The organism is Streptomyces sp. NC-S4 (genome assembly GCF_054353315.1).
On sequence record NZ_CM135937.1, the window covers coordinates 7,533,401 to 7,591,071 of the forward strand.

The window sequence follows — 57,671 nt, forward strand, 5'->3', positions numbered from 1 at the left end:
GCGCACGGCTTGCGGGCACACTGAACCAGCCGGATGCGCGCCACATGAGACGCCTCTTCCGGCCCGTGACCATCAACTTCTCCTTGCAGCCGCCTCCACGCTACGAGGAAGGTCATGCGCACCGAACGCCGAGTGTGGGGCGCAGCCCGGATACACCGATGGCCGGCAACCCCGTTCGGGTGCAGACCCTGTGCCGAGCTGAGACGACAGGCGCCGTTCTAACTGCTGGACCCGTGCGGTAAGGCGCTTGTTGGCCTCCAGCGCGTTCGCGAGGTTGGTTTGGACGTCCGGCACACCGCCGCCATCCGCCCATCTCCCGTGGGTGCGCTGGCAGCGACGTGGACGCGTTCGAGCAGGTTGGGATGGCGGTAGAGGAATGTCCGGTCGACTTGAGCCGTGCGGGGCGAGGCCGGAGATGGTGATGTCCCCGCCGGACTTCACCGCGGCGTCGATGGCCTTCAGGACGCGTTCGCGGCGGCGGGCAGAGTCGGCCCGCTTCCCGTCGATCACGGGGTTGGCCATCCGGTAGGCCTTTCAGGGCGGAGACCTTCGGGCGGTCTGATCCTGGGCAGGTCGCGGGAGACGACGCGGCGGGTGCGGCGGCAGCCGACGACGGGGCCGGTCTGCTCGACCGGCACGTCCCCCTCGACCCAGACCAAGCCGCGCGGCGGCTCGGCGTCCGCTCGGTCGATTGGGCCAGGTCGTCAAGCTCGGTTTCGTCTCGCCGGAGGGCTCGGTGGAGGTAGGCCTCACCGGGACCGATCGCGGACTGGACCGCGTACCTGTCCGTCGTCCGCGAGGCGGTCGTGCCCCTGGCCGCGCTCCGAGAAGGCACGGCCAGCCCGGTCTCCGGCGTGCTGCCGAGTTGGTCGGGCGTCGGGTTTGGCTGGGTCGTCTTGGAGCATGGGCAGCAAGACGTCCTGGAGATCGGCCGGCGGGAGCAACGCGGCCTTCGTCGTCTACTTCAGCAGGCCGCTCAGGCCGGAGGCATTGATCGGGGCCGGTGACAGCCCGGAAACGAGGCCGGTGACCTGCCGCTTCGCGTCGCGGACCGTCGGGGCGAGGAAGCCCAGCGTCAGGAGATTGTCGAGCCTGAGTGGACCGGCCAGGGAGTCGATGCCCTGGGGCGCAGCGGCGGGAGCGGCTTGAGCGGTGGGCGCGGAGTGGCGAACCTCGAATTCATCGGTCTTGCGGCAACGGTCGAATTCCATATGGAGACGAGCAGAACCCTTGGTGGGGACCTTCGGCCCCGACGAGGTACCTAGGGCCCCTCTTCTGTCCGGCGCTGGGGTGTCAGCGTGGAGCTGCCCCCAATAGCGGTCGGCCAGGAGGAGCTATGGAAAGCAACAGCAGAGGTCCGGACCTCGGATCGGTCATCGTCGGTGTCGATGGGTCCGAGCCTGCCCGGTGGGCGGCGCTCTGGGCTTCGGACGAGGCTGCGCGGCGCCGTCGCCCCCTCCACATCGTGTACGGGTCCGACGTCGACGGCCGGGTCCTCGAGCTTTCGGACGACGACATGGAACGGGTCCGTGTCGCAGGGCGTGAACTGCTGGACGTTACGGCCGAGGCCGTGCAGTCCCGGCATCCCGCGCTCTCGGTCACGACGGAGTTCAGCCGTAGCGGGCCTGCGATGAGCCTGCGCCGGGCCGCGAGCGACCGCGGGACCCTCGTCGTCGGCAACCGGGGACCGGGCGGATTCAGCTCTTTGACCCTGGGCTCGGTCGGCCTCAAGGTCGCTGCGGACGCTCGTACACCCGTGATCGTCGTGCGGGGGAGCGAGCACGAGGCCGTGAACGGTGAAGTGCTGGCCGCCGTGCGCGACGAGCGCGACCTCGATTGCGTCCGTCACGCCGCGCGTGAAGCCGAGCTGCGCAAGGCCTCGCTGCGGCTGCTGTACGTACAGGGCGTCCTGCAGTCCGTCGTATCCGCGGCGGGAGCAGCCGATGGCCAGAACGGGGTCGCCGGCCACCGTGGGCAGAGCTTGAAGGTCGTAGCCGAGCAGATCCGGGCCGAGTGCCCCTCGCTGACGGTCCAGGCGGACGCGGAGAGGAGTGTGTCCGTCGCCGGGGTGCTGGTGGAGGCCTCCCGCCACGCCGATCTGCTGGTCATGGGTGGGCGCCGCTCGCCCGGCTACCTCGGGCGCACCCTGGGGCGCGTGACGCACAGCCTGCTGCACCATGCGCACTGCCCCGTCGAACTGATCCCGCGGCACGCCGACGAGCCCAGGAGCGAGGCGTCATGACGACCACCGAGATGGCCACCACCGAAGCCGGCGAGATTCTCGTCCGCATCGACCCGGCGGAAAACTGGTACGCGAGCCTGGCTCGGGCGGCAACCGAGGCCGAGAAGCGCGGGCTGGGGCTTCGCCTCGTCCTCACCACAGCCCCTCAACAAGATCTGCCACCTGCCACCGAGAGCCGAAGTTCCACTACCGGCCAGTGCCCCTCAGAGGCAAAACGGTGGGGCGAGGAAGACTTCCGCCGTGAAGAACGAGACACAGGCGGAACGCAGTAGCGCCAGGCACACGCTGAGCCCGGCCGGTGGACATCACCCGGCCGGGCTCGGCGCGCATGGGTTGCTCCCAGGTCTGTGGTCAGCCACGGACGGTCAGGGCAACCCGGCACACGCGATCGCTTCAAGCGTGGGGTACGACCGCGACCGGGGCTGTGGCGTGGTGGAGGACAGCGTGGGCGACCGGGCCGAGATGGGCGCCGATGGCGGAGCGGCGTATCCGCCGGCCGACGACAACCAGTGAGGCCTCTGCCGAGGCTTCGACGAGCTGGTTGGCGGGTTGCCCCACCGAGCAGTCCACTTCGACACGGACTTCGGGGTACTTGTCACGCCAGGGCCGCAGTTCGTCGGCGAGCGCCGTCGCCGTGGAGGTCGCCATGCCGTCCCGTACCTCGGGCGCGAGCAGCGCCGGGTCGAACGCGAAGGCGGGCGGCATGCTCCAGCGGTGGATCACACGCAGTGGGGCCCGGCCTACGGACGCCGCGTCGAAGGCGTGGTCGAGGAGCTCGGCAGACGGGTGGGAGAGGTCCAGCCCGAGCACGACAGGCCGGTCGTTGTCCTTCCGTGGTGCGTCACCATCAGACGCGGGCAGGCAGTCGGCGTCCAGCCAGGCGCCCGGCCGCACGACCACGACCGGGCGCTTGGCCTGGGCGAGCACGGCCTGGGAGACGGATCCGACGAGGAATCCTGTCATCGCCCCCAGTCCGCGCGAGCCGAGTACCAGTACCTCGGCCTCCTGCGCGGCAGCGACCAGGACGGTCAGCGGCCGCCCGTCCACCTGCTCCGTGGTGATCTCCAGGCCGGGGTGCCGCTCGGTCAACTGCAGCGCGACCTCCCGGGGGATGCGCTCACCCCAGTACTGGGGTGACGGGGTGGCCTCGGTCTGCGACGCGTATCCGTAGGACGGGATCCACTCCTCCATGGCGTGCAACAGCTTGAGGGGGACCCGGCGCCGCCGGGCTTCCCGGGCGGCCCACTCGGCGGCGGCAAGAGATGCAGGGGATCCGTCGATTCCCGCAATGACCGTACGTGACATGGTGTTTCCTCCGGAGCCTATGGGGCGAGTACCGTCGTCCGTCGTCGGCGGTGTGTGTCCCACCCTTCCCTTCCGCACCGTGGGGGAGCGATGGTCCAGGAGACCCGGGGAACGGGCCGAACGTCCCTCGTCGCCCGGCCGGACAGTGGCTGTGCCGGACACGGACGTGCGCGGTGCCCACACCAGTCACTGAGCACCTGGTACGCGAAGCGGCCCGCGTCCCTCACAGAGGGAACGCGGGCAACGGCGGTGCGGAGCGCTGTGAATGGTCAGTCGTGGGGGATGACGGCCACCGGCGTCCGGCAGCGGTGCAGGACCGCACGGGTCACACCTCCGGTGTGGGGACCGAGCCGGGATTGGCGGTTGCGGCGGCCCATGACGAGGAGGCCGGCCGTGTGGGAAGCCTCCACCAACCTTCGCGCGGGGTGGCCGGGGCGGATCTCCCCTGTGACGCGCAGGCCGGGGTACGCATGCCGCCACTGCTCGATCACCTGCGTCAGGTCTCGTGCGGTCCTCGCGTCCGCAGCTCCGGGCGCCATGGCCGAAGCGGTCAGTGCCGCATCGCTGCCGAGCCCCCGCTGGGTATGCGGGCTGTGTACGACTCGCAGGGGTACACCGAGCCGGTGGGCCCGGGAGAAGGCGTGGTCCAGAACTTCGTCGCACGGGTGGGAGAGGTCCAGGCCGAGGACGATGCCGCCGTTCGGGATCGGAGCGCGGCCCGGAACCAGGACGACAGGATGCCGGGTACGGGCGACCACGGACAGGGCCACCGAACCGGACACGAACCCGGCGACCCCGCCCAGACCGCGGGAACCGAGCACCAACAGCTCGGACTCCTCGGCGGCCCCGCACAGAACGGTGGCCGGCTCGCCGCACAGCTCCTGCGCGACCACGTCCAGGCCCGGATGCGTGCGCCGTATCCGCTCGGCCGTGGAGCGCGGGTCCACGTCGTACGGCTCCAGCCTGGTGCGAGAGCCGATGAGCGGTGAATGGACGTCCGGTTCCAGGCCCCACACGTGCACGAGGCGAAGGGCGAGACCCCGTCGGCGCGCTTCGTCCGCGGCCCAGGCGACGGAGGCCAGGCTCTCGCGAGATCCGTCGAGCCCGACGGTGATCGCCCGGGACCGGCGGACCCCGAGATCGGGTGGAGAGGTTGGCACGGGGTGGAACACGGAAGGACCTCCGGTCTGAAACGGCGAGCCGTGCTGTTGGGAGAGGCGAGCCACAGCTCAGGCGAAGACGGCCTTGAGGGCCCGCAGCGCCGTCAACGGGTCGGACAGCGCGTGGTAGACGGCCGGAACCTCCTTGTCGACGCCCAGCAGTTCGTACACCGCGCGCATCGCCCCGCGGACGGAGTACTCGACGGTGAAGACGACGTCTTCGGGGATCTCGGTGAACTGCCCGAGGAAGGCGAAGTTTGTCGACCCGGAGGGGACCACCAGCGGCCGGTCGTGGATGTCACGGCGCTCGAACTGGCTGGTGATGTAAGGCATCATCACCGTCGTGACGGCAGTGGTGGCGCACACCTCGTCGGCGATGTCGTCGAAGCCGAGGTGCCCGAGCAGTTCGACGAGGATCTCCTGTCCCGTGGCCTCCGACATCTTCTTGCCGGTCAACTCGCCCGGTTCGTCCACGAACAGCCCGTACCCCCAAAGGGTGAAGACGTCCTCGGGCTGGCCGGCGAAGTGCGGCTGGTGGGGCACGACCACCGACATCAGCCAGCGCGAGTCCTTGAACGTCATCAGCGCCCCGGTGCCGGGGGCATTGCCGGAGAACTCCTCGATCCGCTTGAGCAGCGCCGGACTGCGCATCGTCAAGGTGAACGACTCCCACTTGGCCTCGTCGACGTTGCCGTTGAAGGCCCCGGGCCGACCGAAGTCCGGAGCCTTGCGGGCCAGCGTCTCCCACAGGTTCCAGGCCCCGTCGCGCTTGTCGCGGACCAGCTCGGGGGCGGTGTCGTCGCCTCCGTAGCGGGCGTCCGCGGTCATGGAGCCGATGGTGATGAACGCGTAGTCCTGCGGCCCGATTCCGTACGATCCCGCTGTGCCGTCCCGCTCGAACAGGATGCGCTCGGCCCGGCGCTCGCCGGCCTCGCCGACGGCGAACTCCACGTCGGTGACTCGGATTCCGTGCTCGATGCGGACTCCCTGCCGCCCCAGCCACGCCTGTACCGGCAGAACGATCGAGTCGTACTGGTTCAGCCGCGTGCGTCGTACTCCGGCGAGGGTGTGGATACGGGGGAGTTCCTGGAGGAAGCGCAGGAAGTAGCGCTTGAGCTCGATGGCGCTGTGCCAGTTCTGGAAGGCGAAGGTGGTGCGCCACATCGCCCAGAAGTTGGTGGTGAAGAAGTGCTCGGAGAAGAAGTCCTCGATCCGGCGCGCGCCGATGACGGACTCGGGCAAGGCGAGCAGGCGGGCCATCTCCACCCGGTCGGCAGTGGTGAAGCCCAGCTCTGAGGCGTCGAGGATTCGGCCGGAGGCGTCGATGAGCCGGGCGTTGGCGTGGGTGAGCCAGCGGGCGTTGAACTCCTCGGTCTCCTGCAGGACGGACACGTTGTCGTTGCCGAGCGTGGGGATCGCCGCCAGGAGGTTCCACAGGCAGACGTAGGCTTCGTCCTCCAGCATCCGGCCACCCCGGGCGACGTAGCCGGTGTCCGGTGCGCCACTGCCGTCGAGTGCGCCGCCGGTCTGCGTCAGTTCCTCGAGGATGTGGATGTTCTCGCCGGGCATCCCCGCGTCCCGTACGAGGAAGACCGCCGCGGCCAGCGAGGCGATGCCTCCGCCGACCAGATAGGCGTGGGAGTTCTGGGTTTCGTTCGTCATGGCCATGCCCTTCGAAGGGCGAGGTGCCTCCCCGCCACTCCGTCCAGCCAACTCCCCCGCCAGCACGTCCCACAGGAGCCGAGGGGCCTGGTCGCCAGGTCCGTTGGTCCCTCCGGTGCTGCTGGAGATCTCGTATCCGGGGGACGTACACGTGCCCCGCCTTGCGATGAGTCGCGTGTCGGCAGCCGGTCCCTCACCGGGGCAGCTCCGGCCAGCTCTCCCTGGCCAATGCCTCCTTCCTCGCCTGTTGCCGACCAGCGCCCGGCCAAGAGGCTGTCCGGCTGGCTCCCGAGGGCCCTTCGGCCCAGGGCGGGGACGATCACAGGCCTGTCGACCTTCCGTTGCCGCTGCCCTGACGGTCCAGGCTCGTGGCGGCAGCGAGAGCGATGAAGCCGACGGCCATCATGATCAGTCCGACGAGCGGCCGGTCGGCGGTGGCCCATTGCCAGTCCACAGCGAACGTGAGAATGGCGCCGAGACCGATCGATGTGATGGCGCCGATGGCAAGGAGACCGGCCATGGCACTCACCTCCCTTGTCCGTCGTCCACGAGACTCCTTGCCCCGTGCAGACCTCACTGTTCCGAAGGGTGCAGCGGGCTCACAGGGGCCTGTCGGCCCCCTCTCTCGGGCAACAGGGCCCTCACAGCGGCGAGAGCGAACCTTCCGGCTCCCGGCACTCTGCCCCCGCTTCCGAGATCGACGGTGAACCGCGCGGCTCTGAGGGACCATTGGCGGCGCGGCGTAGGCCGTTCGCCCTCATGGCCCGCGCCCTCCGTGCGGGGACATTGGCCATGGGGGCACGCACAGGGCCTGCCCATGAGGAAAGGTTCCTACGACATGGCTCTCCACCAGCACCAGCGCCAGCACCGTCAGCCGGGAATGCGCTTCGCCGGGTGGCGCAAGGCGACCTCGGCCACAACGCCCGGTACCGCGGCTGATGAACTCACCACGCCTCTGACCGTCGCGCGCGTCGCGGCAGCGACCCGGCTGCTGACCGCGTTCACGTTCCTCTGGGCTTTCGGCGACAAGGCATTCGGCTGGGGATACGCGACCCCGGCGGGCAAGGGATGGATCGATGGCGGGTCTCCGACCAAGGGCTTCCTGAGCCACGTCTCTGCCGGGCCGCTGGAGGCGACGTTCCATTCCTGGGCCGGGGCGGCCTGGGCCGACTGGACCTTCATGCTGGGACTGCTCGGCATCGGTATCGCCTTGGCCAGCGGCGTCGCCCTACGCGTCGCGGCTGCTGCGGGCACCACGATGATGGCGCTCATGTGGGCCGCCGAGTGGCCCCCTGCCAGGCACCTGTCGGACGGCAGCCTCAGCATGTCCACGAATCCGTTGGTGGACTATCACGTCCTGTACGCGGCGGTCCTGGTGACCCTCGCGGCGATCGGAGCCGGATGCACCTGGGGTCTGGGGAGCCTCTGGCAGAGCCTGCCCCTTGTCCGCGGCAAGGGCTGGCTCGTTTGACGACGCCGGAGGACGATGCGGGGCTGCCGCGACGATGGTGGCCCTGGGCCAGCTGCAAACGATCAGGGTCGAACGGTCCTGGCGGTCCTCGGTCTGCCCGGCGGCACTGAGCCACTCGGCACCGCCGGTGTTGCCAGGAGCCTGGTCTCGGCCGACCTGTCTGTTTGGCCGCTCCGCTTGGACTGCCGTGTAACTCACGGATGCATCCGTTGTCTCCCGGCGGTCGCGCCTGTTGTCGGCCAACTGGTCGCCAACCTGTTCTCGACGACGTGCGACGTGGCCTCGGCGGCAGTGGCGGATACGTCGAGCGGCTGGGCGCACGTTCGGGTGCCTGTGCATGCCCGCCGGGAGAGGCGCCGATGCTGACTTTTGCTGACTTCCAGCGACTTTTAACGCTCTGACCTGCGGAACTGTCGAGAGATCGAATGGTTCTGGAACTGGATCGGACGGTCACACGATGATATCGCGCAGGCCCGAGAAGACTGGATGAACGGGTCGCGATTCGGTGAGGTGAAGGGCTACGACGGCCCTCCGATTCCGGCCCCAGAGCTTCCCCCAACCCACCTGAAGGCGCGAGGAAGGGTGCGTTGACCTGCTGGTTTGTGCGCGCGAGGGCTGGGTGTGGTAATTGCGCCCGGCCCTCCGGTTTTGGTTTCGCAGGGGAGGCTGTCGAATGCGGGGCGAGAGCCTTCGGCGCCGACGGTCGAGTCTCATGTGTTGCAGGCTGTAACCAGGTTTGGTCGGACGAATGCTGACCTTTTGCTGACTTTACTGACGAGTAGTTAGATCTGGTTGCCGGTTACGTCGCCGCCTCTTGGTAGTCAAGGGCGATGGTGGTCGCCGCCGGGCCGTCGCCTCCCACCACCCTGGCGGCGAACCCGGCCGGGGTCTGCGATCCATGGATGAGGGGGGCGGGTTAGTGCGCGGCGGGTGTTGTGCACAAGTGACAAGACATTGCTCGGCCGGTCCTCTTCGCCGGGCGGAGCTGGAAACGTCGTGTGAGAGCGGGAAGCCTACGGCTCCGATGTGACGGGGCGTTCCAGTGGAGTGCCCTCTTTGAGGAATCGGGTGACCGCGTCCATGCGGTCGGAGAATCCGACTGGTGTGTAGTCCGCCAAGAGGTCGAGGTGATCGGCGGGCCAGGCTTGGGGGTTGCCCTTCAGCAGCACGAGGCGCTGGTCGAAGGCGTAGTCCGCGCGCTCGATGCGCTGCACGAGCGACAGAGCATGCTCCAGGCCCTGCTCAGAGCCGCCGACGGCCTGCACCAGGACTGTTCGCTTGGGCAGGTTGATGCGCGCGGTGGGGCGTACCGTGGCGCCGCGGGGGAGCTCCACGGTGGGGCGCCGGTCGTAGGCGATGCGGGCATCGTCGAGGTACGCGTAGAACTGACGCACGAGCTTGCTGTCCCGGTCAGGGGCTGCGAGCCATCGCAGCCCGTCGGTGGTCAGCATCGCACTACTGATGTCCGATACGAGCGTCGCCGCCTGTTGCAGGGGCCGGCGGCCAACGATTCGTCCGTCCACTTCGCTGAGGCGGAATGCGCTGAGTGTCTCGGTCCAGGCGGTCGCTGCTCGGGTTGGGCCCCAGACGTCGACTCCAGCATCGGCCAAGCGAGAAACCATGGTGCCGCCGTCGCTGGCCAAGGCGTCGTCTCCGGACACTCGGAGAAGGACGGTCAGGCCGTCTCCGTCAGCGAAGTACGAGCGTCCTGTGAGTGCGACGGATCCCGGGCGGCCTGCCGGTGCGATGTGCCAGCAGCGCAAGTCCTCGGTGAGGCGAGGGTCGAGGGGGGAGGCGCTCATGGGTATTCCTCGAATCCCTCTAGCGTCGGGGCCGGTATCGGCGGCGTGGGCGGAACCCAAACGTAGCCTGCGGAGATGTCCATCTTGCATTCCAGGACGAAGTCCCTGACGACGCGGTCGTACTCTTCGTCCATAGAGGTGAGCGTCGCATTGGCGATCGGGTCCGGCGCGTGACGGATGTCGTCCGGGGCGTAGACGTCCCTGTTGCCTCGGTGTTCGCTCCACCTGTGTTTGTGCGTGCGATTGATGAAGTGCTCGCCGGTTTCGCGGTCGAGGTGTGTCCCCCGAACATCGAGGCGGCGGAGGACCGTGCGGCTTCCGGGGTGGAGGAGTATCAGGCTGTACTCCCACGGCTTGTCGAGGCCTATTCGGAAGCGGAGGTCGAGGCGGCAGGAGAGATCGGTGCGGACGGGAGTGTTCGCCTCGACGTGGATAGGGGAGTACGCGCGACGCGGAGCATTCTTCTGTTTCCACCGGAACGGAAGGTGGAGAGCGCCTCCGACCTTGCCCCCGAGGATCTTGTCGGCCAGGGCATCGATCATCACGTCGTCAGGGTCCATGCACTCCCCCCTCAGCATCGAGATGACGAACATAGAACCAGCACCCCGGGATTGATAGTGGAACGGATCGACGTCTTGCGTCTTCCTCGAGGTCTTCGGCCACACCGCGCGCGCGAGCCTCCACCGCTCCAGCAAGCCGCCGGTGGTCTGGGCTCGGTCGACGCGGAGGGCGGTTCCTCTGTGCGTCGGCGCTGGCAGCAACTTGCCGACCGGGTTCGGAAGTCTGCGCAGTCGCCGTGACAGCCGCCGACACCAGAGAGCCGCGCCGTATGGCTCAGCAGATTCTTCGTCTGCTGGTGGTACAGCAGTTGGAATAGGGCTGACCAGGCAAAACGGTGGTTCGGGATGTCCATCCCGGCAGTATGGTCCGAGAATGGACCGGATCTTGGTCCCGGCCGACCAGACACGGGTTGCTCATCCGGAGGGCCAAGCTGCCGGGCTGGCGACGTCGTTGCAGTGCAGGATGCGGTGGGCGGTTGAGGGCGTGATCCCGGTCGGGGCGGTCACCCGCAGGGATCGATCAGGCAGCCGGTTGGCATGTCTGGTAGCGGCGCGTGGGCCGCGCGCCGCGAGTGTGTGGAGAGCCTGCTGGGGCTGGGGCTGGGGCTGGGGCTGGGGCCGGCCCGCGACGCGTACGGTCGGCGTCGGGTGGCGCTCGTTCCTCGCCCGGCTGCACCAACTCGGTGATCGGCACCGCCGCCAACACGGTCACCGCCTTCACCCCCGCCCGTGCGCAGCGCCTCTCCATTCCGCAGTGGGATGCTGTCGCCGGACGCCTGGCGCGCCCGGCCCTCCGAGGTGACGGAGGGCCGGGCCCAGGTCAGTTGTCCATGCCGAAGTAGCGGCTGAGGTAGTCGATGATCTCCGTGGAGTGGGGGAGGAGCTCGGGCAGCTGGGCGGCCAGGGCCGCGCGGGTGGCGGTGGCGAGGGCGCCGGTGCTGGTGGCGGCGGGGCGGACGTACGGTTCCAGGCGCTTGATCAGCTCGTAGTTGCTGTCGATGTTCTCGGCGCGCATCGCCTTCTCCAACGGCGGCGCCCCGGGCGGCGGGACGGGTGCGAGCACCCGGCTGACGTAGGTGACGCGGTGCAGGATCCGCCAGCACGGGGGCTTGGCGGAGTTCTGGCGGGTCTGCCGCAGGGCGGCGGCGTCGGGGGCGTCGCTGCCCGACAGCCAGGTGGGGTCGACGACCTTGTGGTAGAAGTCGTCGAAGTTGGCGCTGTTCTCGCCGAGGTAGAAGGTGAGGAAGCGGTAGGCGTCGACCTTGCCCGGCACCAGGACGGGCTTGCCCGCCGTGTCGTAGACGGGCTTGCCGTCCTTGTCGCGGCGCTGCAGGTCACCCGGGGGTGCGCACTGGACGTCGAGGCCGAAGGAGCGGGAGGCGTCCTTGCCCTTGGCCCGGGTGACGCTGAAACCGCCTCCCACGGAGGCCTCAAGCTGGCCGTAGAAGTTCACACCTTTGAAGCCGAAGTTGCCCCCGTAGGTGCCGCCGATACTGCCGCTGAGCGCGTAGGAGCCGGAGGTGGTCTCGCTGACGGCGTCGGTGGCCTCGGTGGTCTCGGCGAAGAAGCCGCCCTGGGCCGTCCAGACGTAGGTGTTGACCAGGTCCCGGTGCGAGAAGCCGGTGGCGGCGGCGCTGCCGGCGGTGCTGCGCCCGGTCTCCTGCTGCTCGACGGACATGCCCATCGAGCGCAGGAGCGCGTTGGCCTGTCCCTGGGTCGGGTCTGGGCGGTGGGTCTCGGTCGAGACCGATTCGTAGAAGGCGTGCAGCCGCTGCTGGTCGCGGGTGATCCGGCGCTTGAGCGCGTAGGCGTCCCGCGGCTTGAAGTAGCTGTACTCGCCGTAGCCGGTGGCGGTGGGGTAGTCGGGGTCGGTGACCTTGCCGCGGTCGTCGAAGCCGACCGCGCCGTCCAGGGTGCCCTGCTTGGTGTAGCGGGGGTTGATCGGGAAGTGGATGAGGTTCCAGTCCGGCGGGATGTCCGGGTTGGGCAGCATCCGGTAGGCGACCAGGGCGCCGGTGTGCGCCAGGCGCAGCGCGAAGACGTCGGCGGTCTGGGACTGCACGAGCGCCATGCCGTTGTTGGCGGGCACGTACCGGCGGCCGACGGCGGAGTTCAGCACCTTGGCGGCGTCCTCGGTGTAGCCGGTCAGGGCCAGCTTGGCCTTGCGGGCGGTGTTGGCGCCCTGGCTGACCTTGGTGTCCTCGCTCCAGGTGTTGGAGAACTCCAGGCGGCCCGTCAGGCCGACCTTCAACTGGGCGTCGGCGAGCGGGGACGCGATGCCGAAGCCGGCCGGAGCAGTGATCGACAGGACGCTGGCATCGGTCTCGAAGCCCACCGCGAAGCCGAAGGCGGCGTTGACGCTGCGGGTCTTGCTGGAGGACAGGCTCCGCACCACCTGGTTGGCCTCGGCGAACTCCACCGAGGAGGCGGCGGCGTAGCCGTCGGCCTTGTCGGTGAGGTTCTCCGAGGGCACCGGCGGGGCGCCCTCGATGTAGCCCATGAGTTGCGGGTCGAACTGGGCCTGGCCGACCCACTCGGTGGTCAGGTCACCCACCTTGTAGCCGGTGACCAGGTGCCAGCGGCCGTCGCGGACGAAGCCGTAGCAGCGCTTGAGCACACCGAGCGTCTCGCCCTTCGCGTCGTACTGGAGGTCGGCGTACTCGGTGGCGCCGGGGGCGCCGGCGATGGTGTCGTGGAAGGGAGTGCGGACGTCGGCGAGGGCCGACCGCACCTGGGCGGTGTCCGTGGACACGGGGGCGGTGGAGAGCAGGACGCGGGGCCGCTTCGCGGAGAAGGCGAGGTTGTTGCCGCGCAGGCCCTCGTCGCGCACCGAGGTGGTGCCGGGTTCGGTGGAGTCCCGGTCGAAGGGCCAGTAGCCGAGCAGGTCCCGCTTGTTCTCGCGCAGGCGGGTGAACAGGTTGTCGCTGATCTGCTCCCGGGTGCGGACGGTGCGCCAGATCCGCACCTCCTCCAGCGTTCCGGTCAGCAGCTCCGTCGGTTTGGCCCCTTCCAGGCGGGCGCCCAGGGTGAGCTGGGGATCGCCCCAGGAGGCGGTGTCCTGGGCGGTCACGGGGGCCTCGGACAGCGGCTCGCCGTTGCGGTACAGCCGCAGCGGGCTGGCCGTGGGGTCGACGTCGCGGGTCCAGCGGGCGCCCCGCAGCTTGGCCGGGAAGGAGCCGGAGACGTCGACGGTGACGTTCCCGGCGTTCTCGTTGAAGGGCCAGCGGGCCAGCAGCCCCTTCTCACGCGCGGTGACCGGCTGCCCGAGCTGGACGGCCGGCCGTGCGGAGTTCCACAGCCGCACCTCGCACAGGACGCCGTGCAGCCCACGGCCGATCTCCAGCTCGCCGGAGTTGGACTGTGCACCAGGGCCGCTGTACAGGTGACTGCCGGCGGCTGCGCCGTCCAGGTAGAAGCGGATGTCCTGCTCGGACTGGATGCTCGCGTTCGCCTGGGCGGCAGCGGAGGTGTCGGGCTTGCGGCGCTGCCGCACCACGGTCACCCGCTGGAAGGCACCGACCGTCACGGGCCGGTCGGAGGTGTGCCGGACGGCCTTGCCGTCGGCCTCGGCGAAGGCGAACTCCACCCGGCCGTCGGCCAGGATGCCCAACTGGTACGGGACGCCTTCCCGGCCGCCGTCGACCACCGTGCCCTTGGCGAGCAGGCCCATCGGGGCGCCGAGCTTGTCGATCCGGACGAACGCCTCGATGGTGAGGTCCTCCAGGACGTCCAGCGAATTCTGCGGGGCCACCGACAGGCCCGCGCCGCCGTTCAGGCTCAGGGCCCAGGACTGGGCGAAGGTGGCGGCCAGGTGCGCCCATTCGTTGCACGGGAAACGCTCCGCCGAGCGCACCACCCGGTCGCCCACCCGCGCGACCACCTGGTAGCCCTTGATCGGTGAGGGCGGGCTGCTCGGCCCGTCGAAGGTCCAGTGCCCGAGCAGGCCCGGTTCGCGGCCGGAGAGCCGCTGGTGGCGCTCGGAGGAGATCTCGTGCTGGGTGCGGGCCCGGCCGAAGACGCGGACCTCGTCGATCCGGCCGTCGAGGTAGTCGCCGGTGAAGGGGAAGTGGCCCAGGATCAGCGGGCCGTTGCCGGTGTAGGCCCCGTTGGAGGTGCGGCGGGCGACCTCGACGCCGTCCCGGTAGAGGATCTGCTCGCGGGTGGCGTTCTTGTAGACCGCGGCCCAGTGGTGCCACTCCAGGTCCGGGTAGGCCTGGGTGGTCTTGAGGTCGTCGCCGTACAGCGAGAAGTAGAAGGTCTCGTCGGGGTGGACCCACAGGTGCAGGGACTGGTCGACCCGGCCGTCCGTCGCACCGTGGAACAGCAGCGGCTCGACGCGGCCCCGGGACTGGTTGCGCTTGGCCCACAGCTCGATGGTGAAGTCCCGGTTCGCCAGGTCGAGCGAGGGAGTCAGCTGGGCCTTGGTGCCGCCGACGAACTGCCAGGCCGGCAGGGCGGCCGGGGCGAGCGCCAGGGAGTAGCCCGATCCGTCCGTCCTGGCGTGGACGATCCGGCCCCCTCCGGCCTCGGGGTTGACCCAGGCCTCCAGGCTCAGGTCACCGGTCGGGGCGATGTTCTGCTGCTGGCCGGCGGGCAGGGTCAGGTACTGCTCCTTGCCGTCGAACAGGAAGGCCCGGCCGGGCATCTCGGCCCGCCAGCGGCAGCCGCGGCCGGTGATCGTCGCCTTGGCCGTGCCGTTGGGGACGGAGTCGACGCCGCCCGGGGTGAGCCCGATCAGGCGGGAGCCGGCGGACAGCAGGACCCCGGCCCGGGTGGACTCCGCCCGGGCCCAGTCGTAGCCGACCAGGCTGACCTTGTCGCCGGGCTTGATCGCGGTGCCCGCCGTCGTGAGGGTGAGCGTCTTGGCGCCGGTGAGGTTGTCGGCCTCCGCGGCGTAGCCGGTGCTGCCGATCACGAGGTGGGCCTTGGCCGGGACCGGCACGGTGGTGGCCCCGGTCAGCTCCACACTTCTGCCCGTCACCCGGGCGACCGCCCCGACCGTCACCGGCCGGCCGGGGCTCCCGGCCAGGGCGGCGGCCATCAGGTCGGCCTTGCGCGGCAGCGACCGCCAGGTCTCGGTGTCCGTCCCGACGGAGATCGTGAGGTCGCAGCGGCCGGGCGCGTCGCCGTCCGCGACCTTGATGGTGGCGCTGTCCAGGGCAACGGCCGGGTCGCGGGCGAGGAAGGTGAGCGTGCCGCCGTCCCCGGCGAGGGTCTGGGCACCGCGGACGACGCCGGTGTCGTAGTACACGGCGAAGAACTGGTTCTCGGCGCCGCGGAAGTACAGCACGACGTTGCCGGTGCCGCTGTCCAGCAGTGCGGGCCGGTCGGTGCCCCGGGCGAATTCGAGCAGGCCGCCGGACAGGCTCAGACCGGTGGAGTCCACCGCCAGCAGCGGCATCGCCACCGTCAGGTCGTCGTCCCCCTGCAGGGCGGTCGACAGGCGGGCCAGCTGGTCCCGGGCGTCCTTGAGTTCGGCCTGCTGGGCGGCCAGCACGAGCTGCAGTTCGGCGACCCGCTGTTGGGCTGTGCGCGCCTCCTGGAGGAGCTGGCGCGCGGCGTCCAGCTTCTCCTTCGCCGCGAGGTACGCCACGTCCACACCCGAGCGCATGGACAGGCGCGTCATCTTGAACAGGCCCGAGTCCGCGGTGAGGCAGTCGCTCGACTGGACCAGGTGGGGTAACTGGTACGTGGAGGGCAAACCGATCGCGAGCCGGCTGCCGCGGTTGACGATGCGGACGTGCTCGCCCTCGGCGATCAGCTGGAACTGCGCGCTGACGTTGCCCGGTTCGCGGACGATCGTGCTCAGCCGGGCGGTCTCGGACGTCGAGTTGCCGGTGACGCGCAGGTCCCGGTTGCGCTCGCGGGCGACCAGGAAGTAGCAGGGCCGGCCGCCCTGGCTCTGGCCGGTGTCGTCCAACCACCAGGTCGACCGGGGACCGTTGGGGGGGACGAACTGCACTCCGGCCTCGTACTCCGAGGTGAGGATGGCGAAGAGCGACTGCGCCAGGTGGCCGCTGGCCAACTGGCGCGGTGTCTTGAGCTCCAGGCTGTAGATCCAGGAGGTGGCCAGGTCCTTCTCGGCGAGGTATCGCCGCTCCAGGTCGTCGAAGCCCGGCTTCAGCCGGTCGACTTCCGCCTGGTACTCGGCCACCCTGCCCGCGGTGCCGGCCAGCCGGGTTATCTCCGACTGAAGGGACGCGACCTCCGGCTCCAGCCGCTTGATCAGCTGCTGCAGGGCGCTGACCTGCTCCGAGTCCTGGCCCTTCGTCGGCCGCTTGAGCACCGCCGGGTCCAGCACGTCCGGCGCCTGGGCCAGCCGGCCGTCGCGGCCGACCGCGAAGTCCAGGCCCGCCAGGCAAGGGTTCTGGCCGTACCTGGCGGCGAACGCCAGCAGCACCCGGGCCTGCCGCTTGGCGGGCTTGGGGTCGGGGCGGTACCCGGCGACCACGTTCTCCTGCTGGTGGTACAGCACGGCCGACAGGCCGGACACCACCGAGCGCCCCTTGAGGACGAAGCTGTCGCGCCGCACCCCGGGGTGGTCGCCGACCGGGGCCTCCGAGCCGGTCCACTGCACGCCGCCGCCGAGGGTGCCGTGCAGCGCCCGGTCGGTCTGGTCGTTCGCGGTGCTCCCCGTGCCCTCGTCGAACCGGTAGTAGGCCACCAACCCCGGCTCGTTGCCGATCAGCCGGTAGCTCATGTCCTCGGTGAGCTCGGCGGCAGAACGCACCCGGTCCCAGATCCGGATCTCGTCGACGTCGCCCTTGAAGAGCCTGTCCGTACCACCGGAGGAGTCCTTGCCGACCAGGGTGTTCACACCGGTGGCCGGGGTGAACGGCAGCGCCCCGCTGCCGGCCGGCCTGCCGTTGACGTACAGCTTCGCGGTGGTGCCGTCAAAGGTGGCGGCGATGTGGGTGTAGGCGTCCGTCGGCACCGACTCGGTGGACAGCAGCGGCGACGGCGCGCCCCGGTGGGTGAGGCTCACCAGGCCGGCGGCGTCCACCGCCAGCAGGTACTCCCCGCTCCTGGCCAGCACCGGACCGTCGAGGGCAGCCGGTTTGACCCAGGCCTCGATCGAGTACGCCTTGCCGCCGAACCGCAGCGCCGCCGGATCGCCCAGGTCGACATGGGCGTCGGTGCCGTCCAGCCGCAGCGCGGTCTCCGCACGCCCCTCGGTGCCCGTCACCGATACCAGCTCGCGACCGGTGAACGGGCAGTTGCCCGGGCTGCGCTCGAACACCGCGTCGCGGTAGAGCGGGTCGGGGCTGGTGTAGAAACGGGTGCCCCGGGTGTTGAACAGGCCCTGGGCGCCCTGCTCGACGCTGAAGGAGTCGACCCGCCCGGTGGCGTCGTTGTGGGCGAACAGCTGCCAGCGCTGCACGCCGCTGATCGCGGTGGGCACCAGCACGGCGGCGAACCGGCCCTGGGTCAGGTTCCGTACGAAGGACAGCTCCTGGGTCGGCTCGTGGAAGGGGCGGCCCTCCATGTCCTCGGTGCCCAGGCTGTCCTTGGCCGACTCGGGACGGGTGGCGTGCCGGCTGCGCTTGTAGCGGACCTCCAGAACCGGCTTGAGCTTGCCGTCCACCAGCAGGAACCGGTCGCACAGCAGGGTGTCGCGCACCAGCGGCACCTTCTTCGTACCGCTGAGCACGTAGTCCGTGCGGGACGCGCTGCCCGAACAGCCGCCGCCGGTCAGCTTGTACACCGCGTCGGAGTGCGTCTCGCCGACCGACTGCCGTAACACCACCACGTACGTGCCGTCGGAGACCACGTGGAACGGGGCGTCCGCCGTCAGCCGCGCGGTGGTGGACAGGAACGGGTCGGTCTCCTGGGCCGTGGGCCGCTCGTCGACGGCCGCCTCGGCCCCGCCGCGCTTGACCGTCGGCATCGCCGTCGCGCCGACCACTGCGTACCCCACCTCGGCCAGCTCCCGGGGGAAGACCAGCTCGGCCGGGTTGTCGCTCCAGTACGCGGTGTCCGCCTCGCCCTTGGCCGGCGGGCCGGACAGGTCCAACACCGAGTAGACGATCCGGCGGGACGCATCCATCGCGAACGCGATGGTGGTGCCCTGGTGCCGCGCCATCGTCACGTGCCGGTACGACCGGTCTCCGTAGATCTTGAGCAGGGATTCCTGCGGTGCCACTGCTTCCCCTCCCGCGAGCATGACCGCTGACCCCGGCCCTCACGGTCCGGAGCGGCGCTGAACGTGCGGATCACTCCTGACGGAGCGTCGGCCATTCTGGCACCCACAGTTACGATTGCGCGGAGGCCGTGGAGCCACTCGGGCGGTACACGGCTTGAACACCGCTCCGGGTGGCCGGACTTCGCCGTCCGGCGACCATTGTCACGGCCGAGGAGACGCAGGCCCGGCGAAGCCGTCGGGTGGCCGCCCCGCCGTGTCGTTCCGCGTTCCACCCGCCGTCGACACCCGTTGCGACCGACGCCTGCTGCCGCCCGAGCGGTAGGCCGAGCGGCTCAACTCGCCCCTGCCGGAGCCGGGAAAACCGGAAACCAGCTACGGCCTTGGTCTTATGGGCGTGCGCGACTGGATCGGGCACACCGGCGAGATTCCCGGCTTCACCGCGACGCTCTTCTACCACCCGGGGCTGGACGCCACTGTGGTGGTGCTGGTCAACAGCGATGTCGCGTCGGGAGGATGCCCGCCTCAGATCCCCACCTTGGCGAAGAGCCGCCGCAACGGCCCGTGCGACGTACCGGCGAACCTGATCAGTGCCGCACTCGCGGACGCCCTTGGCAAGCCCATTCCGCCGCCGCCCACCCCCTGAGAACATCCTGCGAGGCGAACGGCGACACCCCTCCGCCCGGCCGTAGCTGGAGGATCGACTTGCGCTGTTCCGCAGGGGCGCCGGCCGGGAATCTGGTCCGTGACTGGTCCGGAAGGAAGGGCTGAGCTGACCCCTTGGGTCGGTGCAGTGGTTTCACACCGGTCGGTGTCTGATCGCAAGAGAGCTCCCGGAGAGCAATCTCCATTCAAGGAGCTCGACTTCGGGCTCCAGAAGAATCCGAGCTTCTTGGGGGAGTGGCTGACCAAAACGTTCTTCGTCTCCTGGTGGTACAGCAACTACACCTCTCCTGACCTGGTAAAAGGTCAATTGGCGTGGCTTGTTGGCGAGGGCTGGTCCGGAAATTGCCCGGATCTTGGGTCCTGGCGGTCCTGGGATGGAGGGCGTGGGGTGGGCTGGGAGGCTCCTGGCGGCCTCGCATCGGCACGGCACGGATACGGTCAAGGCCGGTCCTCCGGTACGGCGCGTGAGGCCTCCCCGGTTCGGTGGCGCCGCCATTCACGCGGTGTGACGCCGTACGTGGCCCGGAACCGACGGGTGAAGTGGCTGGGGCTGGTGAATCCGCAGCGCGCCGCCACTGCCGACACGGGGAGGCCGGCGTGCTGAGGAGAGGTCAGCAGGCGGCAGGCCGCTTCGAGTCGCTCGGATATGACCCACTGTTCGAGCCTGATGCCGGCTCGGCACAGGACCGCGTACAGCTGGCGTTTGGAGATCGCATGCTCGTGCGCAATGCGCTCCGGCGAGAGTTCCGGGTCGCTCAGATGGCGACGGGTGTAGGCCATGATCCTGCCGGCCAGGCAGTCGTCCATGACGGAGCGGACACGCTGGTCGTCCTCATCGTGGGCTGCCGATGTCAGGAGGGCCCGGACCAGGTCGGTGGTGGCGTTGCCGAGTGCGGCTGCGCCCGGGTCCTTCTCCAACCGCCCGGGGTCTCGCCGGAGGGTGCGCAGGTGTGCCAGGACCAGGTCGTGCAGCGGGCTGGTCCGCAGGCGCACGGAGGCCCTGGCTACGGTGTCCACCGGTACTCCGAGGTGCTCCATGTCGATGGTGACGGCCCAAGAGGAGCCCTCTCCGGACCAGCCGTAGCGGCGTGGAGTGAGCTCGTGGAAGACGCCGATGTCGTCCGCGCCCAGGACGTACCGTTCGCCCGCGTTCTCCGCTCTGTGGATGCCTGCGGTCTGGAGCGATACGGAGACCACGGGACGGTCGCGGTGGTGTCGCACGTGCCGGGCGGTCCGCCGGACCTCGAACCCCGTGCTGCGGACGTCGAAGAGGTCCAGGGAGCCTACCCGCCAGGTCTCGAACCGGGCGCGTATCCCCGTTCCGGGTGATTCGTGGACGACGTCGTTCGGTACCGAGGCGTCGTTCATCGCGTGGTGGAACGCGTCCGCCCGTTCCTCTGGTGCATAGGTGTCCAGATCCAGGAGCAGCACGAAATCCCACCTCCGTCAGGGTCCGTCGAGTGCCGTCGAGGTGATTGTGGGGGAGGTGCGCACGGCTCCGTTCAGGCTCTGCACGCAGGGGCCAGATCCGTGCACGCAGGGGCGACCCGCGCCGCTCGACAACGCCTAACTTTCGGAGCGGCTCCCGCAGTTCCGGTGCGGGAGCCGTGTCCGGCGGATCCCCTGCCGCCGAGGCACGCCCGTTGCGAGTGAAAGGCCGGATCATGACCGACCAGAATCCGTTCACCCCCGTCACCCCGGTCCTGGAGCCGGCCGCGGCCGAATTCGCCCAGGCCACGGCCAAGCCGCCGTTCCTCTTCGAGATCCCGCCGGCCGAGGGCCGCAAGGCCGTCGACGAGGTGCAGTCCGGCCCAGCCGACCTGCCTGCTGTGGAAGAGGAGTGGGTGACCGTGCCCGGTGGCCCCACCGGTGGGGTCCGGGCCCGCATCGTGCGCCCGGCCGGGGCCGCGGGCCCGCTCCCGGTCATCGTCTACATCCACGGCGCGGGCTGGGTGTTCGGAAACGCCCGCACCCACGACCGCCTGGTACGTGAACTCGCGGTCGGGACAAGGGCGGCCGTGGTGTTCCCCGAATACGACCTGTCCCCCGAGCACCGCTACCCGGTGGCGATCGAGCAGAACTGGACCGTGGGTCGCTGGATCGTCACCGATGGCGCCGCTCACGATCTGGACGCCGCCCGGATCGCGGTGGCCGGTGACTCGGTCGGCGGGAACATGAGCGCGGCACTGACCCTGATGGCCAAGGAGCGCGGCGGCCTGCCGCTGGTCCAGCAGGTGCTGTTCTACCCGGTCACCGACGCCTCCTTCGACACCGGCTCGTACCACCAGTTCGCGGAGGGCTACTTCCTGCGCCGCGACGGCATGCAGTGGTTCTGGGACCAGTACACGACCGACGAGACCGAGCGGGCCCAGGTCACCGCCTCCCCGCTGCGCGCCGGCACCGAGCAGCTGGCCGGTCTGCCCCCGGCCCTGGTCATCACCGCCGAGGCCGATGTCCTGCGCGACGAGGGCGAGGCCTACGCCAACAAGCTCCGCGCCGCCGGAGTACCTGTCACCGCCGTCCGCTACCAGGGCATCATCCACGACTTCGTGATGCTCAACGCCCTGCGCGGCACCCACGCCGCCCAGTCGGCCATCGACCTCGCCATCGGCACGCTCCGACGAGCCCTGGCCGATGCCTGAACCGACAGGGCAGGCGGCCGCCGCAGACGATCCGCTCGGCGGCGGCCGGCGCTTCGAGCCCGACCTGCGTGGGATGACGCGGATCAACCTGCGGCCGATCGCCTCCCCGATGCCGCTCGGCTTCTACGCCGTGGCCATTGCCTCGGTGATCGTCGGGTGTTTCCAGCTGGACGTCTTCGAGGAGGGGGCCCGCCGGGCGGTAGGCCTGGCGGTCTTGCCCGCGTTCGTCCTACAACTGCTGGTGAGCTGGTTCGCGTTCGGCGCCCGCGACGTGGTGGCGGCCACGCTGATGGCCTGTTTCTCCGGCCTGTGGCTGGCGTCCTCGCTGACCCTGGTGCTGGACCCGCCGAGCGGGACGCGCGTCCTGGGCGTGCTCAACGCCGTGTTCGCGCTGTTCGCCGCGCTGATGGCTTCGGTGGCCGGCCGCAAGCGGGCCCTGTGGCTCGTGCTGTGTACGGCCGTGCCACGGTTCGCCGTGGCGGCACTCGCCAATCTCACCGGCGTCGCCTGGCTCGGCACCGTTTCCGGGCTGCTCGGTCTGTTGCTCGCCGCCGTCGCCCTGTACACGGCGTTCGCGCTGATGCTGGAGGACATGCGCGGCGAGGAGGTCCTGCCGATCGGCCGCAGCGGCCCGGCGCGCCACGCCGTCGAGGGCGACCTGTCCGTCCAACTCCGCAACCTCGAACGCCAGGCCGGCGTACGGCGCACCCTCTGACCCCGGCCGTCCGGCCACTCGCAGCCGGCCTTCAACGGCCCGGTCCGTACGCACCGGCCTCCGACCTCTGACGTCGTGACGCATCGAAAGCGAGCACCATGATCAGCATGCCCGTCGGCGGGATCACGCCCGCCCACGGTTCACCGGACGGGGGATACGCCGACCTCGTCCTGCGCAACGGCAAGATACACACCCAGGACCCGGCCAGGCCGTCCGCGACGGCGCTCGCCGTGCGCTGCGGCCGGATCACCGCCCTGGGCGACGACGGCGACATAGCCGGATCCGTCGGGCCCGGGACCCGGGTCGTGGACGCGCTCGGACGCCGGGTCGTGCCCGGGCTCAACGACTCGCACCTGCACGTCATCCGCGGCGGCCTGAACTACGTACTGGAGCTGCGCTGGGACGGCGTGCCGTCGCTGCGCCAGGCCCTGTCCATGCTCCGCGAGCAGGCCGGGCGCACGCCGAGAGGCCAGTGGATCCGGGTCGTGGGCGGCTGGACGGCGGACCAGTTCGCCGAGCGCCGGATGCCGACGCCGGCCGAGCTGACCGCCGCGGCACCGGACACCCCCGTCTTCGTGCTGCACCTCTACCAGTCCGCGATCCTCAACCGCGCCGCCGTACGGGCCGCCGGCTTCACCCGGAACACCCCGGACCCGAGGGGCGGGCAGATCGTCCGGGACCGCGAAGGCCACCCCAACGGGCTGCTCCTCGCTTCTCCCAGCGCTCTCGTCCTGTACTCCACGCTGGCCAAGGCGCCGACCCTCGACGAGAGCGACAAGCGGGTCTCCACCCGGCACTTCCTGCGCGAGCTGAACCGCTTCGGCCTGACCTCCGCCGTGGACGCGGCGGGTGGATTCCAGAACTTCCCCGAGAACTACGCCACCGTCACCGAACTGGCCCGGGTCGGCGAGCTCAGCGTCCGCATCGGCTACCACCTCTTCCCGCAGACAGCCGGCCAGGAGCTGGCCGACCTGCGCCGCTGGACCGAGACCGTCCGCCCCGGCGACGGAGACGCCTGGCTGCGCCTCAACGGCGCCGGGGAGAACCTGACCTGGGCGGCCGCCGACTTCGAGAACTTCTCCGAACCCCGGCCGGAGCTCACGGACGGCTACGAGGGCGAGTTCGAGCAGGCGGTACGGCTGCTGATGGAGCACGGCTGGGGCTTCCGGCTGCACGCCACCTACGACGAGACGATCCGCCGGGACCTGGCCGTATTCGAGAAACTCGCAGCCGAGGGCCTGTTCCCGGCGGGCCGGCGCTGGCTTTTTGACCATGCCGAGACCGTCTCGCCGGACAGCCTGGAGAGGATCGCCGCCCTCGGCGGCGGCATCTCGGTCCAGAACCGGATGTCCTTCCAGGGGCGCGCCTTCGCCCAACGGTACGGGGCGATGGCCGCCGGCACAGCCCCGCCGATCGTGGACATGCTGCGCGCCGGGATTCCCCTCGCCGCAGGTACCGACGCCACCCGCGTCTCCTCCTACAACCCCTGGGTGGTACTGCACTGGCTGGTCACCGGCCGTACCGTCGGCAACCTGCCCCTCCGCCCCGCCGAGCAACTCGTTTCCCGTGAACAGGCACTGGAGCTGTACACGGCGGGCGGGGCGCGGCTCACCGGGGAGGAGGCGGACAAAGGGGTCCTCGGGGAGGGCCGGTTCGCGGACTTCGCCGTCCTCTCGCACGACTACCTCACCGTGCCGGCCGGGGACATCCCGCACATCGAGTCCGTCCTGACGGTGACCGGCGGGCGGATCGTCTACGCCGCCGACACCTATGAAGGCCTGGACGAGGCGCTGCCGACCGTCAGCCCCGCCTGGAGCCCGGTCGCCCACTACGGCGGCTACCAGGCAACTCTTGCGCCCTCGGCGGCCGGTGCCCGCCAGGCCGACCTGCTGGCGGAGGCCGCCGCCGAATCCGAGCAGCACCGCCAGTGGCGCATCGCCCGCGGATTCGCCCCGGGGGAGCCCCCGCCGGTCTTCGACCCCTGCTTCGCGCTCTGACCCGAAGACATCCCCGAAGCCCCTCTTTTTCGCCCTCATATCGGCACGCCCGTGCCGATCACCACCGGAAGGAATCTCCATGACCGACTTCGCACTCGACCTCGACGCCGTCCATGCCGCCCCGAGCCCGGACCTGATCACCCCCGACAACGCGATGATGCTGTTCGTCGACCACCAGCCGCAGATGTTCTTCGGCGCCGCCAGCACCGACCGCGTGTCCGTCATCAACGCGACCGTGGGTCTGGCCAAGGCCGCCAAGGTCTTCGACGTCCCCGTCGTGCTGTCCACCGTGGCGGCCGAGTCGTTCTCCGGACCGATCCTGCCGCAGCTGCGCGAGGTCTTCCCCAAGCACGAGATAGTCGACCGCACCTCGATGAACGCCTGGGAGGACACCGCGCTGGTCGAGGCCGTGAAGGCCACCGGTCGAGGCAAGATCATCCTGTCCGGGCTGTGGACCGAGGTCTGCCTGGTCCTGCCCGCCCTCTCCGCGCTCAACCAGGGCTACGAGGTCTACGTCGTCGCAGACGCCTCGGCCGGCGTGACCCCGGCCGCCCACGAGCACGCCATGCAGCGGATGACGGCCGCCGGCGCCGTCCCCGTCACCTGGCTCCAGGTACTGCTGGAGCTCCAGCGGGACTGGGCCCGCACCGAGACGTACGCCGCGACCACCGACGTGGTCAAGGAGCACGGCGGTGCCTACGGGCTGGGCGTGGTCTACGCCCACACCATGATCGACCCGCACGCGGCCGGCTGAGCGGCGGGACCGACACCATGGACACCGGTCTGCTGATCCTCCGCCTGCTGGCGGGCCTGCTGATCGCCGGACACGGCGTGCAGAAGGTCAGCTTCCGACTGGGCGGCAGTGGGCTGGCGGGCGGTACCGAGGAGTTCCGGCACGACGGCTTCCGCGGCGGGGCGCTCACCGCCCTCGCCGCGGGAGCCGGTCAGATCGGATCCGGCCTCCTGCTCGCCGTCGGCGCACTCACCCCGCTCGCCGCCGCCGGGGCGATCGGCGTGATGACCGTCGCCCTCACCGTGAAGTGGCCCAACGGCCTGTGGGTGCAGAAGGACGGCTACGAGTATCCCTTGGTGCTCGTCGTCATCGCCGCCGTCCTGGCGCTCACCGGTCCCGGACGCCACTCCCTCGACCGGGCCCTGGGGCTTCTGCCCTGGCCCTCCTGGCTTGCTCTGGCCGCCGTGACCGGCGGAGTGTTCGCCGGAATGGCGACCCGCGCCCTGCTGCACCGCCCTCTGCCCACACCCGCCGCCTTCCCCCCCAGCCGAAAGGAACCGCCCCTGATGACCACACGCCCCTTCCTCTCCCGGCGCGCCGCTCTGGCCGGAGCCGCCGCCACGGGAGCCGGACTGCTTGCCTCCTCGGCGGCCCCCGCCGCGGCCGCCGGTACCGCGACCGCATCCGTCCCGGACGGCACCAGGGCGACCATCGTCCTCGTGCACGGTGCGTTCGCCGACGCTGCCAGTTGGAACCCGGTGACCGAGCGCCTCCTGCGCTGCGGGCACCAAGTGATCGCAGCGCCCAACCCGCTGCGCGGTCTGGCCCACGACGCCGCCCAGGTCGCCGCCCGTCTCGCCGCCGTACCCGGCCCGGTAGTCCTGGTCGGCCACTCGTACGGTGGGGCGGTCATCACCGAGGCCGCTGCCGCGGTCGGCAACGTCAGGGCCCTGGTGTACATCGCGGCGTTCATGCCCGAAGCAGGGGAGGCCTTGGGCGAGCTCGCAGGGCGCTTCCCCGGCTCCCAGTTGGAAGCGGCCCTCACCCCGGTCGCGGTCCCCGGCCCCGACGACAGCCCGGCCGCCGACCTGTACATCCGGTCCGACCGGTTCCGTGAGGTCTTCGCCCAGGACGTCCCCACTTCCGATACCCGGATCCTGTCGGCGGCCCAACGCCCGCTCACCGCAGCGGCGTTCACCGACCGATGCACCGCCGCGGCCTGGCGCACGCTGCCGTCCTGGGCACTGATCTCCGGCAAGGACCGGGGGATCGTCCCGGAACTCCAGCGCTTCCAGGCCCGGCGGGCGGGATCCCGCACCACCGAGGTCGCTTCCTCCCACCTGCCCATGTACAGCAGGCCCGATGCCGTCGTGTCGGTCATCCGGGCCGCCGCCCGGACCGTCTGACCCCGCGGGTCCTCTCGATCCCACCCCACCGAGGAGACAGCATGAGCAACCCCCCGTCCGGCCCTTCCTACGCGCGGGACCTCGCCCAGATCGAACGGGCGAACACCGCCGGCCGCATTCCCGCCCTGTTCATCCACGGCCTGTGGCTGCTTCCCACCAGCTGGGACAGGTGGGCAGCTGTGTTCGAGGACGCCGGCTTCGCTCCGGTCCTGGCGGGCTGGCCGGACGACCCGGAGACGGTCGAGGAAGCCAACGCCCACCCGGAGGTGTTCGCCGGCAAGAGCGTCGGGCAGGTCGCCGACCACTTCTGCGACCTGATCGGCAAGCTGGAGCGCAAGCCCGTCGTCGTCGGCCACTCCTTCGGCGGACTGATCACCCAGATCACCGCCGGACGGGGGCTCTCACGGGCATCCGTCGCCATCGACCCGGCCCCGTTCCGCGGCGTCCTGCCGCTCCCGCTGTCGTCCCTGCGCGCCGCAAGCGCGGTCCTCGGCAACCCGGCGAACTACCACCGTGCCGTACCGCTGACCTTCGACCAGTTCCGCTACTCCTTCGCGAACGCCGTACCCGAGGAGGAGGCCCGCGAGCTGTACGACACCTTCGCGGTCCCCGCCTCCGGCGAGCCCCTGTTCCAGGCGGCCGCGGCCAACGTCAACCCGTGGACGGAGGTCAAGGTGGACACCGGTGCCGCCGACCGCGGGCCCCTGCTGATCATGTCGGGAGAGAAGGACAACACCGTCCCCTGGGCCATTGCCAACGCCTCGTACAAGAAGCAGGCGCAGAACGAGCACGCCGTCACCGAGATCACCGAGATGCCCGGCCGCGGTCACGCCCTCACCATCGACCACGGCTGGCGCGAGGTCGCCGACACCGCACTCGCCTTCGTCCGGCGGTTCGTCGACCCCAGCGCGTGACGGCCCCGCCAGGTTGACAGGCCTGTCTGCCACCGCTGAGGCAGAGACCGGCTGCTCAGTGCGGGCGCGCGTGCAGTTTCCGCCATTCGTGCGGCGCCATGCCGTAGGTTTGGCGGAAGGCGCGGCTGAAGTGGCTCGCGCTGACGAACCCCCACCGGTTGGCGACGGCAGCGATCGTCGGCGACGCCGGGCCGGGACGGGTCAGTTCGCGGCGGGACTCCTCCAGGCGGCGGTGCCGGATCCACGTGCCCACGGTCGTGCCTTCCTGAGCGAAGAGCCGGTGCAGGTAGCGGACCGAGATGTGATGAGCGGCCGCGATCGATGCCGGAGAGAGCTCCGGATCCGCGAGCCGGTCATCGATGTGGGCACGCACGCCGGCCACCAGCTCGCCCGCCGCGGTGGACCGGGGGAATGCCTGCGGGGCCGCCAGGGCGACCAGAGCTTCCACGAGGGATCCCGCGATCCAGGTACCGGTGCCGGGCCGCAGCCTCGTCATGGTCTCGGCCAGGCCGGTCAGCAGGGGGGCGACAGTCCGGCCCGCCTCATCGGCCGACCCGGACAGGACGCGCTCGTCCGACAGCGGAAGGAACCGGCGCGGCGCGAGCAACAGGTGAAGCCGTCCCCGCTCCGGAAACTCGAGGCTGAAGGCGTGGTCGAGGAGCAGGAAGGCGACGTCCGCCGGCGCCAGGCACGTCCTACGGCCCCTCTGGACCAGGATGCTGGTGCCCGAGACCTGCACCGCGATGGCGAGGGCCCCACCGCCGGGGTACCGCCGCACGCCGGCCGGAGCGGCTGCCCATCGGATGAGGTGCGCATCTGCGTCGAGCGTCACCATGCGCAGATGCCCTTGCTCGCTGACGGCCAACTGCGCTGAAAAGGAGGCGCGGTCCCGGGGCGACACCGCCGCCGGGCCAACGGCACGGCGCAACTCCTCGGACCAAAGGTCGACGCGGTCCCGTCCCGCGAATCCGACGGTCCCGAGTGCCGTGCCGGCCCGGGCGCCCTGCACCGCGAGGCGCCGGTTCCGATCCGCTCGGGAGGAGTCCCTGCCGGGGATCTGTGATCGTTCTTGTGTCTTCCAGGGCATGACCGCAGCGTGCCGGGTGGCGGGCTGTCCTCGTATCCTGGAAAACCCCCAGTCTCCGGGCGATGTCTTCCCGCGGCGCTGGGGAAGGGACTGACGGGCCGGCCCCGATCCCGAGGATCGGCGAGGTATTTTCGACCTCATGATCATTAAGGGGCGGCGGTCGGAATGCGCCGAGTTGGAGCGACTCCTCGACGACGTCCGGACCGGCATGAGCGGTGTCCTCGTGCTGCGGGGCGATGCCGGGATCGGCAAGACCACGCTGTTGGACCACGCGGTCCGCTCCGCCTCGCCGCTGCGCGTGACCCGCCTGGCCGGTGTGGAAGCGGAGCAGGAGCTCGGCTTCGCCGCCGCGCACCGACTGCTCCTTCCGTTCCTGGACCGACGCGCAGACCTTCCCGGCCCCCAACTCGCCGCACTGGAGACGGCTTTCGGCATGACGGCAGGAACCGCCCCCGACCGCTTCCTCGTGGGACTGGCCGTCCTGACCCTCATCGCCGGCGCCGCCCGCCGGCAACCGCTGCTGGTGGCATGTGACGACGCCCAATGGCTGGACCGCGAATCCCTCGACGTCCTGGCCTTCGTCGGGCGCCGCCTGCACGCCGACGGCATCGCCCTGCTGTTCGCGCTGCGCGACGAGCCGGACGCCGCTGCCGTTCTGCAAGGTCTGCCAGAGCTTCCGATACCGGGGCTGGCGGACCCCGATGCCCGCGCTCTGCTCGCCGAACACGTCGACCCCACGACAGACCTCCTCCTGCGGGACCGGATCATCGCCGAAGCCGCGGGCAACCCGCTCGCGATCCGCGAGCTCGCCCGCGGCGCCGGTTCCCTCCGGCCGAGCGCCGCCGGCAGACCGCTGCCGGTCAGCCGCAGCTTGGAGACCAGGTTCCTGGAGCGGTTCCGGCTGCTCCCGGCACTGGCCCGCAGGGCCGTGCTGACCGCCGCCGCGGACGCCACCGGTGACCTCGACCTGGTACGCCGTGCGCTGCACCGTCAGGTATCTTCGACGCCCGACGAGATCGACGCCGCCTTCGAGGAGGCTGAGCGGGCTGACGTACTGGTCCCCGGTACTAACGGCACAGGCCTCCTGTTCCGGCACCCCCTCATCCGGTCCGCCGTGTACGCAGGAGCGGGCCGCGCCGAGCGCCGCGCTGCCCATGCCGCCCTTGCCACCGTGACCGACCCGCTCGCCGACCCCGGCAGACACGCCTGGCATCTGGCCTCGGCCGCCGACGGCCCCGACGCTCGGGTGGCCGACGAACTGCACGCCTGCGCCGAACGTGCCAAGGACAACGGCGGCTACCTCGCCAGGGCGGCGTTCCTCCACCGCGCGGCCGAGCTCACCGAGGACACGGCCACGGGCTCCGCCCGCCTGCTGGAGGCCTGCGCCGCGGCCCTCACGGGCGGCGCCCCGCACCGGGCCGAGGAACTCCTCACGCAACTGGCGCCTGCCCCCGAGCCGTTGGCCGCGCACGCCGATCGCCTGCGCGGCCTGGTACACCTGATGGTGGGCAAGGAGGGCGCCGTAGGACTGCTGCACAACGCCGCACTGGCACTGTCCTCCTACGACCCGCAGGGCTGTCGCGACAGCCTGCTCGAGGCCGTCGACGCGGCCATGGTCGTCCCCCGCATCGGTCCGGGCACGAGCATGGCCCGCGTAGCCCGGACCGCGCTGGAGACGCGAGACCGGCGCACCGGACTCCCAGAGCACTCCGCCGATCCGGCCGACCTCCTCCTGGAAGGCCACGCCCGGCTCGCGGCCGTCGGCCACACCGAGGCGGTACCCGTACTGAAGGCGGCGCTCACCGCCATGAGGGCACCGGGCGCCGAACACGGCGGGGCCGTCCGCTGGAGCCTGCTCGGCATGCTCGCCGCGATCGAGACGTGGGACATAGACGCACTGTCCGAGTGTGGACGGCGCTACGCCGACGCCGCCCGCTCGCACGGCGCCCTGCGGATGCTGCAGATCGCCTCGCACGCCAACGCCACCGCAGAGGTCTTCCGCGGTGACCTGGCGACCGCCCAGCTGCACTTCGCCGAATTCAAGGACGTCGCCGACGCGACCGGCGCGGACTCCCGTCTGTCGCACCCCACCGACGCCATGCTGCACGGCTGGCGCGGCGACGAGGCAGCCACCCTGGCCGCCGTACGGGCCCAGCAGGAGCTGTACCCCGAACGGCCCGGCGGCGTCCCGGTGCAACTGGTGCGGGCTGCCGACGTGGTGCTCAGACTGGGCCAAGGTCGCTACGCCGAGGCGCAGGCGGCAGCCGGCCCGGTCCTTGACGAACCGCCCCCTCACGGCGGCGGCCTCGTCCTGCCCGGACTCGTCGAAGCAGCCGTCCGCAACCACGACACCGGCACCGCTCAACGAGCCCTGGACCGGCTCACGGAGCGGGCAGAGGCCTGCCGCACACCCTGGGCCCTCGGGCTGCTCGCACGCAGTCGCGCCGTCATGGCGGTCGGCGCCGAAGCCGATGCCCTCTTTCTCGACGCCGCGGCTCACCTCGACCCGACTCCGCTCGGTACGGAGAAGGCCCACACCCATCTCCTGCACGGGGAGTGGCTCAGAAGGCGCCGACGCCGTGGTGAGGCCCGGGTCCACCTGCGCGCCGCCCACGAAGCCTTCACCCGGATGGGGGCGACCGCGTTCGCGGAACGGGCCCGCCTGGAGCTGCGGGCCACGGGTGAACACTCCCGGCGGCGGAACGCTCCCGCCCCCGCAGATCTGACGCCCCAGGAGACGCGGATCGCGCGGATGGCCGCCGACGGGGCCACCAACCAGGAGATCGCCACCCATCTCTTCCTCAGCGCCAGCACCGTTGAGTACCACCTCGCCAAGGTCTTCAGGAAGCTCGGGGTCGCCTCCCGCAGAAGCCTGCGAACCTCCCTGCCCGGGTGATCCGTTCCGTCGGCCCCTTCCGGGCAGGGGCCGACGACGGTCAGCCGCCGCTGTTGGCGATCGACAGGTACCGGCGCACGTTGTCGAGTCCGTAGTAGTTGCCCACCCCCGGCAGGTAAGGCGGATTGTCATCCACCCGGGGGTCCAGCAGGCGCCGCCAGTAGCTGGAGAGCGCACCCCAGGCGTTCTCCAGGGCTATCTGCCAGCCCGGCAAGGGGCGCTGCTCGTACGTGGCCATTGCCGTCCGGAACGACCCCTCGATGTCGTGGAACCGGGCCGCCTCCGACACCAGATGGATCATCAGCATGAGAGATCGGGCACTGTCCAGGCGACCCGCTCCCGACGGGTTGGCAACCGTGGCTAACTGCAGGATGGACCCCTGGACGTCGATGTAGCCCACCAGCATCCGATCCCGGCCTCGCTGTGCGGCGTTCTCCAGCGCGCCGTAGCCGCCGCCGAAGTTCAGCTGAATGGGATCGCGCGATATCCCGGCAGCCTGGATCTCCTGGCCGTGGGTATTGCGCATACGCCAGCGCAGGGTGGTGTCGTTGCTGCCGACCCGGCCGGTGTCGTTGAACTCGTACGTCCGGCCGTCGTGCGTGGTGAAGCCGAGGATGTACATGTTGGTCGGGTTCATCCACAGGTGTATGCGCCGCTCCTGGTTGTGGTCGTTGCGCGCGGTCAGGGTTACCCAGATCAGGCCGACGCCCTCGTGCTGTGTCTGCATCACCTCGGCCGGACCCGCATGGCCGGCGGCGTCCCGGACACTCTGCAGGAAGTACGAGTAGCTGTCACGCAGCCCGATGCCCGGCGGTGCCCACAGATTCACGTACACGCGCCGGGCCTGGAACGGCCCCGTATCCGCACGGGCTGCACCGACCGGCCCGAGTAAGGTCAGCAGCAGGGCCGCCAAGGCGGCCAGGGCGGTGACGGCGACTGACCTCGCCCAGGTCCTGGCCATCGCAATCCTCATCAAGCGTTTCCTGTCCGTATGCCACAACGGGTCGGCAAGAGGCAGGGCCGGACCGCGGCATGGGTTCACATGGAGGTTGTGATGCTAGGCAAGGGCCAGGGCATGCAGTCGTCCGAGAGCGACAGACTCTGGTCCGTCCGCGACCCCGGCTCGTGGCCCGTGCCAGGTCCGGGAAACCAGACCGAATCCCCGTCTGACTGCGCGATGTACTCGTCGATCGCTCAAGGTGTGTGGAAGCGGGGCCGCGGGAGACGGCGACACCCGCTCCGGAATCCGCCGTCGGAGGCTTCCTTGAGGACCTCGACCTTGTCGCGGATCCGGTCGACGGCGGCGTCGTCGCGGAAGGCATCCTGGTCGGGTCCGCGGCGTGTGCCTCGACGTCACATGCGCACGTACTCCTCGGTGTCCTCGGCGAAGTCTTTCAGTGCCTGGTCGGTGAGTGTGGGTCTGGTCTGGGCTATGGCCTGCAGGTAGTCCTGCGTGCCGATCGGGATGCCTTTGCGCTGGGCGACTTCGCGTTCGAAGGCGGTGGCGGCGCCCTTGCGAGCGGCGAACTCTATGTCGGCCGGCGTGAACATTGCGCTTGCCTCCACCAAACGGTGCAGGTCGACCTGGGCGGCGGCGGGTCCGAGGTAGCGCCGCCAGATGGCCGAACGGGCCTCCGGATCCGGCGGACCGACGGGGATGACGTAGTCGAAGCGGCCGGGCCGAAGGAACGCCGGGTCGAGGGAGCGGACGGAGTTCGTGGCGCAGATCAGGAGGCGGTCGTCGTGGTCGCGGAAGCCGGGGATCAGCTTGAGCAGTTCGTTGGTGACTCCGTGACTGGGGTCGACAGCCGTACCGGACCGGACAGAGGCGATCTCCTCGACCTCGTCGATGAAGAGCAACACCGTCTCCAGTTCGGCCAGTTCCGTGAACACCTCCCGCAGCGAGGTCGCCAGCCCTCCCTCGTGGGACGAGGCAAGCCGGGAGGGGAAGAGTTCCACGAAGGGCCACCGCAGCCGCGAGGCGACCGCTCGGGCGAAGCTGGTCTTGCCCGTGCCCGGCGGTCCGAAGAGGATGACCGCCTTCGGCGGCCTCACTCCGTACTGCTCGGCCAGCACGGACTGTGCCAGTGGTAGCACGATCCGCCGCTCGATGGCCTCTTTCTCCCGCTCCATTCCGGCGAGGCTGTCCCACAGACCCTCCGGAAGCATCCTTCCCCCGAGTTCCGCCAGGAGGCCGGCGTCGCTTGCACCGAGGTGTTCGACCTTCTCGTAGAAGACGAGCCCGGCCCGGGGGCGGTATCCGGAATTCTCCAACGCTGCGGTTCCCGTCGCCCCCGGCGCGAGAAGCGCGCCGATCCGGCGGGCTCCCAGCGACCGCAGGCGCCGTTCAAGCTCGGCGATCAAGGAACTCCCGATTCCGCGGTTGCGCCACGTCCCGGCCAGAGCCACCACCATGATCCAACCCCGCTCGCCACAGGCCTGCGCCACGGCGACACCCACCAGCTCGTCGCCGACCACCGCCACCACGGCGGGTCCTCCGGCCCTGGCTGCGGTCACGACTTCCGAAACGGGGAAGACGGCAGGGGCCTCGTCCGCTTGCTGGTTCTGGTCCCAGATCTGGATGGCGCGGTCCAGGTCGTCGTCGTGGAAGTCCCGCAGTCGCCACGTCGGCATCGCAACCACCTTCGTGAAGGAGCCGGGGCCACCGCCGTTCCGCAGGGCAGAGAGCACGGTGCTCCCGGCAACTGATCCATGCCTCATTCTCCGCGTGCCTGCCACTCGTGCGCGCGTCGACCGATTCTGCATGGAGGAGCCACCGGCGACGGCAGGCAGGCTGTCACATACGCCCGCCTGCGTCGCAAGGGCGCACAGAGCCCGCTGCAGCGTGTCGCGTGACTGCTGTGCGCAACGGTCGTCACGCCTTGTGCGTGAACGGTTCGGATAGGTCACGGACCCCGGCCGAGGGGCGTCCGATTGAGATCCGTCGGCATCGTTGTCGGCGAGACCGGTCTGCCCGTCCGTAGGCGTCGACATGGATGGCCGTCGCCTCGCTCGGAGCAGAAGGTTCTCATGGTTCTTCGAGGACCGGCTCGGCACCTGCCCTCGACGTGAATCCTGGTGCGCTGGCTGTTCCGATTCGCTTCCGGGGGTCACCTTCTGGGCGGTGCCGCGTTTCTGCTTGTTTCGATGTCGGGCGGGGCGGTGCGGTGACGGGAGTCGCCGGTGGGGTGGGGGCGGGTGAGCAGGAGGGCGATGTCGTCGTGCTGCCGGGTGGAGTGTTCGGTGTAGCGGATGAGGTTCTCGGCGAGGTGGTCGAGGTTCTGGGTGCGGGTTTCCGCGAGGTGTCGGGCGAGGGCGTTGGTGGTGTCGTCGATGTCGGTGCCGGGGACTTCCACGAGTCCGTCGGTGTACATGAGGAGTACGGAGCCGGGCGGAAGTGTGATGTCGGTGGTGGGGTAGTCGGCGTCGGGGTCGATGCCCAGGAGGAGGCCGGGGTTCAGGCTCAGGAGTTCGGTCCGGCCGTCGGGGTGGCGGAGCAGGGGTGGGGGGTGTCCGGCGGTGGCGAAACGGGCGCGGTGGTGGGCGAGGTCGAGCTGGGCGATCAGGCAGCTGGTGAACAGTCCGGCGTCGAGGTCCGTCAGGAGTCGGTTGGTGCGGGCGAGGAGGTCGCCTGGGGAGGTGCCGGCGGTGGCGTGGGCGTGGACGGCGGTGCGGACCTGTCCCATGAGGGCGGCGGCGGCGGTGTTGTGGCCCTGGACGTCACCGATCGCCGCTGTAGTGGCGGTGGGCGTGTGGATGAGGTCGTAGAAGTCGCCGCCGATGTCGGTGCCGTGGCCGGCGGACTGGTAGCGGGCGGCGACGTCAAGGCCGGGGACGCGGGGCAGGGTGGGGGGAAGCAGGCCGGTCTGGAGGGTGTGGGCGAGGGTGTGCTGGGCGTCGTAGAGGCGGGCGCGGTCCAGGGCCTGGGCGATCAGTCCGGCGACGGAGGCGAGGAGAGCACGTTCGGCCGCTGGGAAGGGGCGGGGCTGGTCGTAGGAGAGGACGAGGGAGCCGATGCTGTGGCCGGAGGCGGTGAGGGGCAGGAAGGCCCAGGCGTTCCTGGAGGCGTAGCGGGGTGCGTCGGGGTAGGCGCGCCGGAAGTCGGCGAAGCTGGGGAAGAAGACGGCGTCGCCCGTGGCCCTCGCGTGCGCGGTCGGGGTACGGGAGGTCAGGGGAGTACCGTCGAAGCGGTTGATGAAATCGGTGCTGTAGCCGCGGTGGCCGATGATGTGCAGGCGGCCTTCGCCGGCAATCATGAGGACCATGCCCTGAGGACCGAAGGCGGGCACGACCTGGTCGGCGACGACGCCGGTCACGTCTTGGACGCTGGCGGCCTCGGCGAGGGCGGCTGCGAGGTGGGTCAGGTGGTACAGCCCCAGGGCGCCGACTGATTCATCGGACGGAGGGGCCTGTGAGGAGGCCGTCCGTAGCGGGGCGGGTGTGATGTGGACGCTGATGCCACTGTCGTCGGGGTAGAGCTGGAAGAGGAGTGGCTGGTCCGGGGAGCGCGCGGCGGTGAACGAGGTGGGCCGGCGGGTGAGCACCGCGGCTCGGTAGCTTTCCTCGCTGACCGGTGCGTGCAGCCATGGCAGTGCTTCCCAGGGCCGACGGCCCGTGAGCGAGGCGGCATCGGCGCCCACGAGTTCGGCGCCTGCGGAGTTGATGAAGGTGAGCCGGCCTTCGAGGTCCAGTGCGCAGCAGCCCATGGGAAGGCGTTCGGTGAAACCGAGCGCCGCCATGGCTTGTTCGGGGTCCGAGTCCTCGGGTGATGCCGGCAGGTAGCGGGCCTCCCCGGGAGGAAGCAGCGGGTCGCCCTGGGCGGCAGCCTGCTCCAGAAGAAGTGCCGTTCGCCGGCAGCAGGCGACGACGGCCTCACGCTGCTGCGTGCTCAGGTGCGAAGGGTGTCCGACGGGCCACAGCAGCGCAAGGCCGCCCCACGCCCGGGTGCCGCTGATGAAGGGAGCCGCGGCCAGCGCGAAGTCGTACGGCAGGACGAGGCCCAGCTGCGGGTAGCGGCGGGCCACCTCTTCTCCGCTGTCCAGCCAGATCGGACACCGTTGACGCATGGCGTCCGTGACCGGGGTCGAGGAGTCCAGCGAGGCTCGGGACCACGGCGCGGCGATCTGCCGGGACACGCCGGACAGCAGAGTGAGCCACAGCAGCCGTTCCCCGGGCGGCAGCAGGTAGAGCAGGCCGGCCGACGCGCCGGTCTCGCGCATGACGTCGGCCATGAGAGCTTCCACCTGCTCCATACCGGCGCCGAGTCCTGGACTGCGGAACGACGACTGCATGATCTCTACCCGGTCCTCACGGCGACCGGCGTGGCCGTGTACGCGAAGTGGCGCCCACCCTCCGCCACCTCCGCTCCGCGCGCCGCACAGGCCTGGGCCGGTGCCTGACGCCCGGCTTGTCGGTTGTGTGGCTCTCGCCAACCGCCCCGCGACCTTCCGCAAGCCCACCGCCCCTGCCACGGTCCAAGAGGGCTCCTGTCCTCGCGATGTGGCGGAGCGCTGTCCCTCGGCATCTCCGAGTCAGCGTCCACAGTCGGCCATGCCGACGGCCTGAAAGGTGAGAATTCCACCGGATATCACCCACATGAAAACACTATGCCCGGTTAGCCGAGGCGGCCCACTCGTCGACATCGGCATGCCCTCCGCAGCTTCCGCGCCATGCAGAGTGGGTGAGGCCCTTCAGAGGTCGGCCGGCCCGTCGCTTTCGAGGTGTGTCCAGGGTGGCTGGGGCGTCTCGGGCGCCGGAGCGGCATCCGTGACCGCCCCCGACTGCTGGGAAGACCTGGCGTGGATGCCACGGGTGTGGAATGCGAAGAACGCGCAAGACGCACCTCCACCGGAACGCGGAGTGGCGCCGCGCACCGGCTCGGCACGGCGCGGGAGGTCACGGTCCACGTCCTTGGAACGAGACGCCCAAAGTCGCCGCCCCGACAACGGCGATCGCTCGAAGCCCGCACTCACACCCACCCACCGCGCTGCGCCGGTTCTGCGCATCGAGTCCACGTCGGTGGCATCGCCAAATGCCTCGGGGGCATCGCCTTTCACCCCGTCCCCACGGGTGGGGCCCAGCTTGCTCTGATGCTCGGGTGGGAGCCTGGTCCGTGACTGGTCCGGGAGCCGTGACGGAGCGACCCCCTTCTGCGCCTAGCGTGATGCCTCCGTGTCAATGGGTGACGCTTCGGAACTGGCTGCTGGAGGGCGGTGTCCCTTCCGGGAGCTGGACTTGGCGCTCTGGAAGAACCCAACCGCCTTCGGGGAATAGCTGCAATAAACGTTCTTCGTCTCCTGGTGGTACAGCAGTCACGCCCGTGCTGACCAGGCAAAACGGCAGCTGGCGCGGCCTTCTGGCGGAGGTTGGTCCGGAAAGGGTCCAGATCTTGGTCCGACTGGTGCCCGCCCCTGGGGTCGTACCTCCAGCGGCTGAGTTGGGAGGCGCGATCTGCTCCAGGCCCGATGCGGATCGCCACGGCGTGATTTCCGGCGGCGGTCGGTCTGCGCCCCGGCGGGGCCGCCGTCATGCCCGGCCGCGCTGGTGTCTGGTCACCACTCGGAGATGAGCGGCGTGTCGGGTTCGTGCTGCCGCCAGGCTTCGGTGAGGCGGACGAGGCGGGTGGGGGCGGCGATGCCGCGCACGGTTGCGATCCTGCCGCCCGTGACGTCGAACGTCACGGAACCGGCGATCCGGTCGCCGACCACGAAGAGGAGTGCGGGAGCGCCGTTGACGACCGCGTAGTGGAGGGCCGGTGTGCCGCCGGCAAGCCGCCGTTTCGCGGGTGTGGGTGTGAGGCCGGCCCTGACGATGGCTGCGATGCGCTGCGGGGTGTCGTACCGCAGCAGTGTCTTGGCCGTACCGCCAGCGCCGTCGGAGATCGCGGTCGCGTCGCTGGTGAGCAGGGCTACGAGGCGTTCGGTCCGGCCTGAGGCAGCGGCTGCGAGGAATTCCTCGATGATCCTGCGGGCGGCCGCCGGGTCGACTTCGCTGCCGCCGCGGCGCGCGGCGGTGATGCGCTGTCTGGCGCGGTGGAGGTGCTGCTGGCTCGCGGACTCGGTGATGTCGAGGATCTCGGCGATCTCTGCGTGGCTGTAGGCGAACGCTTCGCGCAGGACGTAGACGGCCCGCTCGTGGGGTGACAGGCGCTCCATGAGGGTGAGCACGGCCAGGGAGACCGATTCGCGCTGTTCGAAGGTGTCGGCCGGGCCGAGCATCGGGTCGCCGTCGAGGAGTGGTTCGGGCAGCCAGGCCCCGGCGGTGCGTTCGCGGCGCGCTTGTGCCGAGCGGAGCCGGTCGAGGCACAGGTTGGTGGCGACCTTGGTCAGCCATGCTTCCGGCACCTTGATCTGCTGCCGGTCGGCGGCTTGCCAGTGCAGGAACGTGTCCTGCACGGCGTCTTCGGCGTCGTTGGCGGAGCCGAGGAGTCGGTAGGCGAGCGCGGCCAGCCGGTTGCGGCTGGCCTCGAACCGACTGGTGTCGAAGCGATCGATGGTGCTGTCCACGCGGATCACCCTAGGTTTCAACTACGCGCCTGCGCGAGCGCGTTCTCGTTTGACGCATCCGGTACGGCGGCCCGGCGGCGCGTACGCTCGGGCAGTCCGCGGGCCAGACAGAGCGCGACACCGAATCCGAGCCAGGTCATGAGCACGAGGACGGAGTGGGTGGAGCCGCGACCGTCGAAGAAGGCCGTGGAGCGCAGCAACTGGCCACCCGCCCCCGGAGGCATCAGCCGGCCGAGCGTGCCGGACCAGCCGGGCAGCATCTCGGGTGCGGTCGAAGTGCCTGACAGGGGGTTGCCGATGAGCATCATGGTGACGGCTCCGAGGCCGAAACCGGCGTACCGGAGCAGCGACTGCAGCCCGATGACGGTCAGGGAAGTGGCGGCGATGGCCAGGGCTGTCGCGCCGGTGTTGGCCAGGTAGGAACCGGCCAGCGAGCCGAGCCAGAACTGCAGGATCGCTGCCACGGCCAGGCCTCCGCTGATCGCGAAGGCGAGTGCCCCCGCGATCCGGCGGGCGGTGCCTTGGACGAGTCTGGTCAGGAGCAGTGCGGAGAGGAGACCGCCCATGACCAGGGGCAGGGCTGCGGCGGCCAGCCCGGCGCCGCGCGGGTCGTCGGCCGGCAGGGCGACGAGGTCGCGGAGGGGAGGGGTCTTGCCGGCGCCCTGCGCCTGACCGAGACCGGCTGCGACGCCCTGCAGGGTTTGGGCGACGGCTGCGCCGGCGGCCGAGGCGGTGATGACCTGCGGGGCGCCGGAGCTGACGTCTATCGCCCCGTACACCTCACGGTCACGGATCAGCCGTTCGGCGGCTGTGGTATCGGTGACCTCGGTGATCGTGAAGCCGCCTGGCAGACGCTGGTCGAGGGCCGTGCTGACCTGTTTGACCGCGATGGGTGGCCCGGCGACGGCGATCGGCACGTCGTGCACGTGCGACCGCACCGACGGCCAGGCGAAGGCGGTGAGCAGCACACTGACGAGCACGGTGAGCAGGACGACCGTCCCGGCCACCGTTGGCCAGGACGACGGCAGGGTCCCGTTTGCTCGTGGGGCCGGAGTGGGCATGCGTCCTCCTCGGACGGAGAGCTGTTCCTTGCGTGGTGATGGGGACTCGGGCCGGTGGCCCACTCCGGGTCGGCAGCGGCTGTGCCCGGATGCCGGTCAGGCCTCGCAGGTCGGCGGTCGTCCGGCCCGGCGCCAGGGTTCCGAGGCCGGACATCAATGTGTCCGGCGGGGGGCAGGGAGCGAGGGCATATGCGCGAGATCCGCCGTCGGCCTTGACCGACCGGTGACGGGTTGTCCGCGGCGGCTACGCGGCCGACCTCTCGGCGGGCACGTTCGGCGCGGCGGCCAGGCGGTGCTTGCGCCTGGGCAGGCCGAAGGTCGGGTGGGAGGTGGCCCACAGCGACATCTTCAGGATGCCCTCCTTGATCCGCGCGGCCTTCCGGCCGCCCAGGTACTTCGGCTTCGCCTCTGCTTCGCCGTCGACCATCTGGAGGATCCCGTCCTGCCGTCCGAGGCTGATGTGGTTGCCCACGTACTCCAGCTTGGTGTTCGCGATCTCGCGGCCGGTCAGGTGCCCCACGATCGCGTCCACGGCCTGCCGGCCGGTGTAGCCGGCCGAGGCGCAGGACATCGGCAGCGGGAGACTGTTGTCGCCGATGGCGTAGGCGCTGTCGCCGACGCCGTAGACGTTGGGGTGCGAGACCGACCGCATGGTGCGGTCGACGACGATCCGACCGTTGCCGGTGACCTCCAGCCCGCTCGTGGCGGCGATCGGGGCGACCGCGAAGCCGGCCGTCCACACGGTCGCGTCGGACGCCAGCACGGTGCCGTCGGCGCACAGCACCCGTGCGGCTTCGACGGCTTCGACGTGGGTGTGCTCCAGGACGGTGATGCCCAGCCGGTCGCAGGCCCGGCGCAGGTGGCCGCGGGCGCCGGCCGAGAGCGGGGCGCCCAGCTCTCCGCGGGCGATGAGCGTCACCGACAGGCCGGGCCGGGATTCGGTGATCTCGGTGGCGGTCTCGATGCCGGTCAGTCCGTCGCCGACGACCAGGACTTTCCTGCCTCCGCCCAGGCCGTCCAAGCGCTCGCGCAGGCGAAGCGCGGAGGGCCGGGCGGCGACGTCGAAGGCGTGCTCGGCCACGCCGGGCACGTCGTGGTCGGCGCCGCGGCTGCCGAGCGCGTAGACCAGCGTGTCGTAGCCGAGCTCGCCGCCGCCGTCGGAGTCGGCCACGGCGACGACCCGGCGCTCGGGGTCGACGTCGGTGACACGGGCCAGGCGGAGCCGTATCCCCGTGCCCGCGAAGACGTCGGCGAGCTGCGGGGCCTCGATCTCCTGCCCGGCCGCGAGCTGGTGCAGCCGCAGCCGCTGGACGAAGTCCGGCTCGGCGTTGACCACGGTGATCTGGGTGTCCGCGGGGGACAGCCGGCGGGCCAGGGTTCCGGCCGCGTAGGCCCCGGCGTAGCCGGCGCCGAGGACGACGATGCGGTGCTTCATGTGCTGCTCCTGTCGGTCGGTCCGCTTGGTCTCGGTGACTTGAGCGGAACAGCTCCCCGATTCCTGACAGAAGTCGCATGTGACCTGGGTCACGGAGCGGTGGCGGCGCGTTGCCCGACGACGCTCGCTGTGCCGAGGCGGCGTGGAACCAGCCTCGGCTGCACCTCGCTCCGTGGCAGATTCGTCTTCCACGACCGCTCGCCGCAGCAACCGCGATCGTGCTGGGCTCCACGGGACTGGAACCGGGGCCGGAGACTGCCGCCGGTGACGCACGCTGCGAGAAACGGCTGGGCGTGCTCTGCCTGGAGTGACGCGGGACAATCTCGTCTGTGACGTACGACGAAGGGCTGGCGCAGCGGATCCGGGAGCGGATCGGCGAGCGGCCCGACCTCACCGAGAAGCGGATGTTCGGCGGTCTCAGCTTCCTGCTGCACGGCAACATGACGGCGGGTGTGGTGGGGGACGAGCTGATCGCCCGAGTGGGCCCGGATCGGACGGAGCAGGCTCTTGCCCGCCCTGAGGCCCGCCCGATGGACTTCACCGGTCGCCCGATGCGTGGCTGGGTGACCGTGAGCGGGCCCCCTCTGGCGGAGGACGCGGTCCTGGAACAGTGGATCACTGTGGCGGTCGCTTTCGCCGATACGCTCCCGCCCAAGTGACATCCCCGCTCAGCGCTCGATGAGCGCCTTGAGCGCCGCCAGATCCTTCTTCTGCGCGCGGCGCATCGCTGCCGCCATCACGGCGGCGCCCACGGACGCGAATCCCCCTGGCTCGCCGCGATTACGCAGTGTCATGCGGGTCTGGACCGCCCCCTCGCCGTACGGCTCCCAGGTGTACGTGGTTTCCATGGGGAACGGGCCCTCGGCCGTGCGCATGACCAGTCGGCTGCCGGGCTCGTAGTCGGTGACCTCGTACGTGTAAGCCAGGCGCCTGCCGAGGAAGCGGGCGACGAATGCGACCCGGGAACCGACCGCCACCGGTGGTGGGGTGTGCCATCGCACGGACGTGATGTTGGCGTACCACTCGGGTGCGTGGGTGGGGTCGGCGGCGTAGGCAGCGACGCGCTCGCACGGGGCGGCGATCACGGTCTCGGTCAGCACGTCGACCTTCATGGGAGGACCCTAGACCACGCGAACAGGGCGTCGGCTTGGCGGTGCCGGCAAGCCGACGAAGGCAGGCACCGCTGTTCACCCGGACGACCGGATGCTCCGGGTGATGGCTCGTCAGTGCTGTGATGGCGTGGCCGGGTCGGAGACCTCAGCGGCGGCTCCGCGTCGTACCAGGCTCATCACGAGGACGAGGGCTGCTGCGGCTCCGTACGCGATGTTGCTCAGCGCCGGATGGAAGTGGAGCGTCGGGGCGAGTACGTAGACGGCGGCCCCCGCGAGGGGGATGCCGAGCCATTCCCAGCGTCCGTCCAGGGCGACGAGGGCGATCAGGAGGAGGGCGTACCAGGAGTAGCCCGGGGTGAGGAGGAGGAAGGACCAGCCGGTGACCAGGAGGGCGCCGCTCCAGGGGCGCCGCGGATTCCCGCGCCACATCACGTACAGCGACACTGCCGCGATGATGACGAGCAGCACCGGGAACGCCCAGGTGTCGGGCAGGACCAGGCGCAGGAGCGAGTAGCGGGACCCGGACGAGGGGTCGTCGTAGCCCTCCTCCTCGACGTAGCCGCCGAGGTAGCCGAGGACCGAGCCGTGCGAGAGCTGGACGTACGGGACGTAGGAGAGCAGGGTGAAGGCTGCCGCCGGCAGCAGTACCGCAGCCGCGTCACGGACGCGCCGGACCCCGGACAGCGCGCCGGGGAGGACGACGGCAGGCATCAGCTTCGTGGCGATGGCGGCGCCGATCAGCACGCCGCCCGCTGCCCGCCGGGGCAGGGCCCGGGACGCGACGAGGCCGAGTCCGGCGACCGCGAGGAGCACGCCCAGCACGTCCACGTGCGCGTTGTTGACCGCCTCCAGTGGAACGGCCGGGCACCAGGCCCAGTACGCGGCCTTGCGGAGGTTCTCGCCGCGCCGCCGCAGGATCAGGAGCAGCGCGCCCGTGACGCCGAGGGAGATCAGGGCGGCGCCGATCTGGAGCGGCTTGTGCCGGGCACCGGCGGGGGACAGCCGGTCGACGGCCAGGAAGTACGCCTCGGCGACAGGTGGGTAGATGGTGTGCACGGCGGGCCTGTTGATGCGGGTGCAGTGGCGCACGCCGTCCGTGGGCGGGATGCGGGCGAGGTCGGGGCCCTGGCAGGCGGCCCCGGTGGGGAAGAGCCAGGGGTCGCTCGGCTCGGCCGCCCCACCGGCTGAGTTTCCAGACGCAGGAGCGGGGGACCTCCTGCAGCACGACGGGGGAGTGCGTGGCGACGATGGCGATGCCGTTGCGGTCGGCGAGGAGCTGCGAGAGCGTCCTGACGAAGGCGGAGAGCAGCGGCGGGTGGAGGTGGCTCTCAGGTTCATCGAGGAGGACCAGGGTCTGTTCGACGACGAGTTCCACGAGACGGGTGAGGGTGAGCAGCACGATCGCGTGGCCGGAACTCAGTTCCGAGAACACGCGGTGAGGGGCTTCGTGGGAGAAGTCGTCCGGCTCAGTGCTGCTCATGTAGTCGACGAGCTCGGGAACGCTGCCCGCGGCGAATGCCGGGTCGGTCATCAGGGCGTCGACTGCGCTGGCCCAGCGTTGCGTTCTGCCGGTTGCCTGGATGACTGCCAGACTGCCGGTGAACTCGGCGGCCAGATCCTCGTGCGACTTTCGCTCGGTGTGGTTGCCTGCCTCGATGTGCAGGCCCACGTACTCGAAGGTGAGGTTCCCCTCAGGGCTCACGTCCGAGAAGCCGGAGAAGGGGTCGAAAGCGCTGAAGCAGACGGAGACGACGTTCATCGGCATCCCCATGGGCACGCCAGCCGGGGGGTCGCAGAAGGCGAAGGTGCCGTCGGCCTCCGTGGAGCCGAGGCGGACCGCTGCGCGGGTGATTCGCCTAAGCAGGGTTGTCTTTCCGACGCCGTTGCGTCCGATCAGGACGTGCACATTGCTCGGGGGCGTGGAATCAGGATCGGCTTTGAAGTCGAGAGTCGAGCCTCCGTGCGCCTGCTCGGCGGGCGGAGTGTAGGCGAAGTGGTAGCCAAGCAGACGATCGCCGCCGGCCGCGATTCGTCTGAACTGGATGACCACCGTGCTCTCGGAGATGTGGCGGAGCAGGGAGATTAGGGTGACTTCGTGCTCCATCGCCACTGCGAAGGCCTCGCGGCTGAATGCGATGTCGGACAGGGCACTCAGGATGGAGGCGCGTCGTTCGGTGCCGAGCCGGGCGATGTTGTCGTAGTAGGTGTCGTCTTGGCCCACCGAGAACCATTGGTGGGGTCGGCTTTCGTCGTCCAGCGCCGAGTACTGGCCGGGGCGAAGGGCGCGGTTCCCGGGCTGCTGGTGCGTGCTGCCGATCTTGACGGTGCCGAGCCGCAGGGGAAGCCAGTTGTCGTGCTCACGGACGTGCAGTTCGTAGGTGGTGCGATAGCCGCGATCGTGCGTGTTGACAGGGGTGAGGATGAGGCCCGCCGGACCCTCGTCGGACGGAGCCGTGGAGACGTCACTGACCTCGATGAACACCCGCGCACCCCTGCAGTCTTGCCGCCCTCGGACCCTCGAACCCTAACCCGCCGCTCCTACCGGCAAGTTATCTGTAGCGCTGTCCAGGCAAGGGGCGAACTTCACGCCGCCAGGCCGATGTCGAGGATCTTGGCGGCTTTGCCGATGGAGCCGGGCATGAGGTGGCGGTAGATCTTGAAGGTGATGTCGAGGCTCTTGTGGCCCATCCATTCGGCGACGTCGGTGATGGGGATGCCGTTGGTGAGGCAGTTCGAGGCGAAGAAGTGGCGGAGGCTGTAGATCACCATGCCGTCGGGGACGTCGACTTCGCCGGCGCGCTTGATGCGCTGCCACTGGTTCTGGAGGTAGTAGGCCAGGAACGGCCTCGTGGGGTCCATGGGGTGGCGGAGGAGGTAGCCGTCGACCGTGCCGTGTTTGTCGGCGTACCACTCGATCGTCTCGCGGACTCGGGCCGGGAGGGGGACGTCGCGGTAGTCGGTGGGCTTGCGGTGCTTGAGACGGCCGTAGGTCTTCGTGGTCTGGTTGACCTGCTCGGTGATGCGGTAGACGTCGCTCGCGACGAGGTTGTTGATGTTGACGGCGAAGGCCTCGCCGTTGCGCATGCCGCAGCCGCTCATCAGGTCGGCGATCAGGAGGAACCGGTCGTCACCGGCGGTGCGTATGTCGCGGAGCTGGGCGGGGGAGGGGATCACCGCGCGCTCGGGGTCGTACTGAGGGGGCTTGACACCCAGGACGGGGTTCTCCGTGTAAATGCCGAGGCGGTAGGCGTCCAGGAGGACCGACTTCACCTTGTCGAAGGCGTTGGACTGGGTGGCGAGGCCGGTGCCGTTGCGCTCCATGGTGCGGATGAAGCCGTCGACGACCTTGTGGTCGAAGGTACTCATCCGGCGACTGCCGAGCGTAGGGAGGATGTGGTGCTCGAGGAGGGTTTCCAGGGTTCTGAGGGAGGACTCGGCGAGGTCGCGCTGGCCGGCCTTCCATTCCGCGGTGTACTCGCGGAACTGCATCGCGCCGTACTTCTGGATGCGCTCGGCCTTGCTCTGGCTCTGGGGAGCTGCCTTCTTCTCCTGGTAGACCGTGGTGAGGCGGGCGATCGCCTTCTCCTGGGTGGAGAAGCCGGCCTCTTCCGTCTGCTTCCCCGTGGCGCTTCGGTAGCGGATCTTGTACTCGTGGGGGCACTTCGACCAGCGGGACTGTGGGTGCTCGCAGTCCTTGTAGAAGGTGCCCATGCCGTGGGCGAGCGACTTCGTTGCCATGCGGTGCGGGACTCCTCGGGCGCCAATGCTGACCTTTTGCTGACGCCGGAGGGTCCACCACGTTCCTGACCTGCACGAAGACGGATATCTCGTGTTACGTTCTGGAACTGGATCGGACGGTCACACGATGATATCGCGCAGGCCCGCGAGGACTGGATGAACGGGTCCCGATTCGGTGAGGTGAAGGGCTACGACGGCCCTCCGATTCCGTCCCCGGAGCTCCCGCCGACGTACCTGAAGCCCAGGGGAAGGGTGCGCTGACCTGCTGGTTTGCGTGAACGAGGGCTGGGTGTCGTGCTCGGGCCCGGCCCTCCGATTTTGGTTTCGCAGGGGAGGTCGCCGGATGGGGCGCGAGAGCCTTCGGGGCTCACGGGCGAGTCTCATCTGTAGCAGGCTGTAACCAGGTTTGGTCGGACGAATGCTGACCTTTTGCTGACTTTACTGACTGGTAGTTAGATCTGCCCGCTGGTTGGTCGAGTCTTCTTGCCCGCGAACTGCGGGGGTGGCCGCCGCCGCGCCGCCGGCTCCTACGATCGTGACTTCGGATCCGGCCGGGGTGCGTGATTCGTCGATGAAGCGTGCGTGGCGGGTCTTGTTCACAAGTGACAAGGCCCTCGCGTGTCCAGTTCCCTTCGCCAGGTTCTGACGGAACGCGGTTGCGTGCCAGAGCCCTGTGGCTTTCAGGCGACTGGACGCTCGAGTGGGGGTGAGGAATCAGGTGCCCGCGTCCACGGAGCCTGGCACCCGACCGGTATGTGGGCCGCAACGAGAGGCGCCACACCCGCGGGCTAGCAGCTGCGGGGGCGCCGAGGCATTCTCCCCTGGTAGCCGTGATCAAGATCGAAGGGCGACGTCCAGGTATCGCTGGACCGGCTGGAAGAGTCCGTACGGGATGTACCGCTGGATCTGCGACAGAGGCACCCACGCGACCTCGGCGACTTCATCGGCGTCCACCACATGTGCGGTCCCGCCGACCACTTCGCAGGCCGTGTACGACACTTGCCGACCAGTGATTGGATGGACCCGCTCGCCCAGCGGAGCAACAGCGACCACCTCCAGGCCAGCCTCCTCCTTCGTCTCGCGGACGGCGGCTTCCTCGCAGGACTCGCCCGGTTCGACTTTGCCCGCCGGGAACTGCCACGAGAGCTGGCCCTCTGCAACTCGTCGCCGTACGAGCAGCACTCGACCCTCGTAAACCACAACCGCCCCGGCAACCCGACGCTCAGGTTGGGCATCGCCATTCACCGACGCCTGCAGGTCACTCACGGCAGCCGCCGTCGTTTGGGGCGAGAAGGCGCTGCAATGCCAGCGGGAGGTTGGAGTCTGGTGACTTTCGCGGGCCCCTCGTTGTTACTGCGATGCGTTGCATGGGTGCGGCTCTCCGATCCTCATCCCTCGAAGAGCATTTCTTCCACCGCGGCGGGCGCCGCTGCCTCCTGCTGTGCGCGCTCGAACTCGAGCTGCCACGCTCGTGCTTCGGCGTAAGCGACGTGAACCATGCTGCCCGGACATAACACCAGTGCCCGGGGCTCGATCTTGTGGTCCTTGACCGATCCGTACCCGATTCGTTTGGTGGGCAGCAGGGCGTGCGGAACGGAGCAGGAGGGGCATGGAGCCTTCGGGAGGGTCGCCATGTCACCAGGATGGCCTAATAAGTTCCGGCGCGGCAGGGAGCGCACGAGCGCGCATCGTGGCACGTCGTTGGCGGCTTCCTGTAGCCCATCATGATCACTGGTGTCGTGGTCAGATGATCACCAGGCTGATGGCGCCGGTCCCGCTGGAACACGGCACCCTGAAGCGTCGCGCGGCGACGTCGCCTGATGCCCTGCGCCGGGGTGGCATCCATTGCGGGGCGAGCTACGGCTTTCGTCGTCGGCTTTGTTGCGCTCGTGCCTGGGCCTCGGCCTGGCGGTCCCGTTCGGTGCGCGCTTCCGCCAGGCGAGGCCGGAGATCGGGTTCATGCAGGACGAGAAGTTCGAGGCCGGCCATTCTGCAGTGTTCCCGGGCTTCCTGAAGGAGCGGCTCGGGGATGATGTCAATCGCCGCCATGACGTGCACGTCGGCCTTGAGACGGTGGCTGAGTTCGACGTCACGGCGGATCTGGCCTTTCTTGGCGAACTCGGCGGCGCTGACCTTCGCCTCGCCTGCGAGGACCTTCCCCTCGTAGACGCCAAAGATGTCGACTTCTTTCGTGTCGCCGTCGTCGAAGACAACGTCGACGCCGGGGAGGAAGTGTGAGTCGGGGGCGCGTTCTTTCAGGGCGGCGACGAGGAGCAGGTGGGTGAGCACGCCGTTGTCAACGGCTCGGTCGATGAACCCGTTGAGGCGGTACATGATCTCGACGGACTTACCGTTGTCCCGCCCGTACCGATCCGGTGCCGAGCAGGCAGGGCAGACCGCCTGGCCGGTGCTCGCTTGCAGCGGGATGAAGCTGTGCAGTTTGCACTGCTCGCAGTCCAGTCCAAGCCCACGCTCGGCCCACCCCTGTTCACAAGCCCTCTCGAGCGCGGGGGTCACCTGTTGGGGTCGCCAGTTGTTCAGGGCGTTCGTGGCGGAGCGGAACTTCCGGTCCATGCGTCCACCGAATTCGCGGGCGAGCTCTCTGGCATCCTCGAGCAGGATGCGTCCGGGAATGCGATGGTCCAGCGCCTTGATGAAGTGCTCGGTGCGCTCGGTCTTGAGGGCGGTGAGGGATTCGGCGACGAGTAGGTCGAGAAGTGCACCGATGTCGGACTGCTGGGCGATGGTGACGCCGATCTTCCCCGGCGTGGACAGCTCGAACTGCTTGGTGACTTCGTTCAGGAGCCGAGGTACGACCTCCGCCGGCTTCGGGATGGTCAGTGTCAGCCGCGGCCAGTCCAACCACGGAAGGGAAACGGGCATCTGTAGTTGGTCGCCGTGCCAGGACGCCGGAAGCCGAATCTGACCCCTGCCTTGTTCCGTGATCATACGAGCGACCACGGGATGCTTCGGAAGACCGTTGAAGGGCTCCCCGGCAAGGCGCAGCAGACCGGCTGCGGGGTGCTGCAGGATGACGGGCAGCTTGACGTCGAACCGGCTCGGCCCGGCGAACTGGTTGAAACCGCTGCGCTTCATGGCACCCCACCGGCGATCGAAGAGCCATCCTGAAGAGACGTCCACGTTGATCGCGTAGGTCAGAGGCTCAGGAGCCTCAGCAAGACGGCTGTGGCGGAGTTCATCGTCGAACGATGCGACGAGACCGGCCTGATGCGCCGCTTCGTGCAGGTCATCTTCCGCAACGCTCTGACTGATGAAGACGACGTCCGGTTGAACGCGGAGCCCCGAGTGGACCTGTGCCAGCCGGATGTCGCGCGCGAAGTTGATCCAGTTCTTCGGTGCATCGTCGGGGAACAGCAAGAGGGGCATCTCGGTGTGTACGTGCAAGCGCAGAGCACGAGCATTCCAAAACCACAGGACGTCGGGCAGAGAATCCGGCCGGGCAATGACGACAACGATCGGCAGCTCGTCATGCACGCTCTGACTTGAGCGCTGGTGTTCCTGAAAGCCGGCCATGCCTTGCTGGAGGGCCGTGGCGCCGGTGCTCTGTGCGGCGCCGAGGAGAGTGTCCTGCGCGGGGATCACGGGACCTTGGTACGCGGCTTCGTCTGGAGCGTCGTAGATGCCCGCCACTGCCACGGCCCAGAGCGGTCCCTCCGGATCTGCCCGGAAGCAGGTGTCCGCTGCCGGCCCGATCAGGTTGTGGCAGGCAGCCTCAGGCCGGCTCGTGAACTGCCAGATTCCTGTCGAGCCCATGGCGTCGAGGGCCACGAGCGGAAGATTCCAGGAGTCGGCAAGTTCCTGAGCACGTCCAGGGTCGGCGTTCACATTGACGAGCGCTTGGACATCCGCGACTCGGATCAGCTCCGCCGTCGCGACGGTGCCAGCATCCGTAGAGGCTTCGATGATCGGCTCGGTCATGCCGCCCCAGCGTTGGGTTGCCGTCCGCACCGCCGCCCGGAAACCGCTCGTGCTGTCTTCAGCGATGAGGTAGACCACCCTCGCGGGAAGAAGGGCTACTTCGATGAGGCGGTGGCCAAGATAATCCTGGTGCTCCATTGAGCCACTCAACCAGAGAGCAGTTCGCGGCGTGGCCGGTTTGGCAGGCTTCGTTGAGCCCGAGGCTGTGGCCGTTTTACCGCCAGGGCGCCTGGGCGCGCTGTGCCTGTTGCTGCGCGGAGGCGGCGTCTGCGCGTGCCATGGACAGGAGGTGGGGGAGTCGGCCGGCTGCTTGGGTGTTCCACCAGCAGTGGGCGTCGGGCGAGAACGCGGCCTTGGGGACGTTGTCGATGGCTTCTTGGTACACGGTTGGTGAGTCGTGCCATTCGGTGTCGCTGATCAACCGCAGGGAGCGGCGCGAGAGACCGTCGAGGAGGGTGAAGAGCCGGGGGACTGCCGTGAGACGGTGTTGGCTGGAGCCGGCTGGGCGGACACCGCCTGGATATTGGGCCCAGAGGAGGTACTGGGCTGGCCACGGGAGATCGATCCCCTCGCGTCCGTCGTAGGCCACGACCACCGGCTCGGCCATGGAAGCAGCGATGCCGGTGACCATTCCGCGCCCCGCGTGGTGCAGTTGATCGGTCATCCTGACCACCCACGGTTCATCCTGTAGGTCGCGCTTGATCAACCGCTCCAGGACGGCGTACGCGCGCGCCCAACGTGCCGCTACTGGGGAGGCGTGATTTTCCTGCTCGGCAGGGGTGAGACACATCAGGGCATTGAGCCAGCTCTCGCACCACCGGTCGAAGCCGGACTGGTAGCCATAGCGTGCAGTACCCGATGACGACTCCTTCACCTCCTGCGCGTCGAGGGCCTGCTCGCAGATCTCCTCCCAGGTCTCCTGCCACGGGAGCCGGAACTTCCCCGGCCGACGGCGCCGGAAGTCTGAGTCGAGAAGCGCGGCCGTCCCGATCAGGAGGAGCTCTTCCTGAGCCTTCCCGCTGCCGTAGGCGTCGGCATGGAGTTCTGCCAGCCGATCACGGGCGGCGCCCAGTGCTGAGAGCGGCTTCCGCAGGAGGCGATGGGCGTCTCCCGGGTTGCTCCAGTCGGGCCCGTGGAGCCCGAACGTAAGGACGTCGCAGTACGCCTCCAGGTCATGCCCGGAGGAGAGCCGGCCCGCGAGTGTCGCCAGTTCCTCCATGCGTGAGATCAGACGGCGGGCCTGCGTGTAGTAGTCGGGGAACGGGTTGGGGCAACGCCGGCACCCCCCGGGCTCCGGAAGTTCGGCCATGCTTCCACGATCCGGCACTCGCAGGCTGACGCCAGCCCGCTGCGGAGGAACACGGAACGCCCTGCACTCCGCCGACAGATGGAGCACCGAGCCGCTCGCCGTCTGCCACAGCGGTACGTCCATTCCCGCCAGAGGGCCCAATGGCACGTCGTTGCCGTGGGAAGGGGTACCTGGTCATGTGCTGCAACACTCGCGGACACGCTCGTGAGCTCCTGCCTCGGGATGCCGAATGCGTACCGCACCAGCCTGTCCTACGTCCGAGCGCCACGGCGCAGCTTTCGCCGATCGAGTGACGGCGCCGAGGTCCGGCCCCGATGGAGTGGTTCCACCGATCGGCTATCGGCCTTACGGTCCGGGGCGGCGGGAAGCCACGCGGAGGAGACGGGCTGGAAGTCGGGGGAAACGTTGATCGACGTCGGGCGTGGCTGGCGTCACCGCGACCTCCCGAAGGTGAGCCGAAGGCGGCCTGACATGATCCCTCCCACGGAAAGGGAGGGTCGCCGTGGGATTTGGCCTGTACGTCGCGGTACCCATAGGGGTGGTGGCGCTGTTGCTCGCTGCCTCCGGTGTGGCGGCGCTCAGCCGTGGCTGGCTGCTGCCCTGGCAGCGGCGGCACATCGTCCGGCTGCGCCTGTTTGGCTGGGCTCAGCTGTTGATCGCCGCCGCGCTGGGTTCTCAGGTGATCGGTCTCCTGGCGGTCGATCCCGTCTATCGTTCCGTCGCCACCATGCCGGGTGTGGTGGCCGTCCTCCTCGGTTTGGTGCTGATCACGCGGGCCCAGCGCCCGCCGCGTACCCGGCAGGGCTGACACGGCGCCCGGCCGCACGATCCACGAGCCCCGCGCAGCGGAGACTGCGGGAGAGCACCATGGAAGGAGGACGGCGAGCAGCAGTGACGAGCGGGCAGGAGCCCGTCCATGGCGCGTGGGCGATTGCGGATCTACCTCGGGGCCGCCCCCGGGGTGGGGAAGACGTACGCGATGCTCGAGGAGGGGCAGCGTCTGGCAGGGGCCGGTGCCGATGTGGTCGTCGGGTTCGTCGAGCCGCACGGTCGACGGCCCACCGCGGCCCTCGCCGAGGGTCTGGAGATCATTCCCCGGAGCACCCTGGAGTACCGGGGGGCGACGTTCACCGAGATGGACCTGGACGCGGTGCTCACGCGCCGTCCGCAGGTCGCCCTGGTCGACGAGCTGGCGCACACCAACGTGCCCGGCTCACGCCGTACCAAGCGATGGCAGGACGTCGAGGAACTCCTGGACGCGGGCATCGACGTCGTCACCACGCTCAACGTCCAGCACCTGGAGTCTCTCGGTGACGTGGTCCGGCAGATCACCGGTGTCCCGCAGCGGGAGACCCTGCCCGACGAGGTGGCGCGCCGAGCGGACCAGATCGAACTGGTCGACCTGCCGCCCGAGCTGCTGCGCCGGCGCATGCTGCACGGCGAGATCTATCCCTCGGAGCGCATCGAGGCCGCTCTCACCCACTACTTCCGTGTCGGCAACCTCACCGCGCTGCGGGAGCTCGCCCTGCTGTGGCTTGCCGACCGCGTCGAGGAGGGGCTCCAGCGCTACCGCGCCGAGCACGGCATCACCACCCCCTGGGAGACCCGCGAACGCATCATGGTCGCCCTCACCGGCGGCCCCGAGGGCGGCACGCTGATCCGCCGCGCGGCCCGGATCACGGCCCGCGTGCCAGGCAGTGAGCTGCTGGCGTTGCACGTCGTGCCGAGCGACGGCCTCACCCATGGGGATCAGGCGAGCCTCGCAGCCCAGCGTGAGCTGGTGGAGTCGTTGGGCGGGAGCTACCACCAGACCACCGGCGACGACATCCCCGAGGAACTGCTCCAGTTCGCGGAGGCCGAAGGCGTCACCCAGATCGTGCTGGGCGCTAGCCGCCGCGGCAGGGTCTCCACGTTCCTCCGCGGAGGCGTCGGGCACCGGACGATCCAGCGGTCCGGCCCCATCGACGTGCTGGTCGTGACCCACGAACACGCCGCAGGGTCGTCCTCCGCCCTCCGGCTGCCGCACCCCAGCCGCGCCACCGGGCCACGGCGGTTCTGGACGGCGATCGTGCTCGCCGCAATTGCCCTCCCGGTCCTGACCCTCCTCCTGGTCCTCCTGGGCGAGCACGTGGACCTCTCCCTCGCCCTGGTGCTCTACCTGCTGGCCGTCGTCGTCATCGCCCTGGTCGGGGGTCTCGTCCCCGCCCTGCTGGCCGCACTCGCCGCCAGCCTGCTCGCCGACTACTACTTCACCCCGCCGCTGCACTCGCTGCGCGTCGAGTACCCCGCCGACGTCCTCGCACTGGTGGTGTACGTCGTCACGGCCGTCGTGGTCGGCATGGCCGCAGGAACGGCAGCCCAACGCACGTACCAGGCCGTCCGAGCGAGCTCCGAGGCCAGGGCGCTGAGCCGACTGGCCACCGCCATGATGCACGGCCAGGACTTGCCGACCCTGCTCGAACAGGTACGGGAGGACTTCGGCCTGGACGCGGTCAGCCTGCTGGAAAGGGATACCGGGCATGCCGCCGAGCCCCGCTGGTACGTCGTCGCCAGCACCGGCGTTGATCCACCCGAGCGTCCCTACGACGCCGATGTGGAGAGCCCCGTTGGCGACGACATCTCCCTGGCGGCCCGCGGACGACCGCTGAGCAGCGAAGATCAGCGCGTGCTGGCAGCGTGCGCTGCCCAGTTGGGTATGGCGTACTCCCACGGACGGCTTGCCGCCCACGACGCCGAAACGGACCTGCGCGCCACTGCGGAGCACACCAGGGCCTCACTGCTCCGCATCGCGGGCCGAGACCTGCGGGGGCCGCTCCGTACGGCTGACGACGCGCTGAGCAGCCTGCGCGACCTCGCGGACCCCGAGGAGGCCCGTCTCCTCGACACGGCCCGAGGGGCCTTGCGCCGCGCGGACCAGCTGGTCTCGGATCTCGACGACCTGAGCCGACTGCACGCGGGCGCACTCGATCTCTACCTGCGCCCGGTGGACCTCGACGAACTGCTGACCGCCGTGATGGACGATCTCGGTCCCGGCCATACGCTGCGCTGCATCCTTCCGGAGCGGCTGCCCGACGTGATCGCCGACGCAGCCGTCCTCACCCGCGTGCTCACCACGCTGGCGGCCGAGGCCCAGAGGCACAGTCCGCCGGACCGGCGCGCGCAGCTGACGGCCGAGACCAGCCCCGGCTCGGTGGAGATCCGCATCACTGACGGAAGACCCGAGGGGGCGCAGGAGGCAGGGTCCGGGGCACACCCGAGCCGATCCGCCGACAGCCTGGCCCTGCGGATGTCCCGCGACCTCACGGAGAGCATGGGCGGGACTCTCGAACCGGCCACCGACGGGCCCGGGTTCGCCGTGGTGCTCACGCTTCCGGCAGCAGCACGCAAGCAGGACCACTGACCGGTGTGAAGGTGTGAGCGGTCACTCCAAGCCGGAGACCTTGAAGACCGTCTGTGCCGTTTCGCGATCGATGTGCTGCGCCAGCTGCTGCAGCGCGGTCACGCCGGGGAGCAGGGTGCCGCGCTGGATCGACGCGCGCGTGTCCATGTCGAGGAGGTGCCACATCGCCGGGTTGCGAACCAGGACGGCCGGGTCGATCTCGACCCGGCTTCCGTGCGTGTCCCGAAGGACCATCCGCTGGGCCACCCCGTCGTACCACCGGACCGAGACGAGGAAGTCGGTGCGGACCGTGTCCGTCATGAGCAATCCGCCGGCGCTCAGCAGTCCAGGACGAATGGAGACCCGAGGCGGGCGCAAGATCACGAAGAGAAGGACCGCGAGGCCAGTCCACAGGGCGCCGCGTGTCAGGTCGAGGCTTCCGAAACCGGCGTCCACGGCGAACAGGGCCGTGAAGAGGAGGAACGCCACACCGATCGCGGAGCGCCACTCACCGGCCCAGCGGATGTCGTGCACGAAGGGCCCGGGAGGGGCCGCTGCGGCGCCGTGCGCACCCGCCCGGGCACGTGTGAAGCGTTCCATGAGAGCGACGTTAGGGCTGGTAGAGGCTCTGGAGCCGGACCCTGACGCACCGCTGATGTGATGGCTACGCCATCTTGATGGGGCTCCCACGGCGGGAACCCCATCGGCTTCAAGGGCCCGGTGGGCTGATCGAAGGCGACGGCCGGGAGTAGTCGTACGGCGGCGGGCTCCATGGTGCTCGGGCGGGCGAGGGCTTGAAGGGTCCTGCCCGGTTAGCCATGAGGACCAGCATCGTCCCGACGAAGAGCAGGGTGACGATGATGAGGGCGAGCCCGAAGGGGTTGTGGGGGTTGTAGTAGTAGCGTTTCGTACCCCACTTGCTCCGTCTGAAGACCGGTTCGTCGTCGTACCGCACAGACCGACTCCTCAAGTCGAAGGGGATAGTGCTTCTGGTCAAAGGGCGCAGCCGGCTGCCTTCTGCGCGGCCGGCAGGTAGGCGGCGATGAAGCGGGCGAGATCCTCGCGGCGTTCATTGACGTCGGTCGGAGCTTTCCGTACCCAGACCTCCACCACGTATCGGTGCGGCTCACCCTTGTACGTGCACGCGCTGTACGCCATCGCCGCGCTGTCCGCGATCCGCGCATCGGTGCCGATGTCCGCCTTCTGGGGATTCCCGGCGCTCAGGAGGTTACGGCTCTTGACCTGCAGAGGGTCCACATTCGCAGCCACCAGGCTCGCCTGGAACGTCAGCTCGCGGCGCTTGTCGACCTCCATCCCGCAACCGGTGATGTCTCCACCGCGCTCGCTGGTGTCGCCCTGCTTGAACGAACCACCTGGCGGGAGCAGCGGTTTCAGCAGAGCGGGCCGCACCTCGACGCCGCACACATCGCCGGGTACCGCGTAGTCCTGGCCCTGCGCGCACCCTGCCGCACCGGCCAGCAGGACCAGGGCCAGGGCAGTGGCACGATGGCGGCTCACTGGGCGCCTGCCAGGCCCTGGGCCTTCTGGTTGCCGTCGAAGGCCGCCCCGTTGATCTCGGACGTGAGCATGTAGCGGTTGTTGCCGGCGCCGGCATTGGCCTTCGCCCATTCGTCCGCGAGGGCCTGGAGCTGCCGCTCGCGGCCCGTGAAGGTGGCGCCGTTCTGGCGCGTGGTCTCGGCGTTGATCCGCGCCTGCTCGTCGAGCTGCCACTGGTAGGCGAGGGCGTCGACCCCCCGCTGCGCGGCGTCACCGACGACGGGGATGAAGTTCGCGGCGCCGCCGAAGCCGTGGTAGAGCCACTTGGCATCCCACGAGGGGTCGTCCTTGTCGGTCTTCAGGGCCTGGTAGCGGGCCTCTTCCAGGAAGCCCACCGTGGCGCCGGCTCGCACCAGGTTCTCCTTGGGGTCGCTGGGGTGGTCCCCGTGAATGTCCTTGATCATTTCGCGGTTCATGGCCTCGTTGAGCATGCCGTACGAGTCCTGGTCGCGGGAGATCTGCTTGCTGACCTCCAGCAGCTGATGGCGGTCCAGCAGGCGGGGGTCCTTCTCGTCGTCGGCGAGTGAGCTGGCCGAGTGGTGGACGACGTCGCTGTGGGCCGTGAGGACCTTGGCCATGTCGTCGCGCATCTCGGGCGGGAACTCGTCGCCGCGCTCGGAGAGGTACTTCAGGGAGCGGTCCAGTACTTGGCGGTGCTCGGGGGTGAGGTCCGCCGGGCGGCCCGTGGGGTCGTTCGGGTTGACGCCGGTGGCGGCGGAGACCAAGGCGGCGCCGGTGGCCTCGCGGGCCGCGTTGCCGTCCTTGCTGTCCAAAGGGGTGTCGTCGAAGGTCTGGCGGTCGCCGAGGACGTACTGGGCATTGTCGGTCGGCTGCGTGGTGTTGAAGAACTCCGTGGCGGCGTTCGGGCTGGCGGCGAGGGCCGTCATGAAGCCGGTCATGGGGTCGCGGCCGAAGTCCTCACCGATGAAGTTCATCTTCGGCACCGGCGGGACGCCGCCGTTCCAGTAGTTGGCCGGGAGCTTCATCTTCTTCTCCGTCGCGACGAGCGCGTTGCCGTAGTCGTTCAGAAAGCGGTTGTCCCAGTCGCCGCTGCGCATGAGGTTGCTCATCACCTGGTATCCGTAGACCTGGGTGCCGCGGGTCTGGATCCGCTCCTCGCCGAGCTTGACCATGTCGTTCTCCCAGGTGCGCATGGCCGGGCTGTCGGACTGGGTGGCGCCGGCCAGGGTGAAGGAGAGGTTGCGCTGGAAGTCGCCGAGCTGGTCGTGGCGGGAGCG

Annotated in this window: 41 protein-coding genes and 5 pseudogenes (2 of these 46 running past the window's edge); 18 read left to right on the top strand and 28 right to left on the bottom strand. The window is 69.8% G+C overall.

Going from position 1 to position 57,671, the window contains the following annotated elements; genetic code table 11:
- Positions 1-24: the end of a pyruvate formate-lyase-activating protein gene (gene pflA / locus ACXNSR_RS33740; protein WP_458639132.1), read on the top strand. Its footprint begins 705 nt before the window's first position; only the last 24 of its 729 coding nucleotides appear in the window; its start codon lies off the left edge, out of view; it ends in the stop codon at positions 22-24.
- A gap of 935 nt (positions 25-959) precedes the next feature.
- Here pflA and ACXNSR_RS33745 read toward each other — a convergent pair.
- A complete protein-coding gene (locus ACXNSR_RS33745; protein ID WP_458639133.1) occupies positions 960-1,211 on the bottom strand; it encodes a hypothetical protein in 252 nt (83 codons plus the stop codon).
- A 125-nt stretch (positions 1,212-1,336) separates the two neighbouring features.
- On the opposite strand from ACXNSR_RS33745, the gene ACXNSR_RS33750 reads away from it, so the two are divergent.
- Positions 1,337-2,242, top strand: a complete 906-nt coding sequence (locus ACXNSR_RS33750) for a universal stress protein (RefSeq protein WP_458639134.1) — start codon at positions 1,337-1,339, stop codon at positions 2,240-2,242.
- Entirely contained in the window at positions 2,239-2,514 is a 276-nt protein-coding gene (locus tag ACXNSR_RS33755) for a hypothetical protein (protein WP_458639135.1), read from the top strand. Before ACXNSR_RS33750 ends, ACXNSR_RS33755 begins: the two co-directional genes overlap by 4 nt.
- 121 nt (positions 2,515-2,635) lie before the next feature.
- Here the strand turns inward: ACXNSR_RS33755 and ACXNSR_RS33760 are convergent, their stop codons facing one another.
- The 4 genes from ACXNSR_RS33760 to ACXNSR_RS33775 form a co-directional block, all read right to left on the bottom strand.
- Positions 2,636-3,547: a universal stress protein gene (locus ACXNSR_RS33760; protein WP_458639136.1), complete on the bottom strand. Its 912-nt coding sequence runs from the start codon at positions 3,545-3,547 to the stop codon at positions 2,636-2,638.
- 269 nt (positions 3,548-3,816) lie between these two features.
- Entirely contained in the window at positions 3,817-4,707 is an 891-nt protein-coding gene (locus ACXNSR_RS33765) for a universal stress protein (protein WP_458639137.1), read from the bottom strand.
- A 69-nt stretch (positions 4,708-4,776) separates the two neighbouring features.
- Positions 4,777-6,369, bottom strand: coding sequence for an oleate hydratase (locus ACXNSR_RS33770; protein WP_458639138.1), 1,593 nt, complete (start codon positions 6,367-6,369; stop codon positions 4,777-4,779).
- A gap of 319 nt (positions 6,370-6,688) precedes the next feature.
- The gene (locus ACXNSR_RS33775) at positions 6,689-6,889 is read right to left on the bottom strand and encodes a hypothetical protein (protein WP_458639139.1); all 201 of its coding nucleotides are present in this window, start codon (positions 6,887-6,889) and stop codon (positions 6,689-6,691) included.
- Positions 6,890-7,207: 318 nt separating this feature from the next.
- On the opposite strand from ACXNSR_RS33775, the gene ACXNSR_RS33780 reads away from it, so the two are divergent.
- On the top strand, positions 7,208-7,840 hold the full coding sequence (locus ACXNSR_RS33780) for a hypothetical protein (RefSeq protein WP_458639140.1): 633 nt from the start codon (positions 7,208-7,210) through the stop codon (positions 7,838-7,840).
- A gap of 417 nt (positions 7,841-8,257) precedes the next feature.
- A pseudogene (locus ACXNSR_RS33785) lies at positions 8,258-8,431 on the top strand (pirin family protein); the annotation flags it as partial.
- A gap of 422 nt (positions 8,432-8,853) precedes the next feature.
- Here the strand turns inward: ACXNSR_RS33785 and ACXNSR_RS33790 are convergent.
- The 3 genes from ACXNSR_RS33790 to ACXNSR_RS33800 form a co-directional block, all read right to left on the bottom strand.
- Positions 8,854-9,483 carry a hypothetical protein gene (locus tag ACXNSR_RS33790; RefSeq protein ID WP_458639141.1) on the bottom strand — a complete coding sequence of 210 codons (630 nt, stop codon included), beginning with the start codon at positions 9,481-9,483 and terminating at the stop codon, positions 8,854-8,856.
- Between the two features lie 155 nt (positions 9,484-9,638).
- Positions 9,639-10,235, bottom strand: coding sequence for a hypothetical protein (locus tag ACXNSR_RS33795; RefSeq protein ID WP_458639142.1), 597 nt, complete (start codon positions 10,233-10,235; stop codon positions 9,639-9,641).
- Between the two features lie 787 nt (positions 10,236-11,022).
- Positions 11,023-18,345, bottom strand: coding sequence for a LamG domain-containing protein (locus ACXNSR_RS33800; protein ID WP_458639143.1), 7,323 nt, complete (start codon positions 18,343-18,345; stop codon positions 11,023-11,025).
- Between the two features lie 394 nt (positions 18,346-18,739).
- Between ACXNSR_RS33800 and ACXNSR_RS33805 the strand changes: the two genes are divergently transcribed.
- Entirely contained in the window at positions 18,740-18,988 is a 249-nt protein-coding gene (locus tag ACXNSR_RS33805; protein WP_386071515.1) for a hypothetical protein, read from the top strand.
- A 458-nt stretch (positions 18,989-19,446) separates the two neighbouring features.
- Here the strand turns inward: ACXNSR_RS33805 and ACXNSR_RS33810 are convergent, their stop codons facing one another.
- Positions 19,447-20,439, bottom strand: a complete 993-nt coding sequence (locus ACXNSR_RS33810) for an AraC-like ligand-binding domain-containing protein (RefSeq protein WP_458639144.1) — start codon at positions 20,437-20,439, stop codon at positions 19,447-19,449.
- A 233-nt stretch (positions 20,440-20,672) separates the two neighbouring features.
- Between ACXNSR_RS33810 and ACXNSR_RS33815 the strand changes: the two genes are divergently transcribed.
- The 7 genes and pseudogenes from ACXNSR_RS33815 to ACXNSR_RS33845 all read left to right on the top strand — a co-directional run bounded on the left by ACXNSR_RS33815 (position 20,673) and on the right by ACXNSR_RS33845 (position 27,415).
- Positions 20,673-21,650, top strand: a complete 978-nt coding sequence (locus ACXNSR_RS33815) for an alpha/beta hydrolase (RefSeq protein ID WP_458639145.1) — start codon at positions 20,673-20,675, stop codon at positions 21,648-21,650.
- Positions 21,643-22,365: a GPR1/FUN34/YaaH family transporter gene (locus tag ACXNSR_RS33820; protein ID WP_458639146.1), complete on the top strand. Its 723-nt coding sequence runs from the start codon at positions 21,643-21,645 to the stop codon at positions 22,363-22,365. The genes ACXNSR_RS33815 and ACXNSR_RS33820 overlap by 8 nt, the downstream gene beginning before the upstream one ends.
- Before the next feature lie 98 nt (positions 22,366-22,463).
- Positions 22,464-24,362, top strand: coding sequence for an amidohydrolase (locus ACXNSR_RS33825; protein ID WP_458639147.1), 1,899 nt, complete (start codon positions 22,464-22,466; stop codon positions 24,360-24,362).
- Positions 24,363-24,441: 79 nt separating this feature from the next.
- Complete coding sequence (locus tag ACXNSR_RS33830; RefSeq protein WP_458639148.1) at positions 24,442-25,116, top strand: hydrolase; 675 nt, start codon at positions 24,442-24,444, stop codon at positions 25,114-25,116.
- A 17-nt stretch (positions 25,117-25,133) separates the two neighbouring features.
- Positions 25,134-25,625, top strand: a pseudogene (locus ACXNSR_RS33835) (DoxX family protein); the annotation flags it as partial.
- A gap of 192 nt (positions 25,626-25,817) precedes the next feature.
- Positions 25,818-26,501 (top strand): annotated as a pseudogene (locus ACXNSR_RS33840) (alpha/beta fold hydrolase); the annotation flags it as partial.
- A gap of 41 nt (positions 26,502-26,542) precedes the next feature.
- Positions 26,543-27,415 carry an alpha/beta hydrolase gene (locus tag ACXNSR_RS33845; RefSeq protein ID WP_458639149.1) on the top strand — a complete coding sequence of 291 codons (873 nt, stop codon included), beginning with the start codon at positions 26,543-26,545 and terminating at the stop codon, positions 27,413-27,415.
- A 55-nt stretch (positions 27,416-27,470) separates the two neighbouring features.
- On the opposite strand, the gene ACXNSR_RS33850 is transcribed toward ACXNSR_RS33845, so the two are convergent.
- A complete protein-coding gene (locus tag ACXNSR_RS33850) occupies positions 27,471-28,712 on the bottom strand; it encodes a helix-turn-helix domain-containing protein (RefSeq protein ID WP_458639150.1) in 1,242 nt (413 codons plus the stop codon).
- Between ACXNSR_RS33850 and ACXNSR_RS33855 the strand changes: the two genes are divergently transcribed.
- The gene (locus tag ACXNSR_RS33855; RefSeq protein ID WP_458639151.1) at positions 28,642-31,398 is read left to right on the top strand and encodes a helix-turn-helix transcriptional regulator; all 2,757 of its coding nucleotides are present in this window, start codon (positions 28,642-28,644) and stop codon (positions 31,396-31,398) included. The genes ACXNSR_RS33850 and ACXNSR_RS33855 overlap by 71 nt on opposite strands.
- 40 nt (positions 31,399-31,438) lie before the next feature.
- Here the strand turns inward: ACXNSR_RS33855 and ACXNSR_RS33860 are convergent, their stop codons facing one another.
- From ACXNSR_RS33860 to ACXNSR_RS33885, 6 genes are all read right to left on the bottom strand, one after another.
- Entirely contained in the window at positions 31,439-32,371 is a 933-nt protein-coding gene (locus ACXNSR_RS33860; RefSeq protein WP_458639152.1) for a ribosome-inactivating family protein, read from the bottom strand.
- Between the two features lie 380 nt (positions 32,372-32,751).
- Positions 32,752-34,032 carry an ATP-binding protein gene (locus ACXNSR_RS33865; RefSeq protein WP_030648711.1) on the bottom strand — a complete coding sequence of 427 codons (1,281 nt, stop codon included), beginning with the start codon at positions 34,030-34,032 and terminating at the stop codon, positions 32,752-32,754.
- A gap of 476 nt (positions 34,033-34,508) precedes the next feature.
- Positions 34,509-36,689 (bottom strand): SpoIIE family protein phosphatase, encoded by a 2,181-nt coding sequence (locus ACXNSR_RS33870; RefSeq protein WP_458639153.1) that lies wholly within the window; start codon positions 36,687-36,689, stop codon positions 34,509-34,511.
- A 1,260-nt stretch (positions 36,690-37,949) separates the two neighbouring features.
- Positions 37,950-38,903: a sigma-70 family RNA polymerase sigma factor gene (locus ACXNSR_RS33875; protein ID WP_458639154.1), complete on the bottom strand. Its 954-nt coding sequence runs from the start codon at positions 38,901-38,903 to the stop codon at positions 37,950-37,952.
- A 17-nt stretch (positions 38,904-38,920) separates the two neighbouring features.
- On the bottom strand, positions 38,921-39,964 hold the full coding sequence (locus ACXNSR_RS33880) for a hypothetical protein (RefSeq protein WP_458639155.1): 1,044 nt from the start codon (positions 39,962-39,964) through the stop codon (positions 38,921-38,923).
- A gap of 244 nt (positions 39,965-40,208) precedes the next feature.
- Positions 40,209-41,399 (bottom strand): NAD(P)/FAD-dependent oxidoreductase, encoded by a 1,191-nt coding sequence (locus tag ACXNSR_RS33885; protein WP_458639156.1) that lies wholly within the window; start codon positions 41,397-41,399, stop codon positions 40,209-40,211.
- A 329-nt stretch (positions 41,400-41,728) separates the two neighbouring features.
- Here ACXNSR_RS33885 and ACXNSR_RS33890 point away from each other — a divergent pair, with 329 nt between their 5' ends.
- On the top strand, positions 41,729-42,058 hold the full coding sequence (locus ACXNSR_RS33890; protein WP_458639157.1) for a TfoX/Sxy family protein: 330 nt from the start codon (positions 41,729-41,731) through the stop codon (positions 42,056-42,058).
- 9 nt (positions 42,059-42,067) lie between these two features.
- Here the strand turns inward: ACXNSR_RS33890 and ACXNSR_RS33895 are convergent, their stop codons facing one another.
- From ACXNSR_RS33895 to ACXNSR_RS33910, 4 genes and pseudogenes are all read right to left on the bottom strand, one after another.
- A complete protein-coding gene (locus tag ACXNSR_RS33895; RefSeq protein WP_458639158.1) occupies positions 42,068-42,511 on the bottom strand; it encodes an SRPBCC family protein in 444 nt (147 codons plus the stop codon).
- A gap of 111 nt (positions 42,512-42,622) precedes the next feature.
- Positions 42,623-43,567, bottom strand: a complete 945-nt coding sequence (locus ACXNSR_RS33900) for a glycosyltransferase 87 family protein (RefSeq protein ID WP_458639159.1) — start codon at positions 43,565-43,567, stop codon at positions 42,623-42,625.
- Positions 43,568-43,790: 223 nt separating this feature from the next.
- Positions 43,791-44,615, bottom strand: a pseudogene (locus tag ACXNSR_RS33905) (AAA family ATPase); the annotation flags it as partial.
- A 479-nt stretch (positions 44,616-45,094) separates the two neighbouring features.
- The gene (locus tag ACXNSR_RS33910) at positions 45,095-46,222 is read right to left on the bottom strand and encodes a tyrosine-type recombinase/integrase (RefSeq protein WP_458643467.1); all 1,128 of its coding nucleotides are present in this window, start codon (positions 46,220-46,222) and stop codon (positions 45,095-45,097) included.
- Between the two features lie 120 nt (positions 46,223-46,342).
- Between ACXNSR_RS33910 and ACXNSR_RS33915 the strand changes: the two are divergent.
- Positions 46,343-46,510 (top strand): annotated as a pseudogene (locus tag ACXNSR_RS33915) (pirin family protein); the annotation flags it as partial.
- A gap of 573 nt (positions 46,511-47,083) precedes the next feature.
- On the opposite strand, the gene ACXNSR_RS33920 reads toward ACXNSR_RS33915, so the two are convergent.
- From ACXNSR_RS33920 to ACXNSR_RS33935, 4 genes are all read right to left on the bottom strand, one after another.
- Positions 47,084-47,515, bottom strand: coding sequence for an NUDIX hydrolase (locus ACXNSR_RS33920; RefSeq protein WP_458639160.1), 432 nt, complete (start codon positions 47,513-47,515; stop codon positions 47,084-47,086).
- 122 nt (positions 47,516-47,637) lie between these two features.
- Positions 47,638-47,883: a hypothetical protein gene (locus ACXNSR_RS33925; protein ID WP_404239383.1), complete on the bottom strand. Its 246-nt coding sequence runs from the start codon at positions 47,881-47,883 to the stop codon at positions 47,638-47,640.
- A 223-nt stretch (positions 47,884-48,106) separates the two neighbouring features.
- Positions 48,107-50,326, bottom strand: a complete 2,220-nt coding sequence (locus tag ACXNSR_RS33930; protein WP_458639161.1) for a hypothetical protein — start codon at positions 50,324-50,326, stop codon at positions 48,107-48,109.
- A gap of 76 nt (positions 50,327-50,402) precedes the next feature.
- Positions 50,403-51,497: a hypothetical protein gene (locus ACXNSR_RS33935; RefSeq protein WP_458639162.1), complete on the bottom strand. Its 1,095-nt coding sequence runs from the start codon at positions 51,495-51,497 to the stop codon at positions 50,403-50,405.
- 502 nt (positions 51,498-51,999) lie between these two features.
- Here ACXNSR_RS33935 and ACXNSR_RS33940 point away from each other — a divergent pair.
- Positions 52,000-52,305, top strand: coding sequence for a hypothetical protein (locus tag ACXNSR_RS33940; protein WP_458639163.1), 306 nt, complete (start codon positions 52,000-52,002; stop codon positions 52,303-52,305).
- Between the two features lie 108 nt (positions 52,306-52,413).
- On the top strand, positions 52,414-54,897 hold the full coding sequence (locus tag ACXNSR_RS33945) for a DUF4118 domain-containing protein (protein ID WP_458639164.1): 2,484 nt from the start codon (positions 52,414-52,416) through the stop codon (positions 54,895-54,897).
- A gap of 21 nt (positions 54,898-54,918) precedes the next feature.
- Here ACXNSR_RS33945 and ACXNSR_RS33950 read toward each other — a convergent pair whose 3' ends face one another.
- The 4 genes from ACXNSR_RS33950 to ACXNSR_RS33965 all read right to left on the bottom strand — a co-directional run.
- Positions 54,919-55,476: a hypothetical protein gene (locus ACXNSR_RS33950; protein ID WP_458639165.1), complete on the bottom strand. Its 558-nt coding sequence runs from the start codon at positions 55,474-55,476 to the stop codon at positions 54,919-54,921.
- Positions 55,477-55,585: 109 nt separating this feature from the next.
- Complete coding sequence (locus tag ACXNSR_RS33955) at positions 55,586-55,831, bottom strand: hypothetical protein (protein WP_458639166.1); 246 nt, start codon at positions 55,829-55,831, stop codon at positions 55,586-55,588.
- Positions 55,832-55,869: 38 nt separating this feature from the next.
- Complete coding sequence (locus ACXNSR_RS33960) at positions 55,870-56,394, bottom strand: hypothetical protein (RefSeq protein WP_458639167.1); 525 nt, start codon at positions 56,392-56,394, stop codon at positions 55,870-55,872.
- Positions 56,391-57,671, bottom strand: partial view of a hypothetical protein gene (locus ACXNSR_RS33965; RefSeq protein ID WP_458639168.1) — the 3' portion only. The gene runs 783 nt beyond the window's last position; only the last 1,281 of its 2,064 coding nucleotides appear in the window; the start codon falls outside the window, past its right edge; the stop codon is at positions 56,391-56,393. The genes ACXNSR_RS33960 and ACXNSR_RS33965 overlap by 4 nt, the downstream gene beginning before the upstream one ends.

Coding starts and splice junctions, on each gene's coding strand:
- ACXNSR_RS33885 (WP_458639156.1), bottom strand. CDS start 41,399: ATGAAGCACCGCATCGTCGTCCTCGGCGCCGGCTACGCCGGGGCCTAC.
- ACXNSR_RS33855 (WP_458639151.1), top strand. CDS start 28,642: ATGATCATTAAGGGGCGGCGGTCGGAATGCGCCGAGTTGGAGCGACTC.
- ACXNSR_RS33860 (WP_458639152.1), bottom strand. CDS start 32,371: ATGAGGATTGCGATGGCCAGGACCTGGGCGAGGTCAGTCGCCGTCACC.
- ACXNSR_RS33930 (WP_458639161.1), bottom strand. CDS start 50,326: ATGGAGCACCAGGATTATCTTGGCCACCGCCTCATCGAAGTAGCCCTT.
- ACXNSR_RS33925 (WP_404239383.1), bottom strand. CDS start 47,883: ATGGCGACCCTCCCGAAGGCTCCATGCCCCTCCTGCTCCGTTCCGCAC.
- ACXNSR_RS33760 (WP_458639136.1), bottom strand. CDS start 3,547: ATGTCACGTACGGTCATTGCGGGAATCGACGGATCCCCTGCATCTCTT.
- ACXNSR_RS33935 (WP_458639162.1), bottom strand. CDS start 51,497: ATGGCCGAACTTCCGGAGCCCGGGGGGTGCCGGCGTTGCCCCAACCCG.
- ACXNSR_RS33910 (WP_458643467.1), bottom strand. CDS start 46,222: ATGGGCACCTTCTACAAGGACTGCGAGCACCCACAGTCCCGCTGGTCG.
- ACXNSR_RS33780 (WP_458639140.1), top strand. CDS start 7,208: ATGGCTCTCCACCAGCACCAGCGCCAGCACCGTCAGCCGGGAATGCGC.
- ACXNSR_RS33815 (WP_458639145.1), top strand. CDS start 20,673: ATGACCGACCAGAATCCGTTCACCCCCGTCACCCCGGTCCTGGAGCCG.
- ACXNSR_RS33770 (WP_458639138.1), bottom strand. CDS start 6,369: ATGACGAACGAAACCCAGAACTCCCACGCCTATCTGGTCGGCGGAGGC.
- ACXNSR_RS33845 (WP_458639149.1), top strand. CDS start 26,543: ATGAGCAACCCCCCGTCCGGCCCTTCCTACGCGCGGGACCTCGCCCAG.
- ACXNSR_RS33775 (WP_458639139.1), bottom strand. CDS start 6,889: ATGGCCGGTCTCCTTGCCATCGGCGCCATCACATCGATCGGTCTCGGC.
- ACXNSR_RS33745 (WP_458639133.1), bottom strand. CDS start 1,211: ATGGAATTCGACCGTTGCCGCAAGACCGATGAATTCGAGGTTCGCCAC.
- ACXNSR_RS33750 (WP_458639134.1), top strand. CDS start 1,337: ATGGAAAGCAACAGCAGAGGTCCGGACCTCGGATCGGTCATCGTCGGT.
- ACXNSR_RS33850 (WP_458639150.1), bottom strand. CDS start 28,712: ATGCCGGTCCGGACGTCGTCGAGGAGTCGCTCCAACTCGGCGCATTCC.
- ACXNSR_RS33825 (WP_458639147.1), top strand. CDS start 22,464: ATGATCAGCATGCCCGTCGGCGGGATCACGCCCGCCCACGGTTCACCG.
- ACXNSR_RS33820 (WP_458639146.1), top strand. CDS start 21,643: ATGCCTGAACCGACAGGGCAGGCGGCCGCCGCAGACGATCCGCTCGGC.
- ACXNSR_RS33880 (WP_458639155.1), bottom strand. CDS start 39,964: ATGCCCACTCCGGCCCCACGAGCAAACGGGACCCTGCCGTCGTCCTGG.
- ACXNSR_RS33945 (WP_458639164.1), top strand. CDS start 52,414: ATGGCGCGTGGGCGATTGCGGATCTACCTCGGGGCCGCCCCCGGGGTG.
- ACXNSR_RS33865 (WP_030648711.1), bottom strand. CDS start 34,032: ATGCCGACGTGGCGACTGCGGGACTTCCACGACGACGACCTGGACCGC.
- ACXNSR_RS33755 (WP_458639135.1), top strand. CDS start 2,239: ATGACGACCACCGAGATGGCCACCACCGAAGCCGGCGAGATTCTCGTC.
- ACXNSR_RS33830 (WP_458639148.1), top strand. CDS start 24,442: ATGACCGACTTCGCACTCGACCTCGACGCCGTCCATGCCGCCCCGAGC.
- ACXNSR_RS33895 (WP_458639158.1), bottom strand. CDS start 42,511: ATGAAGGTCGACGTGCTGACCGAGACCGTGATCGCCGCCCCGTGCGAG.
- ACXNSR_RS33870 (WP_458639153.1), bottom strand. CDS start 36,689: ATGCAGTCGTCGTTCCGCAGTCCAGGACTCGGCGCCGGTATGGAGCAG.
- ACXNSR_RS33795 (WP_458639142.1), bottom strand. CDS start 10,235: ATGTTCGTCATCTCGATGCTGAGGGGGGAGTGCATGGACCCTGACGAC.
- ACXNSR_RS33950 (WP_458639165.1), bottom strand. CDS start 55,476: ATGGAACGCTTCACACGTGCCCGGGCGGGTGCGCACGGCGCCGCAGCG.